The organism is Arenimonas sp., assembly GCF_041919775.1.
Classification (GTDB): Bacteria; Pseudomonadota; Gammaproteobacteria; order Xanthomonadales; family Xanthomonadaceae; genus Arenimonas.
In genome coordinates, this window is the sequence record NZ_JAYRTE010000020.1 from 1 (window position 1) to 42,282 (window position 42,282).

Annotated in this window: 41 protein-coding genes and 1 pseudogene; 26 read left to right on the top strand and 16 right to left on the bottom strand. The window is 71.1% G+C overall.

The genetic code is table 11. The features are described 5' to 3' along the window. Positions 1-116: 116 nt before the first annotated feature. The 3 genes from ACE3TE_RS10700 to ACE3TE_RS10710 all read right to left on the bottom strand — a co-directional run bounded on the left by ACE3TE_RS10700 (position 117) and on the right by ACE3TE_RS10710 (position 3,162). Positions 117-1,226 carry a diguanylate cyclase domain-containing protein gene (locus tag ACE3TE_RS10700; RefSeq protein ID WP_374604814.1) on the bottom strand — a complete coding sequence of 370 codons (1,110 nt, stop codon included), beginning with the start codon at positions 1,224-1,226 and terminating at the stop codon, positions 117-119. Between the two features lie 161 nt (positions 1,227-1,387). Beyond that, positions 1,388-2,074, bottom strand: coding sequence for an N-acetylmuramate alpha-1-phosphate uridylyltransferase MurU (murU, locus tag ACE3TE_RS10705; RefSeq protein WP_374604816.1), 687 nt, complete (start codon positions 2,072-2,074; stop codon positions 1,388-1,390). After that, positions 2,071-3,162, bottom strand: a complete 1,092-nt coding sequence (locus tag ACE3TE_RS10710; RefSeq protein ID WP_374604817.1) for an aminoglycoside phosphotransferase family protein — start codon at positions 3,160-3,162, stop codon at positions 2,071-2,073. Before ACE3TE_RS10710 ends, murU begins: the two co-directional genes overlap by 4 nt. A 160-nt stretch (positions 3,163-3,322) precedes the next feature. On the opposite strand from ACE3TE_RS10710, the gene ACE3TE_RS10715 reads away from it, so the two are divergent. Then, positions 3,323-3,811, top strand: a complete 489-nt coding sequence (locus ACE3TE_RS10715) for a transposase (RefSeq protein ID WP_374604818.1) — start codon at positions 3,323-3,325, stop codon at positions 3,809-3,811. Positions 3,812-3,891: 80 nt separating this feature from the next. On the opposite strand, the gene hda is transcribed toward ACE3TE_RS10715, so the two are convergent. Genes hda through ACE3TE_RS10735 form a run of 4 tightly spaced genes read right to left on the bottom strand, consistent with a single transcriptional unit; the run spans position 3,892 to position 7,596 of the window. Next, positions 3,892-4,599 carry a DnaA regulatory inactivator Hda gene (gene hda / locus ACE3TE_RS10720; RefSeq protein ID WP_374604820.1) on the bottom strand — a complete coding sequence of 236 codons (708 nt, stop codon included), beginning with the start codon at positions 4,597-4,599 and terminating at the stop codon, positions 3,892-3,894. Then, entirely contained in the window at positions 4,596-5,831 is a 1,236-nt protein-coding gene (locus ACE3TE_RS10725) for an AI-2E family transporter (protein WP_374604822.1), read from the bottom strand. The genes hda and ACE3TE_RS10725 overlap by 4 nt, the downstream gene beginning before the upstream one ends. Then, positions 5,828-6,388, bottom strand: coding sequence for a CDP-alcohol phosphatidyltransferase family protein (locus tag ACE3TE_RS10730; protein WP_374604824.1), 561 nt, complete (start codon positions 6,386-6,388; stop codon positions 5,828-5,830). Before ACE3TE_RS10730 ends, ACE3TE_RS10725 begins: the two co-directional genes overlap by 4 nt. Then, positions 6,385-7,596: a DUF2066 domain-containing protein gene (locus ACE3TE_RS10735; protein ID WP_374604826.1), complete on the bottom strand. Its 1,212-nt coding sequence runs from the start codon at positions 7,594-7,596 to the stop codon at positions 6,385-6,387. Before ACE3TE_RS10735 ends, ACE3TE_RS10730 begins: the two co-directional genes overlap by 4 nt. A gap of 182 nt (positions 7,597-7,778) precedes the next feature. Here ACE3TE_RS10735 and purM point away from each other — a divergent pair, with 182 nt between their 5' ends. The 5 genes from purM to ACE3TE_RS10760 all read left to right on the top strand — a co-directional run bounded on the left by purM (position 7,779) and on the right by ACE3TE_RS10760 (position 10,938). Next, positions 7,779-8,792, top strand: coding sequence for a phosphoribosylformylglycinamidine cyclo-ligase (gene purM / locus ACE3TE_RS10740; protein ID WP_374604879.1), 1,014 nt, complete (start codon positions 7,779-7,781; stop codon positions 8,790-8,792). A 106-nt stretch (positions 8,793-8,898) separates the two neighbouring features. After that, a complete protein-coding gene (purN, locus tag ACE3TE_RS10745) occupies positions 8,899-9,573 on the top strand; it encodes a phosphoribosylglycinamide formyltransferase (protein ID WP_374604828.1) in 675 nt (224 codons plus the stop codon). After that, complete coding sequence (locus tag ACE3TE_RS10750) at positions 9,566-10,282, top strand: DUF3108 domain-containing protein (protein WP_374604829.1); 717 nt, start codon at positions 9,566-9,568, stop codon at positions 10,280-10,282. Before purN ends, ACE3TE_RS10750 begins: the two co-directional genes overlap by 8 nt. A 61-nt stretch (positions 10,283-10,343) precedes the next feature. Next, entirely contained in the window at positions 10,344-10,625 is a 282-nt protein-coding gene (locus ACE3TE_RS10755) for a type II toxin-antitoxin system RelE/ParE family toxin (RefSeq protein ID WP_374604831.1), read from the top strand. Positions 10,626-10,635: 10 nt separating this feature from the next. Further along, a complete protein-coding gene (locus ACE3TE_RS10760; RefSeq protein WP_374604833.1) occupies positions 10,636-10,938 on the top strand; it encodes a HigA family addiction module antitoxin in 303 nt (100 codons plus the stop codon). A gap of 26 nt (positions 10,939-10,964) precedes the next feature. Here the strand turns inward: ACE3TE_RS10760 and murA are convergent, their stop codons facing one another. Together murA and ACE3TE_RS10770 are read right to left on the bottom strand one after the other, a co-directional pair. Beyond that, the gene (gene murA / locus ACE3TE_RS10765) at positions 10,965-12,224 is read right to left on the bottom strand and encodes a UDP-N-acetylglucosamine 1-carboxyvinyltransferase (RefSeq protein WP_374604834.1); all 1,260 of its coding nucleotides are present in this window, start codon (positions 12,222-12,224) and stop codon (positions 10,965-10,967) included. Between the two features lie 137 nt (positions 12,225-12,361). Further along, positions 12,362-12,601 (bottom strand): BolA family protein, encoded by a 240-nt coding sequence (locus ACE3TE_RS10770; RefSeq protein WP_374604836.1) that lies wholly within the window; start codon positions 12,599-12,601, stop codon positions 12,362-12,364. Between the two features lie 70 nt (positions 12,602-12,671). Here ACE3TE_RS10770 and ACE3TE_RS10775 point away from each other — a divergent pair, with 70 nt between their 5' ends. From ACE3TE_RS10775 to ACE3TE_RS10860, 18 genes and pseudogenes are all read left to right on the top strand, one after another. Next, positions 12,672-13,673, top strand: a complete 1,002-nt coding sequence (locus ACE3TE_RS10775) for a KpsF/GutQ family sugar-phosphate isomerase (protein WP_374604838.1) — start codon at positions 12,672-12,674, stop codon at positions 13,671-13,673. A gap of 7 nt (positions 13,674-13,680) precedes the next feature. Continuing rightward, positions 13,681-14,220: a KdsC family phosphatase gene (locus tag ACE3TE_RS10780; protein WP_374604840.1), complete on the top strand. Its 540-nt coding sequence runs from the start codon at positions 13,681-13,683 to the stop codon at positions 14,218-14,220. Positions 14,221-14,224: 4 nt separating this feature from the next. Next, complete coding sequence (gene lptC / locus ACE3TE_RS10785; RefSeq protein ID WP_374604842.1) at positions 14,225-14,791, top strand: LPS export ABC transporter periplasmic protein LptC; 567 nt, start codon at positions 14,225-14,227, stop codon at positions 14,789-14,791. Further along, complete coding sequence (gene lptA, locus ACE3TE_RS10790) at positions 14,767-15,264, top strand: lipopolysaccharide transport periplasmic protein LptA (protein WP_374604844.1); 498 nt, start codon at positions 14,767-14,769, stop codon at positions 15,262-15,264. Before lptC ends, lptA begins: the two co-directional genes overlap by 25 nt. Beyond that, positions 15,264-15,983 carry an LPS export ABC transporter ATP-binding protein gene (gene lptB / locus ACE3TE_RS10795; protein WP_374604845.1) on the top strand — a complete coding sequence of 240 codons (720 nt, stop codon included), beginning with the start codon at positions 15,264-15,266 and terminating at the stop codon, positions 15,981-15,983. The genes lptA and lptB overlap by 1 nt, the downstream gene beginning before the upstream one ends. 31 nt (positions 15,984-16,014) lie before the next feature. Next, positions 16,015-17,439 (top strand): RNA polymerase factor sigma-54, encoded by a 1,425-nt coding sequence (locus tag ACE3TE_RS10800; RefSeq protein ID WP_374604847.1) that lies wholly within the window; start codon positions 16,015-16,017, stop codon positions 17,437-17,439. 129 nt (positions 17,440-17,568) lie between these two features. Next, positions 17,569-17,895 carry a ribosome hibernation-promoting factor, HPF/YfiA family gene (gene hpf, locus ACE3TE_RS10805; protein WP_374604880.1) on the top strand — a complete coding sequence of 109 codons (327 nt, stop codon included), beginning with the start codon at positions 17,569-17,571 and terminating at the stop codon, positions 17,893-17,895. A 2-nt stretch (positions 17,896-17,897) separates the two neighbouring features. Continuing rightward, on the top strand, positions 17,898-18,368 hold the full coding sequence (locus tag ACE3TE_RS10810) for a PTS sugar transporter subunit IIA (protein ID WP_374604849.1): 471 nt from the start codon (positions 17,898-17,900) through the stop codon (positions 18,366-18,368). Positions 18,369-18,372: 4 nt separating this feature from the next. Beyond that, a complete protein-coding gene (gene hprK, locus ACE3TE_RS10815; RefSeq protein WP_374604851.1) occupies positions 18,373-19,323 on the top strand; it encodes an HPr(Ser) kinase/phosphatase in 951 nt (316 codons plus the stop codon). Further along, positions 19,320-20,195, top strand: coding sequence for an RNase adapter RapZ (gene rapZ, locus ACE3TE_RS10820; protein ID WP_374604853.1), 876 nt, complete (start codon positions 19,320-19,322; stop codon positions 20,193-20,195). Before hprK ends, rapZ begins: the two co-directional genes overlap by 4 nt. Then, positions 20,195-20,587, top strand: coding sequence for a PTS sugar transporter subunit IIA (locus ACE3TE_RS10825; protein WP_374604855.1), 393 nt, complete (start codon positions 20,195-20,197; stop codon positions 20,585-20,587). The genes rapZ and ACE3TE_RS10825 overlap by 1 nt, the downstream gene beginning before the upstream one ends. Next, positions 20,580-20,849 (top strand): HPr family phosphocarrier protein, encoded by a 270-nt coding sequence (locus ACE3TE_RS10830; protein ID WP_374604857.1) that lies wholly within the window; start codon positions 20,580-20,582, stop codon positions 20,847-20,849. Before ACE3TE_RS10825 ends, ACE3TE_RS10830 begins: the two co-directional genes overlap by 8 nt. Then, on the top strand, positions 20,849-22,564 hold the full coding sequence (ptsP, locus tag ACE3TE_RS10835; protein ID WP_374604858.1) for a phosphoenolpyruvate--protein phosphotransferase: 1,716 nt from the start codon (positions 20,849-20,851) through the stop codon (positions 22,562-22,564). The genes ACE3TE_RS10830 and ptsP overlap by 1 nt, the downstream gene beginning before the upstream one ends. A 149-nt stretch (positions 22,565-22,713) precedes the next feature. After that, positions 22,714-24,072, top strand: coding sequence for a magnesium transporter (mgtE, locus tag ACE3TE_RS10840; RefSeq protein ID WP_374604860.1), 1,359 nt, complete (start codon positions 22,714-22,716; stop codon positions 24,070-24,072). Positions 24,073-24,075: 3 nt separating this feature from the next. Beyond that, a pseudogene (locus ACE3TE_RS10845) lies at positions 24,076-24,459 on the top strand (NUDIX domain-containing protein); the annotation flags it as partial. After that, the gene (locus tag ACE3TE_RS10850; RefSeq protein ID WP_374604882.1) at positions 24,451-24,807 is read left to right on the top strand and encodes a cupin domain-containing protein; all 357 of its coding nucleotides are present in this window, start codon (positions 24,451-24,453) and stop codon (positions 24,805-24,807) included. The pseudogene ACE3TE_RS10845 and the gene ACE3TE_RS10850, both read left to right, overlap by 9 nt. Positions 24,808-24,932: 125 nt before the next feature. Beyond that, on the top strand, positions 24,933-25,181 hold the full coding sequence (locus ACE3TE_RS10855; protein ID WP_374604862.1) for a type II toxin-antitoxin system Phd/YefM family antitoxin: 249 nt from the start codon (positions 24,933-24,935) through the stop codon (positions 25,179-25,181). Continuing rightward, the gene (locus ACE3TE_RS10860; RefSeq protein WP_374604864.1) at positions 25,178-25,561 is read left to right on the top strand and encodes a type II toxin-antitoxin system VapC family toxin; all 384 of its coding nucleotides are present in this window, start codon (positions 25,178-25,180) and stop codon (positions 25,559-25,561) included. Before ACE3TE_RS10855 ends, ACE3TE_RS10860 begins: the two co-directional genes overlap by 4 nt. Positions 25,562-25,563: 2 nt before the next feature. Here ACE3TE_RS10860 and tsaB read toward each other — a convergent pair whose 3' ends face one another. Genes tsaB through mrcB form a run of 4 tightly spaced genes read right to left on the bottom strand, consistent with a single transcriptional unit; the run spans position 25,564 to position 31,170 of the window. Next, entirely contained in the window at positions 25,564-26,259 is a 696-nt protein-coding gene (tsaB, locus tag ACE3TE_RS10865; RefSeq protein ID WP_374604866.1) for a tRNA (adenosine(37)-N6)-threonylcarbamoyltransferase complex dimerization subunit type 1 TsaB, read from the bottom strand. Beyond that, on the bottom strand, positions 26,256-28,346 hold the full coding sequence (locus ACE3TE_RS10870) for an ATP-dependent DNA helicase (protein ID WP_374604867.1): 2,091 nt from the start codon (positions 28,344-28,346) through the stop codon (positions 26,256-26,258). Before ACE3TE_RS10870 ends, tsaB begins: the two co-directional genes overlap by 4 nt. Continuing rightward, positions 28,347-28,877, bottom strand: coding sequence for a tetratricopeptide repeat protein (locus tag ACE3TE_RS10875; RefSeq protein WP_374604869.1), 531 nt, complete (start codon positions 28,875-28,877; stop codon positions 28,347-28,349). 1 nt (position 28,878) lies between these two features. Further along, positions 28,879-31,170: a penicillin-binding protein 1B gene (mrcB, locus tag ACE3TE_RS10880; RefSeq protein WP_374604870.1), complete on the bottom strand. Its 2,292-nt coding sequence runs from the start codon at positions 31,168-31,170 to the stop codon at positions 28,879-28,881. 2,364 nt (positions 31,171-33,534) lie between these two features. Here mrcB and ACE3TE_RS10885 point away from each other — a divergent pair. Beyond that, complete coding sequence (locus tag ACE3TE_RS10885) at positions 33,535-35,655, top strand: glycosyltransferase (RefSeq protein ID WP_374604884.1); 2,121 nt, start codon at positions 33,535-33,537, stop codon at positions 35,653-35,655. Positions 35,656-35,658: 3 nt separating this feature from the next. On the opposite strand, the gene ACE3TE_RS10890 is transcribed toward ACE3TE_RS10885, so the two are convergent. After that, on the bottom strand, positions 35,659-37,353 hold the full coding sequence (locus tag ACE3TE_RS10890) for a hypothetical protein (RefSeq protein ID WP_374604872.1): 1,695 nt from the start codon (positions 37,351-37,353) through the stop codon (positions 35,659-35,661). A gap of 61 nt (positions 37,354-37,414) precedes the next feature. Further along, positions 37,415-39,517, bottom strand: a complete 2,103-nt coding sequence (locus ACE3TE_RS10895) for a bifunctional (p)ppGpp synthetase/guanosine-3',5'-bis(diphosphate) 3'-pyrophosphohydrolase (protein ID WP_374604874.1) — start codon at positions 39,515-39,517, stop codon at positions 37,415-37,417. A gap of 112 nt (positions 39,518-39,629) precedes the next feature. On the opposite strand from ACE3TE_RS10895, the gene ACE3TE_RS10900 reads away from it, so the two are divergent. Further along, positions 39,630-40,103, top strand: a complete 474-nt coding sequence (locus ACE3TE_RS10900) for a hypothetical protein (RefSeq protein ID WP_374604875.1) — start codon at positions 39,630-39,632, stop codon at positions 40,101-40,103. A 21-nt stretch (positions 40,104-40,124) separates the two neighbouring features. On the opposite strand, the gene ACE3TE_RS10905 is transcribed toward ACE3TE_RS10900, so the two are convergent. Beyond that, a partial coding sequence (locus ACE3TE_RS10905; RefSeq protein ID WP_374604877.1) for a DUF3418 domain-containing protein occupies positions 40,125-42,282 on the bottom strand: 2,158 nt, incomplete at its 5' end.

Here is a 42,282-nt window from a genome sequence, read left to right on the forward strand (position 1 = left end):
GCCATCCGGCCAAACCGCCCTGTAGGAGCGCCTTCAGGCGCGAATTGCTTCCTGGCCGAAGGCCAGGTCAAAAGATTCGCGCCTGAAGGCGCTCCTACATGCGAATTGGGGTGGGGCTATTTGCTGACGACGACCTGATCGCGGCCGCTGCGCTTGGCCTGGTACAGGGCGACGTCGGCGCGGGCGAGCAGATCGTTGAGCACGTCGCCGTCCTCGTAGGTGGCGATGCCGACGCTCAGGGTCGAGCCATAGTCGCGGGCGCGCTGGCGGTAGTCGCTGGCCAGGCGTTCGGCGAAGCGGCGGGCGCTGTCCACCGAGGAATCGGGCAGCAGGCAGGCGAACTCCTCGCCGCCGAGCCGGGCGCAGTATTCGCCGGGGCCGATGCGGGCGTCGATGACCTGGCCGAGCGCGCGCAGCAGGTCGTCGCCGGCGAGGTGGCCGTGTTCGTCGTTGGTGCGCTTGAAGTGGTCGACGTCGATGAACAGCACCGCCGGCTGGCGGCCTTCGCGCAGGGCTTCGGCCATCGCGGTGCCGGCCAGGTTCAGCCAGCCCTGGCGGTTGAGCAGGCCGGTCAGCGGGTCGCTGACGGCGCGCTGCCACAGGGTTTCGACCTGGCGGTCCATGCGCGTGGCCAGGTTGCTGCGGGCGCGGCGCAGCACCAGGCCGGCGCCGGTGCTGAGCAGGTAATAGAAGCCGAACAGCCGGATCTCGCCCCCCGGCGCGGTGGATTCGGCCAGCAGGGCCAGCACGACCGCGGTGCACAGGGCCAGCCCGCCGAAGGTGATGTGCGGCTTCACCAGCAGCGGCAGCCAGGTGACCGGCAACAGCAGGAACATCGCCAGCGGCAGCAGCGAGGGCCCGGTCCATTCCATCGCCGGCACGGCCAGGCAGGCCAGCAGCAGCGCCAGGAAGACCAGGCCCAGGGCGCGGCGGCGGCGGATCGACACCACGTTGCGATAACTCACCGCAATCCACACCAGCAGGGCGACGCCGCCCGCCTGCAGCACCAGCCGCGAGGGCAGCGCCGGCAGCACGAAGGCTTCATACGCCGAAATCAGCGCAGCCAATACGGCCATGGCCACCAGCAGCTTGCTCATCGCGCCGTGCAGCAGCTGGATCTGGCGACGGTACTGTTCGCGGCGCTCGTGCGCAGGCAGGCCCGCCAGGTCCCCTTCGAGGACGTGGCAGAGCATCAGCTGCGCGGAGCGGGCGGTGGATTTGAACATCCGGCCATTAGCGGCGATTTCGCGGGGGCGTTCAAGGAAGCAAGTCACAGGAAATGCGCGTGGCGTGATGCGGCGCTGAACGGAGCGGGGGTCGGATCGCGGTTTCGTGACGGGGCGCGCGGTTCGGCGAACCGGCGCGGTCGGCCAGGCGTCGCGCGGACCTAACCCAGGGCGGCCAGGCGCTCCGGCGTGCCGACGTCGGTCCAGGTGCCGCGGTGGTGTTCGCCACTGACCTGCCCGGCCCGCATCGCGGCGCGCAGCAAGGGTGCCAGCCGGAAGCGCGGGGGATCGAGTTCGGCGCCGGCGGCGGCGCCGATGACGTTGCGCCAGTTGGCGAACAGCGCCGGCCGGTAAATGCCGACGCCGGAAAACGTGAGCCGCTGCTCACCCGCGGGCATCACGCTGCCGTCGTCGAGCAGCGCGAAGTCGCCCTCGGGGTTGTGCGGCGGGTTGTCCACCAGCACCAGGTGCGCGAGGCCGGCGGGTTCGTGCGGCAGGCGGGCGAAATCGTAGTCGCACCAGATGTCGGCGTTCACCGCGATGAAGGGCTCGCTGCCCAGGCGCGGCAGCGCGTGCAGCATGCCGCCGCCGGTTTCCAGCGGCTCCGGGCCTTCGTGCGAATAGTGCAGGCGCAGGCCCCAGCGCTCGCCCTGCCCCAGCGCCGGCGCGAAGGCGTCGGCGAGCCAGGAGGTGTTGATGACCACCTCGTCCACGCCCAGCGCAGCCAGCTTTTCCAGGTGCCAGGCGATCAGCGGCTTGCCGCGCACCGGCAGCAGCGGCTTGGGCACGGTCTCGGTCAGCGGCCGCATGCGCTCGCCCTTGCCCGCCGCGAACACCAGCGCCTTCATGCCTCCCCCGCTCCCCCTGTAGGAGCGCCTTCAGGCGCGAACCTTTTAGCCTGGCCCTCGGCCAGGAGGGGCTTCGCGCCTGAAGGCGCTCCTACAGGGGTGGTGATGTCGCGGGCGGCGATGGCGGATTCAATCAGCGACACCAGCGGCGCGATCTCGGGATGCCGCAGGCCGACCTCGCGCACGTACTTCCACACCAGCGGCAGGTCCCGCAGGTAGCCGGCCTTTCCGTCGCGGTACCAGAGCCTGCAGAAAATGCCCAGCACCTTGATGTGCCGCTGCAGGCCCATCAGGTCGAAGGCACGCAGGAAGGCCTGCTCGTCGGGCACCGGGACGCCGGCGGCGGCGAGTTTGCCGCGGTACTGAAGCGCCCATTGCTCGACGCGCGCGCGCGGCCATTCGATGTAGCAATCGCGCAGCAGCGACACCAGGTCGTAGGTGACCGGGCCGCGCACGGCGTCCTGGAAATCGATTACGCCCGGCGAGTTTTCATCGGTGACCAGCAGGTTGCGCGAGTGGTAATCGCGGTGCACGAACACCTGCGGCTGCGCCTGTGCACTCGTCACCAGCGCACGGAAGGCGGACTCGATGACGTCCCACTGCTCGCACTCGGGCACGAAGCCCAGGTGCCGCTTGAGGAACCATTCCGGCATCAGCTCCATCTCGGCGACCAGGCGTTCTTCGTCGTACCCGGGCAGGCCGTCGGTATCGGCGTTTTGCTGCATCGCCAGCAGCGCGTCCATCGCTTCGCCGTAAAGCGTATCGACGCGGCTGTCGGTGAGTTCGGGCAACAGGATGCGGTCACCCAGGTCTTCCATCAGCACGAAGCCCAGCGCCGGGTCCGCGGCCCGGATGTGCGGCACGTGCAGGCCGGCGCGCGCCAGCCTTTCGGCGACGTCCAGCCAGGGCCGGATGTCCTCGCGGTCCGGCGGCGCATCCATCACGATCCACGCCTGCCCCGCCGACTGAGCCCGCCAATAGCTGCGGAAACTCGCATCGTTCGACGCCCGCACCACCGGCGCCCCGGCATCCCCCAGCGCCTGCCGGGTCCACTGCAGCCGCAGCTGCTCGCGATCAGGAAGATTCATGCCGCCGATTATGGCCGATTGCCCCTGTAGGAGCGCCTTCAGGCGCGAATCTTTTGGCTTTGCCTTTGGCAAAGGAGGGATTCGCGCCTGAAGGCGCTCCTACAGGGGGTGTGGGGGAATGATGATGGTGGGGTGGCGGGCGGATGGCCAGGCTGAGGGCATGCCGTATGTGTTGGATTCGCCGGGACAGAAATCGTTACGGGTTGGGCGTCGGTCCTTGCCCTGGCAGGGGTACTTCCTGACATTTACCACCCGCGGCCGGCAACGATCCTTCGCCGACTGGGTTCCGGCGAGCGCGATGTCCCGGCTGATTTCCAGACCGGAGAACTGGCCAGGTTCCCGACTCCTCGCCTGGGTGCTCATGCCCGATCACTGGCACGGATTGTTGGTGCTTGAGCAACAGGGCACGCTCGCAAACTCGGTGGGACATGCCAAGGGCGTGACATCTGCGAAATTCAACCGTGACACAGGCAGGTCGGGCGCACTTTGGGCGCGGGGCTTTCATGACCGGGCGGTGCGTAGTGAAGTAGGACTGAGAGAGGCAGCCCGCTACTTGGTGGCCAACCCGCTGCGCGCGGGATTGGTCGACCGGATAGGTGACTACCCCTTCTGGGACGCCGCCTGGCTAACCGACGACACGCCCTTGTAGGAGCGCCTTCAGGCGCGAATCCCTTCTTCGCCGAAGGCAAAGGAAAAACAAGATCAAAAGATTCGCGCCTGAAGGCGCTCCTACGAGGGGGTGTCGGGGCTTGTACCGAGGTGCTGGCGGAGGAAGGGGATGGTGATGCGGCGCTGGGCGGCGAGGCTGGCGCGGTCGAGTTGGTCGAGCAGGCGGGTGAGGCTGGCGAGGTCGCGGTCGACGCGGCGCAGCAGGTAGTCGAGCACGGCCTCGTCGAGTTCCAGGCCGCGGCGGGTGGCGCGCTGGCGCAGCAGCTCGCGGCGGCCGGCTTCGTCCAGCGGCTGCAGGTTCAGGCGGGCGCACTGGCCCAGCCGCGTTTGCAGGTCGCGCAGCTGCAGGCCGATGTCGGAAGGATTGCCGCGCGCGGCGTAGACCACCATGCCGGCGTCGTCGCGGGCGCGGTTGTGGAAGTGGAAAAGCGCTTCTTCGTCCCCGGCGTTACCGGCGATCGCCTCCAGCCCATCCAGGCACAGCAGGTCGGCGTTTTCCTGCTGGGCCAGGCCGGCGGCCAGGCGGCCCGCGTACGCAGTCATCGGCAGGTAGGCGGCGCGGCGGCCGGCCGCCACGGCTTCGGCGCAGGCGGCCAGCAGCAGGTGGCTCTTGCCGCTGCCGGGCGGGCCGGCCAGGTAAAGCCAGTCGCGGGACCCGCCGGTGGCGGCCGCCAGCATCGCCGCGCGCGCGGCCGGGTTGCCCAGATAGGCGTCGAGGCGCTGGTCCGGCGGCGCGCGCAGGCCCAGCGGCAACTGCGGGGTGGTCATGGTTCTCGCGGGGGAGTCTGGTCGCCAGCGCGAGGCCCTGTAGGAGCGCCTTCAGGCGCGATGTTTTTCGCATTGCCTTCGGCAATGGAGAGATTCGCGCCTGAAGGCGCTCCTACAGCTGAGGGGTCGGTGATGATCGAAGGGCCTTCATCGGCGCCGTAGAGCTGGCTGTGGGTGTAACGCTCGTGCAGGTAGCGGCCGACCACCACCGCCACCGCGGCGACCGGCAGCGCCAGCAGCACGCCGAGGAAGCCGAATAGCTGCCCGCCGGCCATGATCGCGAAGATCACCGCCACCGGGTGCAGGCCGATCTTGTCGCCCACCAGCCACGGCGTCAGCCAGAAGCTTTCCAGCAGCTGGCCCAGCCCGAACACGCCCAGCACCAGCGCCAAGTGCATCAGGTCGCCGTGCTGCACCAGGGTCGCGATCACCGCCGCGCCCAGGCCAACGATGGCGCCCAGATAGGGCACGAAACTGACCAGGCCGGCGACCAGGCCGATCAGGATGCCCAGGTCCACGCCGACGGCGGTCAGGCCGATCGCGTAGATGGTGCCCAGCGCGATCATCACGCTCAGCTGGCCGCGGATGAAGCCGCCCAGCACCTGGTCTGATTCCTTCGCCAGCCGGGTGACCGTCGGTTCGACCGGCCGCGGCAGCAGTTCCTGCACCCGGGCCAGCATCGCCGAGCCGTCGCGCATGAAATAGAAGGTCACCACCGGGATCAGTGCCAGGTTCACCAGCCAGCTGACCAGGGCCATGCCCGACTTCGACAGCTCGCCCATCACCGTGGCGGCGATGCCGCCGGCCTGCCGCCAGTGTTCCTTGAACAGTTCGATCAGCTGGCTCGGGTCGACGTACCCGGCCAGCTCCATGTTGAACCGGCCCTCGGCCCAGGGCACCGCGGTGCCGGTGAGCCACTGGCCAAAGCGCGGCAGCCAATCGATGAACTTCGACACCTGGCTTTCGATCAGTGGCACCAGCAGCAGCACCGCCAGCACCAGCACCAGGGTCATGAAGGTGAACACCAGCAGCACCGCGGCGGTGCGCGAGCGACCGGTGCGTTCGATCCGGCGCACCAGGGGCTCACCCAGCCAGGCCAGCAGCGCCGAGATGACGAAGGGGGTGAGGATCGGGCTGAGCAGCCAGACCAGCACGCCCAGCACCACGGCCAGGGCCAGCCACTGCCAGCGGCGGCGGTCGCTGAAGGGGTCGGGGGCGTGGGTGATGTTCATGCGGCGGGTTTTCCTCGGTGCTGCCAGGCTTTCACACCATAGCGGACAACATAGTCGACGCCGCTGACCAAGGTAAGGAAGGCCACGCCCAGGGTCACGTCCATCTGCCGGTTCAGCGGCACCGACCAGCCGGCGCGGTCGAACAGGCAGACCAGGACCAGGGCGATCTGCGCGACCGTGGTGAGTTTGCCGAGCCAGCTCGGTTCGCCGTCGTAGGGGCCGGCCAGCCGCCACCACACCGCCGCGCCGGCGACGATCACCAGGTCACGCGCCAGCACCAGGGCCACCAGCCAGGTCGGCAGCGCGCCCGCCAGCCACAGGCCGAGGAAGGCGCAGCCCAGCAGGGTCTTGTCGGCAACCGGGTCGAGCAGGCTGCCCAGGCGGCTTTGCCAGTGGAAGCGCTTGGCCAGCAGGCCGTCGACGGCGTCGCTGGCGCCGGCGACCACGGCCACGACCAGGGCTTCGCGGTAATAACCGGCCCAAAGCAGCCACAGCAGCACCGGCGCCATCGCCAGGCGCAGGCCGGTGATGGCGTTGGGCAGGTGGCGCAGGTTCACGGGCGCAGTCGGTAGCGGGCCGGGGACGGCTGTTCGGGCGGCACCATGCCCGGGGTGGCGACATAGGCCGGGCCTTCGGCCTCGAGCACGTCGCCGGCGGCCAGGAAGGCCTCGAAGGCCGGCACGCCGACCGCCAGGTCCAGGCGCAGGCGCAGGCTGTCGGGCGTGGCTTCTTCCACCGTCAGTTCGCGCACCACCGGCAAGGCCTGCAGGTAGCCCATGGCGCGGGTGTAGTCGTCGGCCAGGCGCAGGCCGGTGACCAGCATGTCGTGCACGGCCGGCTCGCCGACGTCGGCGCGGCGGGCGTCGCGGCGGGCGATGGCGTCGGCGGCACCGTCGGCGCCCGAAGCCAGGGCGCGCTGGGCGCTGGGGTCGGAGAAGGACCAGCGGGACAGTTCGGTGTCGCCGCGGGTCAGCACCCAGTCGGCGGTCCAGCCCTGGCCTTCGCGGAACAGGCGGCCCAGCAGCTGGGTCTGGTGGCCGTAGCGTTCGGTCAGGGCGGTCATCGGGCCGGGGTTGCGGGCCCAGATGGTGTCCACGGCGGCCTGTTCGACCGCGCTGCCGGTGGGCAGGCCGAAGCTGAGGCCACGCTGGGTGCCGCGGCTGGCCAGCGGCTTGACCACGTTGATCTGGCTGGCATTGACCAGGCGCGCGCCGCGGCCGTCGTCGATGGCCAGCCACAGGATCGGGCTGGGGCGGTTCGAGCCCCAGTAGGGCAGCCCGGCGCCGGCGATCAGCGCGTCCACCTTGTTCGGGTCGAACTGCACCTGCAGCGTGGTCTTGTAGATCGGCGCGCCGCCGATGGCGGTATTGCCCTGCTGGTCGGAGGCGGATTCGGAGGTGCGCTCGTCGGTGACGAAGCTGGCGGCCTTGGGCAGCGAGCGGCGCACGACCGGGTTGGCCGCGGCCTGCTCTTCGCCGGTCAGCTTCACCAGCACCTGGGCCAGGGCCCGGGCGGTGGCGGCGCGGCGTTCGCCGGCGGACTGGCCCAGCAGCTCGCTTTCTCCGGTGTAGAGGGCCATGTCGCGCGGGGCTTCGCCGGGGGCCTGGAGGTCGTCGGCGTCCTGGCCGGCAGCGGCACTCTGGCCGCCCGCGGCGGACTCTTCGGGCAGCGGCAGGTCGGGCGCCTGGGCGTGCGCGGTCGCAAACGGCGCGGCCACCAGGACCAGCAGGGCGGCGAACAAACGGGCGTTGTGGCGTGGGCGCATGGGCTCGGGGGCGTACAGGGCAGGCTGGAATGGTGCCGGATAGCCGCCGGCGCGTCCAACGCCCCAAAACCCGGGTCAGAGTCGAATTTAGAAAATTCGACTCTGACCCGGGTTTTTTTGGCGGGCTGGTAGAATGGCGGTCTTTCCAACGCGCCGGACCCGCCGTGACCACGCCCACTCCCCTGACCTACCGCGACGCGGGTGTTGATATCGACGCCGGCAACGAGCTCGTCGAGCGCATCAAGCCCCTGGTCAAGCGCACCTTCCGGCCGGAAGTGATGGGCGGCCTGGGCGGTTTCGGCGCGCTGTTCGACCTGGCCGGCAAGTACCGCGAGCCGGTGCTGGTCTCGGGCACCGACGGCGTCGGCACCAAGCTCAAGCTGGCCCAGCAGCTGGGCCGCCACGATTCCATCGGCATCGACCTGGTCGGCATGTGCGTGAACGACGTGCTGGTGCAGGGCGCCGAGCCGCTGTTTTTCCTCGACTATTTCGCCACCGGCAAGCTCGACGTCGAGACCACGGTCGCCGTGGTTTCCGGCATCGCCAAGGGCTGCGAACTCGCCGGCTGCGCGCTGATCGGCGGCGAAACCGCCGAGATGCCCGACATGTACGGCCCGGGCGAATACGACCTGGCCGGCTTCACCGTCGGCGCCGTGGAAAAATCGCTGCTGCTCGACGGCGCGAAGGTGCGCGAGGGCGACGTGCTGCTGGGCATCGCCTCGTCCGGCCCGCATTCGAACGGCTACTCGCTGATCCGCCGCATCTACGACCGCGCCGGCCGCCCGGCCGACCTGGACGTCGGCGGCGTGAAGCTGGTCGACGCGCTGATGGCGCCGACCACCCTGTACGTGAAGCCGGTGCTGGAACTTCTGGGGAAGCACGACCTGCACGCCATGGCCCACATCACCGGCGGCGGCCTCACCGAAAACATCATCCGCGTGATCCCCGACGGCCTGGGCCTGGACATCGAGGCCTCGGCGATCGAGCTGCCGCCGGTCTTCGACTGGCTGCAGCGCGAAGGCGCGGTGGCGCGCGAGGAAATGTGGCGCACCTTCAACTGCGGCGTCGGCTTCGTGCTGGTGCTGGCGCCGGGCGACGTCGCCGCGGTGTCGGCCGACCTGCAGCGCCTGGGCCTGGCGCACCGCGCGATCGGGCAGGTGGTGAAGGCCGGCGGCGAGCGCGTGCGCATCGGTTGAGGCATCGAATTTGTAGGAGCGCCTTCAGGCGCGAATCCCTTCTTTGCCGAAGGCAAAGTCAAAAGATTCGCGCCTGAAGGCGCTCCTACAGGGAGGTAGCGCTGGGATGGACTTCAGATTGGCGGTGCTGGCTTCGGGGCGAGGCAGCAACCTGCAGGCCTTGCTGGGCGCCATCGAAACAGGCCAGTTGCCGGCCCGCATCGTCGGCGTGTTTTCCGACAAACCCGCCTGCGGCGCCATCGCCATCGCCCGCGAACACGGTCTGCATACGGTTGCCCTGAAACCCCGCGACTACGCCGATCGCGCCGCCCACGATGAAGCGCTGTTCAGCGCCGTGGCCGATGTTCAGCCCGACCTCATCGTCTGTGCCGGTTACTTGCGCATCATCAGCGAAAAAACCGTGCGTCGATTCGAGGACCGAATGATCAACCTGCACCCTTCCCTGCTGCCCCGCCACCCGGGCCTGGACACCCACGCCCGCGTGCTGGCCGCCGGGGATACCGAACACGGCGCCAGCGTGCATGCCGTCATCCCCGCGCTGGACGCCGGCCCGGTGCTGGCGCAGGTGCGCCTGGACGTCGGCCGCGACGACACGCCCGACTCGCTGGCAGACCGCCTGTCGCCGCGCGAGCATGCGCTGCTCGTCGCCAGCACCGCGGCGATCGCCGGTGGCCGGGCGCGGCTGGCCGGTGGCCGCTGGGTATTCGACGGGCAATCGCTTGAACGCCCCCTGCAGCTTGATGCCGACAACCAGCTGCGGCCGGAGCCGGCGCATGCGTGATTTCCTGCGTGGACTGTTCGCGGCCGGCCTGCTGGCCCTGCCGCTGCTGGCCGGCGCCGCGTCGCCGCCGAAGCCCTTCAGCGCCGACTACGAAGTGCGGCGCAACGAGCAGCGACTGGGCACCGGCCAGGTCTCGCTGCAGCAGCTGGGCGACGGAGTCTATGAACTGGTGACCCGCAGCGAGGGCACCGAAGGCCTGGCCGCGCTGGCCGGCGTGCAGCGCGAGGAGCGCTCGCGGCTGCGCTGGAACGGCCAGTCGCTGGAGCTGGTGAGCTACCGCATGCAGCAAAAGGCCGGCTGGAAGAACCGCGAGCAGCAGCTCACGCTCGACCCCGCCAGCCGCCAGGTCAGCAGCCGCTGGAAGGATGAATCGGCGCGCTACGCGGCGCCGGCCGGGGTGCTGGACGCACATGGCGCGACGGCGGCGATCATGGTCGCGCTGGCGTCGGGTGAACGCGGCACGCTCTCGTTCCCGATCGCCGACCGCCGCGGCGTCGAAACCCAGACCTACCGCGTCGCCGCCCCGGTGCGCCTGCGCACCGCCATCGGCACCGAACGCGCGCTGCGCGTGGTGCGCGTGCGCAGCAACGGCAGCGGCCGGATCACCAAGCTCTGGTTTGCCCGCAACCGCGGCTGGCTGCCGCTGCGCATCAAGCAGTACGAAGCAGACGGCGAAACCCTGGACCTGCGCATCACCCGGGTGCACTGACCCTGGCACCAGCCGCGCAGGAGCTTGATCCATACCGCTTACCGGTATACAGTACGGCCCTATGGCCATCCAGTGCTTCGCCTGCAAGGACAGCCAGGCGCTCCATGCCCGCCAGCGCGTCAGGCGCTGGGGAGCGATTGAGTCCGTCGCCCGGCGGAAACTGGCCATGCTTGACGCCGCCGTGGTCCTCCGAGACCTGGCAACCCCGCCCGGGAACCATCTGGAGGCGCTAAGGGGCGACCGTGCCGGCCAGCACAGCATCCGCATAAACCAGCAGTACCGGATTTGTTTTGTCTGGACTGACGAGGGCCCGACGAACGTCGAGATTGTCGATTACCACTGAGGTGACAGCCATGACCAGGAAACTCCCCCCCGTCCACCCCGGCGAAATCCTTCGCGAGGAGTTCATGGTTCCCCTGGGGCTTTCCAGCAATGCAGTGGCCCGGGCGATTTGCGTCACGCCGAGCCGCGTCAACGACATCGTGCGCGAACGCCGGGGCATCACTGCCGACACCGCGCTGCGCCTGGCCCGCCTGTTTGATACTTCGCACCAGTTCTGGATGAACCTGCAGGCCAATTACGACCTGCAGTGTGCGCAGGACAATGCCGGCAAGGACATCGCCACGATCAAACCGCTGGCACGCGTCGCGGCCTGACCCCTGGAGTCGCAGGCCGGAAAGGCTCAGCTGGGCAGGCGGCGGATCCTGGCGCCGAGGGTGCCGAGTTTTTCTTCGATGTTCTCGTAGCCGCGGTCGATGTGGTAGATGCGGTCGACGACGGTTTCGCCCTTGGCGACCAGGCCCGCGAGCACCAGCGAGGCCGAGGCGCGCAGGTCGGTGGCCATCATCGGCGCGCCGGTCATCTGGGCGACGCCGCGGATGATGGCGGTGTTGCCCTCGATCCGGATGTCGGCGCCCAGGCGCTGCAGCTCGTTGAGGTGCATGAAGCGGTTTTCGAAGATCGTCTCGGTGATTACGCCCACGCCCTCGGCAATCGTGTTGAGCGCCGCGAACTGCGCCTGCATGTCGGTCGGGAACGCAGGGTACGGCGCCGTGGTCAGGTTGACCGCCCGGGGCCGCTTGCCGCGCATGTCCACGGTGATCGAATCCGCGGTCACGTCCAGGTGCGCGCCGGCTTCCTCCAGCTTCACCAGCACCGCGTCCATGGTGTCGGCGCGGGTGCGGCGGGCGGTGACGCGGCCGCCGGTCATCGCGCCGGCGACCAGGAAGGTGCCGGCCTCGATGCGGTCGGGCAGCACGTCGTAATGGATGCCGTTGAGCCGGTCCACGCCGTGCACGACGATCCGGTTGGTGCCGGCGCCCTCGATGTCCGCGCCCATGGCGATCAGGCAATTGGCCAGGTCGACCACCTCCGGCTCCATCGCGCAGTTCTCAAGCACCGTGGTGCCCTTGGCCAGGGCCGCGGCCATCAGCACGTTCTCGGTGCCGGTGACGGTGATCATGTCGAACACGTAGCGGCCGCCGCGCAGGCGCTCGGCGCGCGCCTTGATGAAGCCGGCCTCGACCGTCACCTCGGCGCCCAGCGCCTGCAGGCCGCGGATGTGCTGTTCGACCGGGCGCGAGCCGATGGCGCAGCCGCCGGGCAGCGACACCTCGGCGTGGCCGAAGCGCGCCAGCAGCGGCCCCAGCACCAGGATCGAGGCGCGCATGGTCTTCACCAGCTCGTAGGGCGCCACGGTGCTGGTGATGAAGCGCGGGTCGGCGGTGATCGTGAGCTTCTCGTCGACCATCAGCTGCACGCCCATCGCGCCCAGCAGTTCCATCGTGGTGGTGACGTCGTGCAGGTGCGGCACGTTGCCGATCGAGATCGGGCCGTCGGCCAGCAGGGTCGCGGCCAGGATCGGCAGCACGGCGTTCTTGGCGCCGGAGATCTGGACGTCGCCGTTCAGCTGTTCGCCGCCGGTGATGACAATTTTCGCCATGGTTGAATCGACCTGCGTTTTCTGTAGGAGCGCCTTCAGGCGCGAATGTTCTTTCGGGGGACCTGCGTCCCGGACATCCTGCCACGCCTGTGGGAAAAGCTTCGCGCCTGAAGGCGCTCCTACAGGAGGGCGGGGGACTACGGCGCTTTGGCCGCTTCTTCGGGCGTCAGCGTCCGCAGCGCCAGCGCGTGGATCTCGCCGCCCATCTTCTCGCCCAGCGTGGCATAAACCATGCGGTGGCGGGCCAGCGGCAGCTTGCCGGCGAAGGCCTCGCTGACCACGGTGGCCTCGAAATGCACGCCGTCGTCGCCGCGCACCTGGGCGCGGGCGCCGGGCAGCCCGGATTCGATGAGTTCCTGGATGATCTGGGGATTCATGGGCGAGCGGGGCGCGGCGGGCGCGCAGGCCTTACAATGCGGCCCCGCATCATACTCCCTGCGCCCGCCCATGAATGCCCCCCCAGCCGCCCTGGCCGTCACCGACGAGGCCCTGATCGCCAGCGGCCGCGCCGTCATCGACATCGAGGCCCAGGCCCTGGAAGCCGTGAACGGCCGCCTGGGCGCCGACTTCGCCGCCGCCTGCCGGCACATCCTGGCCTGCACCGGCCGGGTGGTCTGCACCGGCATGGGCAAGTCCGGCCACATCGCCACCAAGATCGCCGCCACCCTCGCCTCCACCGGCACCCCGGCCTTTTTCATGCACCCGGGCGAAGCCAGCCACGGCGACCTGGGCATGGTCACCGACGCCGACGTGGTGCTGGCGCTGTCGAACTCCGGCGAAAGCGACGAGATCCTGTCCATCGTTCCCTCGCTCAAGCGCCAGGGCAACGTGCTGATCACGATGACCGGCCGCCCGGGCTCCAGCCTGGCGCGCCTGGCCGAAGTGCACCTGGACGCCAGCGTCCCGGCCGAAGCCTGCCCGCTGGGCCTGGCGCCGACCTCGTCCACCACCGCGGCGCTGGCCCTGGGCGACGCGCTGGCGGTGGCACTGCTCGAGGCCCGCGGTTTCACCGCCGAGGACTTCGCCCGTTCGCACCCGGCCGGCGCGCTGGGCCGCCGCCTGCTGCTGCGCATCCGCGACATCATGCATGCCGGCGACGACGTGCCGCTGGTGCGCGTGGACGCCAGCGCCTCCGAGGCCCTGCTGGAAATGACCCGCAAGCGCCTGGGCATGACCGCCGTGGTCGACGCCGACGGCGTGCTGCAGGGCGTGTTCACCGACGGCGACCTGCGCCGCTGCCTGGACGACGAGGACACCGACCTCAAGGCCACCCCGGTCAGCCAGCTGATGGGCCGCTCGCCCAAGGCCATCGGCGCCGACGCGCTGGCGGTGGAGGCGGCGCACCTGATGGAAGAACACAAGATCAACGCCGTCGTCGTGCTCGACCCGCAGCGCCGCGTCATCGGCGCCCTGAACATTCATGACCTGTTGCGCGCACGCGTGGTGTGATCCGCCGATGACCCTTCCCGAACCCGAACTCCACGAACGCGCCGCGCGCATCCGCCTGGTGTGTTTCGACGTCGATGGCACGCTCACCGACGGCCGCCTGGTCTACGACGGCGAAGGCCGCGAAACCAAGGCCTTCCACGTGCTCGACGGCCTGGGCATGAAGCTGCTCGAGGACAACGGCGTCGCCGTCGCCCTGATCACCGCCCGGCGCAGCGCCGCAGTGCAGGCGCGCGCCCGCGACCTGGGCCTGCAGCACGTGCATACCGGCGTGAAGGACAAGGGCGCGGTGCTGCACCAGCTGTGCGAAAACCTTGGCGTGACGCCGCAGGAAACCGCGCACATGGGCGACGACCTGCCCGACCTGCCGGCCCTGGTCCAGGTCGGCCTGGCGGTGGCGCCGGCCAATGCCCACCCCTGGGTGGCGCAGCGCGTGCACTGGCAGACCCCGTCCCGCGGCGGCGAAGGCGCGGTGCGCGAACTGTGCGACCTGATCCTGGACGCCAAAGGACTGCGCGCGGCGATCCTGGAGCAGTTCGGCGCGGCATGAGCCCATGAGCCGGACCGCCCTGAACATGCTGCTGCTGGTGCTGGCCATCGGGCTTGGCAGCTACGCCGCCTGGCAATGGCGGCAGAACCGGCTGCCGGCATCCGAGCCGGTGCAGCGCTCGGACTACGTGCTGCGCGACTTCGAGCTGACCGCGCTCGACGACGCCGGCGCGGAGGCCTTCACCGTGGCATCGCCCTACCTCGAACGCGAGCCGGACGGCAAAAGCCTGGACATCCGGCTGCCCGTCTTCAGCTTCCCCGGCGAATCCGGCGCCTGGCAGGCGCGCTCGGACACCGCGCGGGTCAGCCCCAAGGCCGAGGAAGTGCAGCTGCGCGGCGGCGTCGACCTGGTCGGGCCACCCAGCGCCTCGGGCCTGCGCACGCGTTTCACCACCAGCACCCTGTCGGTCTTCCCGGGCGAGCAACGCGCCAGTACGGACGACCGGGTTAACATCGCCCAGGGCCAGTCCTACTTCGCCGGCACCGGCCTGCGGGTGGACATGGCGCTCAAACGTTTCCAGCTGCTCAACGACACCCAAGGGACCTTATGCGCCACGCCAGCAAGCTGCTGACCCTCGCCATCGCGCTGGTGGCCTCGCCGGTGCTGGCCAAGTCCGGCGACCGCAACCAGCCGATGGACATCAGCGCCGACCGCACCGACGCCATGCTCGGCGACGACAGCGTGTCCACGCTCGAAGGCAACGTGCGCATCCGCCAGGGCACGCTGGAAGTCGACGCCGCCCGCGCCGAAGTGCACCGCGCCGGCGGCGATCCCAACCGCATCGTGCTCACCGGCGAGCCGGCGCGCCTGCGCCAGGTGTCCGACACCGGCGAACCGATGGAAGCCACCGCCAGTCGCATCGTCTACATGCTGGCCGACGAGTCGATGATGCTCACCGGCAATGTCGTGATCACCCAGGTCCGCGGCACCCTGCGCGGCGAGACCATCAAGTACGACATCAATACCGGCCGCCTCAACGGCGGTAACGACGGTGCCCGCGTGAACATGCGCATCCTGCCCAAGTCCGCCGCGACCACCGACTGATGCTTACCGCAACCGGGCTGGCCAAGCGCTACCGCTCGCGCCAGGTGGTGCACGACTTCGCTATGGAAGTGCGCCCCGGCGAGGTCGTCGGGCTGCTGGGCCCCAACGGCGCCGGCAAGACCACCTGCTTCTACATGATCGTCGGCCTGGTCGGCCCCGACGCCGGGCGCATCACGCTCGACGACGCCGACATCACCGCCCTGCCGATGCACGAACGCGCCCGCCTGGGCCTGGGCTACCTGCCGCAGGAAGCCTCGGTGTTCCGCAAGCTCAGCGTCGCCGACAACATCCACGCGGTGCTGGAACTGCGCAAGGACCTCGACGCCGCCGGCCGCGCCAGCGAACTGGCGGCGCTGATGGAGGAGCTGCAGGTCGGCCACGTCGCCGAACAACTGGGCGCCAGCCTGTCGGGCGGCGAACGCCGCCGGGTCGAGATCGCCCGTGCGCTGGCCGCACGGCCGCGCTTCATGCTGCTCGACGAACCCTTCGCCGGTGTCGACCCGATTTCGGTCGGCGAGATCCAGAAGATCGTTCGCCACCTCAAGGCGCGCGGCATCGGCGTGCTTATCACCGACCACAACGTGCGTGAAACCTTGGGCATTTGCGACCACGCGTATATCCTCAATGCCGGCAGCGTGCTCGCCCGGGGAACCCCGGACGAGGTGCTGGCCAACCCCGACGTGCGTCGCGTCTACCTGGGCGATTCCTTCCGCCTGTAGGCGGGTCGCGCCGCTCCCCCCGCGGATCGCCATGAAGCCGAGCCTCCAGACCCGTTTAGGCCAGCAGCTGACCCTGACGCCCCAGCTGCGCCAGGCGATCCGGCTGCTGCAGCTGTCGGCGCTGGAGCTGGAAACCGAGCTCAACCAGGCCCTGGAATCGAACCCCCTGCTCGAGCGCGGCGACGAGGACCAGGGCGACGACCGCCCCGAAGGCGACAAACCCGACGACCCCGGCCCCGAAGACACCCCGGGCGACGCCCCAGAGCCGGAAGAATTCGAGCGCGCCGAACTCGAGGAGTGGTACGAGGCGCCCGCCGGCGACCGCCGCCACGACGATGGCGGCGAGCCCGACGAGCTCACCGCCGCCGCGCCCGTGGACCTTCACGCCCACCTGGTCTGGCAGCTGCAGCTGAGCCACCTGGGCCCGCGCGACCTGGCGATCGGCCACGCGGTGATTGAAGCCATCAATGACGACGGCTACCTGGAGGGCCCGCTGGAGGACATCCAGGCCGCCCTGCGCCCCGAGATCGAAGCCAGCGAAGCCGAGATCGAAACCGTGCTGCACATCGTCCAGCACTTCGACCCGGTCGGCGCCGGCGCCCGCTGCCTGTCCGAATGCCTGTGCGTGCAGCTGAGCCTGCTCAGCGAGGACACCCCCGGCCTGGCCCTGGCCGTGAAGCTGTGTCGCGGGCATCTCGACGCCCTGGCCCGCCTCGGCGCCGAGCGCCTGGCCGGCCAGCTTGGCGAAGCGCCCGACGCCATGACCACCGCCGTGGCCCTGCTGCGCTCGCTCGACCCCAAGCCCGGCGCCCAGGTCGGCGGCAGCGAACCCGAATACATCGCGCCCGACGCCATCGCCTACCGGCAGAACGGGGTCTGGAAGGTCCGCCTGGCCGCCGGCAGCCGGCCGCGTCTGGCGATCAACCGCCACTACGAAGGCCTGATCGGCAAGGCCAGCCGTGAAGACGACAGCTACCTGCGCGGCCAGCTGCAGGAGGCCCGCTGGCTGATCAAGAGCCTGGAAACCCGCGCCGACACCGTCGAACGCGTGGCCCGGGCGATCGTGCGCCAGCAGTCGGCCTTCCTCGACCACGGCAGCGAGGCCATGCGCCCGCTCACCCTGCGTGAAGTCGCCGAGGAGCTGGGCGTGCACGAATCCACCGTGTCCCGCGCCACCACCCGCAAGTACCTGCGCACGCCGCGCGGCACCTTCGAGTTCAAGCACTTCTTCAGCTCGGGCATCGCCACCGAACACGGCGGCTCGGCCTCGGCCACGGCCATCCAGGCGATGATCCGCAAGCTGATCGAGGCCGAAAGCCCGCGCACGCCGCTTTCGGACCAGAAACTGGCCGAAACCCTCAAGGCCGAGGGCATCCCCGTGGCCCGGCGAACCGTGGCAAAATACCGCGAAGCAATGAACATCCCCGCCTCCAACGAGCGGCAGCGGCTGGCCTGAGCCCACCCATGGCCCCCACCCGCCCCGGCGCAGGACATGCGCAGAACCCCCAGGACTTGACGTCGGTCACGCCCCGTTATCGCGGGGCGTGATTACCTGTAGCTGCACCCACCAAGGAGGATCGTGACCATGCGGATCGACATCAACGGGCACCAGATGGAAGTCACCCCGGCCCTTCGCGATTACGTCAACGACAAGTTCGCACGCGTCACCCGCCACTACGACCACCATGCCGAGGCCCGGGTCATCCTCTCGGTCGACAAGCTCGACCAGAAGGCCGAGGCCACCGTCGGCACCACCGGCAAGACCGTGCACGCCGACGCCGTGGCGCCGGACATGTACGCGGCCATCGACATGCTCGCCGACAAGCTCGACCGCCTGCTGATCAAGCAGAAGGAAAAGATGACCGACCACCATCGCGGCGAATCCGCCGCCCGCTCGGACAGCTTCGGCTAGCCGTGCACCTGCTCGACCTGCTCAGCCCGGGGCGCGTGCTCGCCCCGGGCCCGATTTCCGGCAAGAAGCGGCTGCTTGAGAAGGCCTCCGCCCTGCTCGCCGAGGGCAATGCCGAGGTCGAGCGCGCCGTTTTCGACAGCCTGGTCGGGCGCGAGCGCCTGGGCAGCACGGGCCTGGGCCACGGCGTTGCCATCCCGCACGGCCGCAGTCCGAAGGTCGGCACTGCGATCGGCTGCTTCCTGCGGCTCAGCGACCCGGTGGACTTCGGCTCGCCCGACGGCATGCCGGTCGACCTCGTGTTCGCCCTGGCCGTGCCCGAGCATTTTTCCTCGCAGCACCTGATGCTGCTTTCGCAGCTGGCCGAGATGTTCGGCGACGCCGGTTTCCGCGACCAGCTGCGTGCCGCCCGCGACGCGGCCACCCTGCACCGCCTGCTGGCCGACTGGCGGGCCAGCCACCCCGAGGCTGGCTGAGCCCATGACCGACCGCCTGCGCGCCCGCGAACTGTTCGACGAGCTGGGCGAGCGCCTCGAGCTGCGCTGGGTCGGCGGCCAGCGCGGCGGCGAACGCCTGATCGAACGCGGCGAACACCTCTCGCGCCGCCCCTCGCTCGCCGGCTACCTCAACGTCATCCACCCGAACAAGGTGCAGATCATCGGCTCGGCCGAGCTGGCCTGGCTCGACGGCCTGGACGCACGCACCCGCTGGGAAGTGCTGCTCAAGATCATGGAGTCGCGGCCGCTGGCGATGGTGATCACCCAGAACCAGTCCTGCCCGGCCGACCTGCGCGACGCCGCCGAAGAAAGCGACACGCCACTGTGGGTGTCGCCGCGGCGCGGCTATGAACTGCTGAACCTGCTGCAGTACCACCTGGCGCGCTCGCTGGCGCCGCGCATCACGCTGCACGGCGTGTTCATGGAAATCTATTCGATCGGCGTGCTGGTCACCGGTGATTCCGGCGCCGGCAAGAGCGAGCTGGCGCTGGAGCTCATCTCCCGCGGCCACCGCCTGGTCGCCGACGACGCGCCCGAGTTCACCCAGATCGCGCCCGACGTGCTCGACGGCACCTGCCCGGAACTCCTGCAGGACCTGCTGGAAGTGCGCGGCCTCGGCGTGCTCAACATCCGCGAGATGTTCGGCGACACCGCGGTGAAGCGGAACAAGTACCTGCGCCTGGTCGTGCACCTGGAACAGACGCCGCAGCAGAGCGACGAAGCCATGGCCCGTATCACCGGCGAGTCGCGCAGTCGCAAGGTGCTCGACCTCGACGTGCCGGTGGTCGAACTGCCCGTCGCGGCCGGCCGCAACCTCGCCGTGCTGACCGAAGCCGCCGTGCGCCTGCACCTGCTGCGCAGCAAGGGCATGGACCCGGCGGCCGCCTTCCTGGCGCGGCACAGCGCCTTCCTTCAGCAGGGCGACCCCGCATGAACACCGAATCCGCGAACCCGCTGCTCTACGTCATCACCGGCCTGTCCGGCTCGGGCAAGTCGGTGGCGCTCAAGACGCTGGAAGACCTCGACGTGCACTGCACCGACAACCTGCCGGTGGAACTGCTGCCGCAGTTCGTGCGCTCGGTGGCCGGCGGCGACGGCCGGGCGAAGCGGCTGGCGGTGGGCATCGACGTGCGCAATGCCTCCGACCTCTCGCGCATCCCGGAGTGGCTGTCGGCGCTGGGCGAGATGGGCATCGACCACCAGCTGGTGTTCTTCGAAACGCGCGACGACACCCTGCTCAAGCGCTACTCCGACACCCGTCGCAAGCATCCGCTGAGCCACGACGGCCTGGCCCTGGCCGACGCCATCGAGCTCGAGCGCGTGCGCCTGCGTCCGCTCAAGGCCATCGCCGACCTGGTGATGGACACCTCGGACATGAACGTGCACCAGATGCGCCGCGAGGTGATCACCGCGCTGGGCGCCGGCGCGCACCAGGACATGTCGCTGCTGTTCGAATCCTTCGCCTACAAGCGCGGCCTGCCGGCCGACGCCGATTTCGTCTTCGACGCCCGCGCCCTGCCCAACCCGCACTGGGACGCCCGCCTGCGCCCGCTGTCGGGCCGCGACGCCGCCGTGCGCGAATACCTGGACCAGGACCCGCAGGTGCAGGAGTTCGTAACCCAGGTCGAGGCCTTCCTGGAAACCTGGGTGCCACGCTTCGAAGCAGGCACCCGCAGCTACCTCACCATCGCCTTCGGCTGCACCGGTGGCCGCCACCGTTCCGTGTACCTGGCCGAACGCCTGGCCGCGCACTGCCGCGAACAAGGCCGCGACGGCGTGCTCACCTTCCACCGCGAGCTGGAGTGATGTCCGTCGGAATCCTCCTGCTGAGCCACCCCGGCATCGGTCCAGCCCTGGTCGCTACGGCACAGCGGGCGCTGGGCAGCCTGCCGCTGGCCACCGAAGCCTTCGAAGTGCCTTGGGACGCCGGTCCGGACGAGCTGCTGGCCGCCGCCAGCGCCGCGATGCGCAAGGTGGACGGCGGCGACGGCGTGCTGCTGCTCACCGACCTCTACGGCGCCAGCCCCGCACGGCTTGCGGAAAAGCTGGTACATCTGGGCACCCCGGCCCGCCGCGTCAGCGGCCTGTGCCTGCCGATGCTGCTGCGGGTGCAGAATTACCCGGAACAGGACCTGGAAGAACTCACGCGCACGGCCGCGGCCGGCGCCCGCAACGGAGTGGTGGTGGACGATGCTTGAGCGCGAACTGCAGGTGACCAACAAGCTCGGCCTGCACGCGCGGGCCGCGGCGAAACTGGTGCAGCTGCTGTCCGGCTACAAATGCCAGGCCACCCTGCTCGGCCGCGGCCGGGAAGTGAACGCCAAGTCGATCATGGGCGTGCTGCTGCTGGCCGCCGCGCCCGGCGCCACCCTGGTGATGCGGGTGGACGGCGAGGACGAAGCCGAGGCCCTGGCCGCCGCCGCCGCGCTGTTCGAGCGCGGTTTCGACGAGGAAGGCTGATGCGGCGCCAGCTGCGCGGCGTCACCGCCTCGCGTGGCCTGGCCCTGGGGCGCGCCCGCGTGCTGCATCCGCAGGCGCTGGTGGTCGAGGAAACCCGCGTCGCCGCCGACCAGGTCGAGGCCGAACTGGCCCGCCTGCATGCCGCCCTGGACGCCACCCGCGCCGAACTTCGCGCCCTGCGCGAACGCCTGCACGGCGCCCTCGCGCACGAAGTCGGCGAGTTCATCGACCTGCACGCGATGATCCTCGATGACCCCGAACTGCTGCAGGGCCTGGACGACCTGGTGCGCACGGGTCGCTACGGCGCCGACTATGCGCTCAAGCTGCAGCGCGACCGGCTGGCGTCCGTGTTCGAAGGCATGGACGACGATTATTTCCGCAGCCGGCTCGAAGACCTCGACCACGTGGTCGGGCGCATCCACGCCGCCCTGCACCGCCGCGGCGACGACGCCATCGAAGGGCTGGCCGGCGAGATCCTGGTCTGCGAAACCGTGGCGCCGGCCGAACTGGCGGCCTGGCAGGCCCGCGGCGTGGTGGCGGTGGCGACCACCACCGGCAGCCCGCTGTCGCACAGCGCCATCCTGGCCCGCAGCCTGCACCTGCCGCTGCTGGTGAACGTGGCCGACCTGCTGGCGCATGCCAACGACGGCGACGCGCTGATGCTCGACGCCAGCCACGGCGAGCTGGTGCTCGAGCCCGGCCCCGACGACCTGGCCCGCTACCACGAACGCCGCCACCAGATCGGCCGCGAGCGCGCGCAGCTGGCGCGGCTGCGCCGGCAGCCGACGCGCACCAGGGACGGCGTCGACATCCGGCTGTACGCCAACGCCGAGTCCCGCGAGGACGTGGCCGAGGCGCATGCGCTGGGCGCCGACGGCGTCGGCCTCTATCGAACGGAGTTCCTGTTCCTGCAGCGCAAGGAACTGCCGACCGAGGAAGAACAGTTCCTGGCCTACCGCGACCTGGTGCTGGGCATGGCCGGCCGGGTGGCGACCATCCGCACGCTGGACCTGGGCGCCGACAAGGCCGACCGCACCGGCCTGGCCCTGCGCAGCGAACCGAACCCGGCCCTGGGCCTGCGCGGCGTGCGGCTGTCGCTGGCGCACCCGGGGCTTTTCCTGACCCAGCTGCGGGCGATCCTGCGCGCCAGCGCCTACGGGCCGGTGCGCATCCTGGTGCCGATGGTCAGCGGGCGCGAGGAGATGCAGCAGGTCTGCGACCTGCTCGACCAGGCCCGCGCTTCGCTGCTCGAAGAAGGCCGGCAGGTCGGCCCGATCGCGGAGCTGGGCGCGATGATCGAAGTGCCGGCGGCGGCGCTGGGCCTGGGCGACATCGTCGACCTGGTCGACTTCGTGTCGGTCGGCACCAACGACCTGGTGCAGTACCTGCTGGCCACCGACCGCAACCATGAGTCGCTGGCCGAGCTGTATTCGCCGCGGCATCCGTCGGTGCTGCGGCTGCTGGCCGAGATCTTCGCCTTCGGCCGGCGCAACGGCATCCCGGTGGCGGTCTGCGGGGAGATGGCCGGCGAAGCCGCGAACGTGCCCCTGCTGCTGGCGCTGGGCCTGCGCGACTTCAGCCTGCATCCGTCGACGCTGCTGGAAGTCCGCAAGGCCGTGCGCGACGCCGACCACGCCAGCCTGCGCCGCCGCGCCACCACCCTGCTGCGCTGCCACGACCGCGCCGCCATCGACCGCTGGCTGCAGCGCTGCTGATCCCCTCCGCGCCGCCCCCTGTGTAGGAGCGCCTTCAGGCGCGAATCTTTTAGCTTTGCCTTTGGCAAAGACAGGGATTCGCGCCTGAAGGCGCTCCTACAAGCCGGCGGTTGCCGTCATAATGGCGGGGCCTGTTCCGGAGCCCGCCGATGGCCGACGCCGCGCACCACGACAAGACCGCCCGGCAGCTGAGGCTGCTGTCGGACGCGCTCGACTCGGGCCGCCTGGGCCCGGTGCGCCGGCTGGTGAACTCGCTGTCGCCGGCCGAGATCGGCAACCTGCTCGAGTCCCTGCCGCCGGCCAAGCGCAACATCGTCTGGGGCCTGGTCGATCCCGAGGACGACGGCGAAGTGCTGGTGCACGTCGGCGACGATGTGCGCGAAAGCCTGCTCGCCGAGATGGACACCGACGAAATCGTCGCGGCCGTCGAAGACCTGGACATCGACGACCTCGCCGAACTGGCCGAAGACCTGCCCGACACGGTCATCGAAGAAGTGCTCAAGTCGATGGACCGGGAGAACCGGGAGCGGCTCGAGCAGGTGCTGTCCTACGACGAGGACAGCGCCGGCCGCCTGATGAACCCGGACGTGATCACGGTGCGCACCGACGTCACCGTCGACGTCGTTCTGCGCTACCTGCGCCTGCGCGGCGAGATCCCCGAGCACACCGACCACCTGTTCGTCGTCAGCCGCCGGCACCAGTACCTGGGCCGCGTCTCGGTCGCGTCGCTGCTGACCCACGACGCCAGCACGCCGATCAACGAACTCTTCGACGACGAACAGCCGGCGATCCCGGTGGACACGCCGGCGCACGACGTCGCCAGCCAGTTCTCCGACCACGACTGGGTCTCGGCGCCGGTGGTGGACCACAACAACATCCTGCTCGGCCGCATCACCATCGACGACGTCGTCGACATCATCCGCGACCACGCCGCGCACCAGGCGCTCAGCGCCGCCGGCCTGGACGAGGACGAGGACATGTTCAGCCCGGTCGCGCGCGCGGCGCGGCGGCGGGCGCTGTGGCTGGGCATCAACCTGCTTACGGCGTTCCTGGCCTCGTGGGTGATCGGCCGCTTCGAAGGCACCATCGAACGCCTGGTCGCGCTGGCCGTGCTGATGCCGATCGTCGCGAGCATGGGCGGCGTCGCCGGCACGCAGACGCTGACGCTGATGGTGCGCGGCATGGCCCTGGGCCAGGTCGGCATGGGCAACGTCGGCGCGCTGCTCAACAAGGAAGTGATGGTCGGCCTGCTCAACGGCCTGGCCTGGGCGCTGGTGGTGGGCTGCGTGGCGGCGCTGTGGTTCGGCGACTGGCCGCTGGGCGGGGTGATCGCCGCGGCGATGGTGATCAACCTGGTCACCGCCGCGCTGGCCGGCGTCGGCGTGCCGCTGCTGCTGCGCCGGCTGCGCATCGACCCGGCGCTGGCCGGCGGCGTCGTGCTCACCACGGTCACCGACGTGATGGGCTTTTTCTCCTTCCTCGGCCTGGCGACGCTGGTCCTGCTGTAGCTCATGGCACTTATCCGCACCGTCGCGGCGGTGATCCGCGATGCCGAAGGCCGGGTGCTGCTCGTGCGCAAGCACGGCACCGACACCTTCATCCAGCCCGGCGGCAAGCGTGAACCGGGCGAAGACTCCCTTCACACCCTGGCGCGGGAACTGACCGAAGAGCTCGGCGTGCACCTGCGACCGGGCGCCGTGCGCCTGGGCGAATTCGAAGACGTGGCGGTGAACGAGCCGGACACGCGCGTGCAGGCGGAAGTTTTCCTGGCCAGCGTCGACGGCACGCCGTCGGCCGGCGCCGAGATCGCGGCGCTGGCCTGGGTGGATCCGGAGGCCCCGGACGGACACAAGATCGCGCCGCTGTCCCGCTGGCAGATCCTGCCGATGATCGCGGCGCTGTGGAAACCGGTGCAACGCGACGCTGGCCGGCACTACACCTGGGGCGGCGACAACGACGGCTGGCACCTGTTGCAGCGGCACGACCTGTCGGTGATTGCCGAACACGTTGCGCCCGGCGGCCGTGAACAGCGCCACCACCACGGGCACGCCCGGCAATTCTTCTACATCGTCTCTGGCCGTGCGGTGATCGAACTGGCGGGTCGCGAGGTGGCGTTGGCGGCAGGCCAGGGCCTCGAAATCCCGCCGGGGCTGCCGCACCGGTTCAGCAACCCCTTCGACGAGGCCGTGGACTTCCTGGTGGTGTCGCAGCCGAGCACGCGCGGGGACCGCACGGACGATTGAGGCTGGCCGGCCCGATCGACGGCCGCGGACTTCCCCGACGCTGAACAGGGCCGTCCACCGAATTGCTTCCGGCACTCCCGGGGGTAGACTAACTCCGGTTAGTCCACCTGTTCAGGGAGCCTGCCATGGCCGAGATCATCAACATCCACGCGGCCAAGACGAATTTTTCACAGCTGGTCGAGCGGGCTGCCCGGGGTGAATCGGTGACGATTGCCAGGGCGGGAAAGCCACTGGTGCGACTGGTACCTGTCGACGCCGCCGCGCAAACGCCACGGACGGGCTTCCTCAAGGGCCACGGAAAGGTGCCGTCCGCCGACACGTTCAACCGGATGGGCAGTGAAGAACTGGCTGCGTTGTTCGAAGGCGACTCGTGAAGCTCCTGCTCGATACCCATCTCCTGCTCTGGTCCGCCACCGGGCAGCTGCCGGCACGCGTCGCCAGGCTGCTGGCCGCGCCTGCGAACGTACTTCACTTCAGCGCGGCCAGCCTGTGGGAAGTGGCCATCAAGAACACATTGGGACGCGACGATTTCCAGTTCGACGTGCAACTGTTGCGTCGCGGCCTGCAGGACGCGGGCTATGCGGAAATCCCGATCACCGCCATGCATGCCGCCGCCGTCGCCGGGCTGCCGCTTCTGCACAGGGATCCTTTCGACCGGATGCTGCTCGCGCAGGCGGCGCATGAGGGACTGGAACTGGTTACGAACGACCGCGGACTGGAGCGTTACCAAGGCTACCCGGTGCGGCGGGTCTGAACTCAGCCGGCCCGCGGCGTGGGCTTGCCCTGCTCGGCCAGGGTCAGCGCGACCTTGTCGCGCAGGTAGGCGGGTTCGAGCAGGTCGGCGGCTATGGCTTCGCCGCGCTGCCAGGCGCGCACGGCGAGCAGTGCGAGGTCGCTGGCTTGCGGCAGGGCGCTGGCCTCGAAACCGGAGAGCCGATCGCCCAGGCGGGTGACCAGCGCGCCGGCGGCGGCGGCGAAGCCGGAGCCGACACCATGCACCGGTGCGTCGGGCAGCGGCGCCTCCGACGGCGCGCACAGGCTTTCCGGACCGGCGGCGCTGACCAGGCCATCGCCATCGCGTTTGAATTCGCCGACGTAGATTTCGCCCATGCGTGCGTCGATGGCGGCGAGGATGTTTTCGCCCTGCCCCTGCATCGCCAGCACCGCCAGCGTGGACACCGGCAGCACCGGCCGGTCGAGCGCCAGCGCCAGCCCCTGCACCAGTGCAATGGCCAGGCGCACGCCGGTGAAGGCACCGGGGCCGCGGCCGACGGCGATCGCGTCGAGCTGCGACTTCGCCACGCCGGCTTCGGCCAGCAGTTCCCCGGCCCAGGGCAGCACCAGCTGGGTGTGCCGGCGCGGCGCCAGTTCGTGGCGTGCGACCACGTTGCCGTCGATGTACACGGCGACGGAGCAGGCTTCGGTGCTGGTTTCGATGGCCAGGAGTTTCATGGCGGCGATTGTGCCGCAAGCGGGGGCGTGTCCGCGCCGTCTTGTGCGCCGTCGCCGTCGCCGTTGTCGACATCGGCGAAGAAACGCTGCACGTCTTCGATCTCGCGCGTGCGGGGGAATGGCGGCAGGCTGGCCAGGAAGCTGCGGCCGTAGGGTTTGCCGAGCAGGCGCGGGTCGCACAGCACCAGCACGCCGCGGTCGTGGTCGCTGCGGATCAGCCGGCCGACGCCCTGCTTGAGCGCGATCACCGCCTGCGGCAGCTGTTCGTCGCGGAAGGGATTGCCGCCGCGCCGGCGCACGGCCTCGAGCCGGGCTTCGAGCACCGGGTCGCCCGGCGAGGCGAAAGGCAGGCGGTCGATGACGACGACGCTGAGCGCTTCGCCGGCCACGTCCACGCCTTCCCAGAAACTGGCGGCGCCGAGCAGCACGCCGTTGCCCGAGGCGCGGAAACGTTCCAGCAGCACGCTGCGCGGCGCGGTGCCCTGCACGAACAGCGGCCAGGGCGCGTCGCGCAGCTGTTCGGCGGCCTCGCGCAGCGCGCGGTGCGAGGTGAACAGCAGGAAGGCGCGGCCCTTCGAGGCTTCCAGCACCGGCCAGGCGACGTCGAGCACGGCATCGACGTAATCGTGACTGTTGGGCTCGGGCATGCCGCGCGGCAGGTAACACAGGGCCTGGTTGGGCCAGTCGAAGGGGCTGGGCTGCAGCAGTTCACGCGGCGCGTCCAGGCCCAGGCGCCGGCCCAGGTGGGCGAAGTGGCCGTCCACCGCCATCGTCGCCGAAGTGAAGATCCACGCCGCCCGGCTCTTTTCGCGGTACTCGCGCAGCGGCCCCGACACGTCCAGCGGCGTGCGCTGCAGCGTGAATCCACGCTGCGTCAGCTCGTACCACTTCACCGAAAAACCGGGATCGGCAGCGGAGGGGTCAAGAACGGGGTCAGGTTCACTTTCGGGCGATGGCACGCCGGCATCCGGATCACCATCATCCGAAAGTGAACCTGACCCCGTTCTTGGCACCTGCCCGAGCCAGGCCGCGAGGCGCCGGCGCAGTTCAACGGCGCGGTCGCAGCAGGCGGCGAAGCCGGGGGCGGCGTCGGACAGCGGGCCGAGTACGCGCTGGAGTTCGGCCAGGGTGTGTTCCAGGTGCTGCAGCGCCGCCGGGGCGCCGGGCACGGCGAGCAGGCGCGCCTGTGGGCCGCGCTGGGGCAGTTTGTCGAGCGCCAGGCGCAGGTCGCGCATGGCCTGCTCGAGCGCACGCGCCGGACCCATGACGGTCGCCAGCGAGGCGGTGACGTTCTTGCACTCGGCGAGGCTGTCGCGGGCCAGGTCGAGCAGCTGCCGCGCCGAGATGCCTTCGCCGAAGAACTGCGCCGCCAGCTCCGGCAGCTGGTGCGCCTCGTCGAGCACGAAGGCCGAAGCGCCCGGCAGGATCTCGCCGAAGCCTTCCTGCTTGATCGCCAGGTCGGCCAGCAGCAGGTGGTGGTTGACGACCACCAGGTCGGCCGCCTGCGCCTGCTGGCGCGCCTTCGCGACGAAACATTCGTCCCAGAACGGGCACTCGCTGCCCAGGCAGTTGTCGGCGGTGGACGTCACCTGCGGCCACAGCGGTGAATCCTCGGGCAGGTCGGCGAGTTCGGCGAGGTCGCCGCGCATCGTGCGGCCGGCCCAGGCCACCACGCGCTGGAAGTGCGCGACCACTTCGCGCGACTGGAATTTTTCGCCCTTGGCCTGTTCGAGGCGATACAGGCAAAGGTAATTCGCGCGGCCTTTGAGCAAGGCCGTTTTCAGGCCCGCGCCCAAGGCCTGGCGCACGCGCGGCAGGTCGCGGTGGTAGAGCTGGTCCTGCAGCGCGCGCGTGCCGGTGGACAGGATCACGCGCTGGCCCGACAGCAGCGCCGGCACCAGGTAGGCGTAGGTCTTGCCGGTGCCGGTGCCGGCCTCGGCCACCAGCGTGGCGCGCTCGTCGATCGCGTCGGCGACCGACTGCGCCAGCTGGTTCTGCGCCGCGCGCGGTACGAAGCCTTCCAGCCCGGTCGCCAGCGGCCCGTCCGGCGCCAGCGCGGCGAGCGTGCGTTCGGCGAGGTCGCCCACTTACATGCGGACCGGCGGCGCCACCGTGCAGGACTCGCCCTGGCGGTGGGCCGTGGCGGCGGCCTCGTCCGCGCCGCGCATCGTGCGGGCGTGGCCGATGGTGGCCCAGTTGCGGCGGCACAGGCCGCCCAGCTTCGGGCCCACGGCAAAGGAACGGGCGGCCAGGGTTTCCGCCTGTTCCCAGGCGCGGCGCAGCAGGGCCAACTCGGCCTGCCACTGCAGCAGGTCCGGGTCGTCCGGGCTGATCGCCAGGGCCCGGTCCAGGGTTTCGAAGGCGGCCCTGGGCTTGCCCGCGGCTTCCTGTGCCTGCGCCTGCGCGCGCAGGTCCTCGACCTGGGGATCGCGCAGCGGCTGCACTTCGAGCTCGTGGCCCTGTTCGCCGGCCGCGCGCACTTGCGCCACCAGCCCGGCGGGCGACACCCTGGCGGCCTTGCCGGCCGCCGCCCCCGCGGACGAGGACGGGCCCGCGGGCGCCGAAGCGCAGGCGGCCAGGGTCAGGGCCAGGCCCAGAACGGCAACTCGTGCAAACACGTCAGTCGATCCTTCGGTCACGGGGGTAGCGGTCGTTGCGCTCATCGCGGCTGTCGCGCCGATCGTCGCCGCCGCCGCGGAACCAGTCCAGCCAGCGGTTGCGGCGGCAGCTTACGTGGTCGGGCGGCAGGTAGCCGGCGACGAAGGCGTAACGCCGCGCGCCTTCGCAATCCTGTTCGGTGGTGGCGAACACCTCGCGGTCCACCCAGCCCCACTCCAGGCCCTGCATGCCCACGTCCAGCGGCGCCGTCGGCAGGCCGGCGAACAGCGAGGACCAGACCCGCATCGCACCGGTGGATCCGTAAAGCCCGGTCGGCTCGTTGCGGTCGTTGCCGACCCAGACCACCGCCAGGTGACTACCCGTATACCCGGCGAACCAGCTGTCGCGGCTGTCGTTGCTGGTGCCGGTCTTGCCCGCCGCCTTGAGGTGGCCCAGGCCGTCACGCACCAGCTGGCTGGCGGTGCCGCGCGTCACCGTGTCCTGCAGCGCCAGCGTGACCAGGCGCGCGGCGATCGCATCGCCGTCCTGCGCCGGCGCCGCCTTGAAGTCGTATTCGCTCACCGCCTGGCCTTTGGCGTCGAGCACGCCGCGCACCGCGCGCAGGGGCTGGATTTCGCCACCCGATGCCAGGAACTGGTAGACCTGCGTCATCGAGAAGGGGCTGAGGTCGACCGAGCCCAGGATCAGCGAAGGATTCGGGTCGGCACGCAGGCCGGCCAGCACCTTCAGCAGCTCGGCCAGCCGCTCCGGGCCCACGTCCATGCCCACGCGCACCGTCGCCTGGTTGTACGAATGCACCAGCGCGTCGGCCAGGCTGACGCGGCCATGGCTGCGGCCGTCGGAGTTCTCGGGATTCCAGCGCTTGCCGTTGGGCAGCACCAGGTTCACCGGCGCATCGTCGACCGGCGTGCCCAGCGACCAGCGGTCCGGCTGCGCCAGCGCCAGCAGGTAGACCAGCGGCTTGAGCAGCGAACCCACCGGCCGCTGCGCTTCGAGCGCGCGGTTGAAACCGGGCTGGTCGGTGTCGCGGTTGCCGACCATCGCCAGCACTTCACCGGTCTGCGTATCGGTCAGCACCAGTCCCGCCTGCAGCGGCGGCCCGTCCTTGCGCTGCACCTTGTCGAGCGTGCCGGTGACGGCCTGTTCGGCGCGCAGCTGGGCCGAGGGCGACAGCGTGGTGATGACCACCAGGCCGGCGCCGCGCAGCGCATCGGCCGGGTAGTCGCGCGCCAGCTGGCGGCGCACCAGGTCCATGAAGGCCGGGTTGCGGTTCGAGGCCACGCCCGGGCGCGCGCTGACGCCCAGCGGCGAGGCGATCGCCTTCTCCGCCTCGGCGGCGCTGATCAGGCCGGTGTCGCGCCAGACCGCCAGCACCAGGTCGCGGCGCTTTTTCGCGGCCTCCGGCCGGCGCCGCGGGTCGTACACCGACGGCCCCTGGATCATGCCGACCAGCAGCGCCATGTCCTGGGTGCGCAGCGCCGACAGGTCGCGGCCGAACCAGAACTCGGCGCCGGCGGCGATGCCGTGGATCGCCTGGTTGCCGTGCTGGCCCAGGTAGACCTCGTTGAAATAGGCCTCGAGGATGCGCTGCTTGTCGTAGCGCGCCTCGATGATGATCGAGTAGCTGGCTTCCTTGATCTTGCGGGTCCAAGCCACTTCGCGGCTGAGGAACAGGTTGCGCACCAGCTGCTGGGTGAGCGTGCTGGCGCCCTGCTCGATCTCGCCTTCGCGGGTGTTCACCCAGGCCGCGCGCAGGATGCCCCAGGGGTCGATGCCGTGGTGGTGCTTGAAGTTGCGGTCCTCGACGGCCTGCAGGCCGGTGACCAGCAGCGAGGGCACGTCCTGCAGCTGCACGAGGCGGCGCTCTTCGGTGACGTCGCCGTAAAGCGTGGCGATGCGCGCCGGATCCAGGCGGGCATCATCGACGGGCTTGCCGGACCTGCGGTCGGTGACCACGCCCACGCGGCCACCTTCGACCACCACCGACAGCCGCCGCGCCGGCACCGGCCCGTCGAGATCGGTGAAGGCGCGCGTGGCGATGTCGAAGCGTTTGCCCTCGCGCGCCCAGGTGCCGGCCAGGTCGCCGCCGTCTTCGCGGTAGCCGGCCGCCGACAGTTCGGACAGCAGGGTGTCGGCGTCCATGCGCGCGCCCGGCGACAGCGCCAGCGGTCGGGCGTAGACGCGGGTCGGCACCTGCCAGACGAGTGCGTCGAATTCGGCGCGCACGCGCTTGTCGAGCACATAGAAAAGCGGCACGCCCACGCCCACGGCCAGGCCCAGCGCGAGCAGCAAGCCGCGGAAGAGCCAGGTACGCCAGCGGGGACGGACGGAGGGGGAGCCTGAGGATTTGGGGGAAGCGTTTCGGGGCACGGACATGGATAATCCCGGGGTGCGGCGAGTCTAGCAGGCCGCGATTGCCCCGATCCCACCCGAGACTGAACGCTTCGCATGGATGCCCTAACCCGACCGGTCACGTGCCGCTGGGCCGACTCGCCGGCGCAGGCGCTGGCGCGTGCCCGTGCCGCGCATCCCGGCCAGGACGTGCTGCTGCTGCGCGAGGGCGTGGTGCTGGAAGACTCCGCCTGGGAGCGCCTGCACGCCGCCTGGCGCGACGGTGACTGGGACGTGCTGTCGCCGCTCGACGGCCGCTGGCCGCTGGGCCCCGATGCCGACGCCGCTGCGTGGACCTTCGGCGAGCATGCGGCCTTCGAATGGAATGGCTGGTCGGCCGAGTGTTCGCTGTGGCGCGGTGGCGACGGCCCGGCGCCGGACAGCCCGGACGCGCCCGCGCCGGGTCGCCGGGCCTTGCTGCCCTGCGTGCAGGTGGGTGCGGCGCAGGCGGATGCCGGCGAAGCGCCCGTGGCCGTGCGCGCGCTCCAGGCCCGCGCCCGGGCCGGCGGCCGCCGGCTGAAACCGGGCCGGCCGGTGCTGCTGCACGTGCTGCATGGCTGGGGCGGCGGCGCCGAACGTTTCGTGCGCGACCTGATCGACGCCGACGCCTCGCGCGAGCATCTGGTGCTGCTGGCGCGCGGCGACGACGACCGCCCGCCCTTCGGTCGCCGCCTGTGCCTGCACGCCGACCTGGACGCCGCGCCGCTGCAGTGCTGGGAACTGGCGGCGCCGATCGGCGACTGCGCCGCGACCTCGGCCGAGGTCGCGGCGGTGCTCGCGGAACTGCGCACGCGCTGGGGCCTCGGCGCCGTGCTGGTGTCCTCGCTGGTGGGGCACTCGCTGGACGTGCTGCGCACCGGCCTGCCGACGGCGCTGTGCCTGCACGACTTCTTCCCGGCCTGGCCGCTGCTGCACGACGCCCGCGATCCCGCCACGGCACCCTTCGACCGTGACACGCTGGCTCGGGAACTGGCGCGCGCCGGCGACGGCTTCGTTTTCCCGCACCGGGACGCGGACCACTGGTGGGCGCTGCGCGAAGCCCTGGTCGCGGCAGTGGCCCGGCACGAAGTGCGCCTGGTCGCCCCGAGCGACTTTGCCCGTGACCGCGCGCAGGCGCTGGTGACGTCCTGGGCCACGCGTCCCTGCCAGGTGATCAACCACGGATTCGCGCCCTTCGCCGCAACGACGACGACGCCGGGCGAACCCCCGGCCACGCCGCGCGCCGATGCGCCGCTGCGCGTGCTGGTGCCCGGCCGCGTCCATGGCGCCAAGGGCAGCGAACTGCTCGACCCGCTGATCGACCGCCTGCCGCCCGGCGTCGAACTGGTGCTGCTGGGCACCGGCCCCTTCGGCGAACGCTACCGCGGCCGCAGCGGCGTGCACCTGAAGAAGGACTACCAGCGCGACGAACTGCCGCACTGGCGCGACTCCCTGGTGCCCGACCTGGCACTGCTGCCGTTCACCGTGCCGGAAACCTGGTCCTACACCCTGTCGGAAATGTGGGCGCTGGGCCTGCCGGTGCTTTGCGCCGACCTGGGCGCGCCGGCCGAACGCGTGCGCGCCACCGGCGCCGGCTGGCGCTTGCCGCCCGACGCGGACGCGTTCGCGCGGCAGCTGGCGACGCTGGCTGCCGACCGCGACGCGCTGCGGGCCGTGCGTGAACGGGTGCCCGCCGCGCAGCCGGACCTGGCGGGCATGGCCGCGGCCTGGCGCGACGCGCTTCCCACGCAGCCGCCGCGCCTGCAGCTGCCACCGGCCAGGCCGGAAGCCAGCACCCGCCTGCACCTGGCTGAAAACCTGGCCTGCGCCGGCGTGCGCGCGGACCGTCTCGCCGCCGACCTCGGCGCCGCGCGCGACGAACTCGACCGGCGCGCCGACTGGGCCTTCTCGCTGCAGGCCGAGGTCCGGAAGGGCCAGGCGCGACTGCTCGAGCAGGCCAATCAAAACCAGGCACTGCAGGCGCGACTGCAGGAGCATCACGAACGGGCAGAAGAGCAGAAGCACCTCGCGACCCAGGCCCGGGCCCGCGCCGAGACCCTGCAATCCGAACGGGACACCCTGCAGCAAAAGGTGGACGAACTGCAGGCGCATATCCTGCACCTGGACCAGCAGCTCGCCGACGCCCACGGTTATTACCAGCGCGACTGCACCGACCTGGCCCGCCAGCGCGACGTCGCCCTGGCCCAGCGCGACGAAGCCCAGCAGGCGCTCGGCCAGATCAATGCCAGCCTGGCGTGGCGGGTGCTGCGGCGGCCGCACCAGGCCCTGGGCGCGGTCCGCCGGAGCCTGCAGGGCCTGGCTTTCCGCCTGCGCCAGGCGCAGTCGCTGGCGGGCCGCGGGCTCAACAGCCTGCGCGTGCGCGGCTGGGCCGGCACGCTCGAGCGCTGGCGCCAGCGCCGCGCGCCGCCGCTGGAATCGGCCGGCCCCGTGTCCGCGCCGGCCGCTTCAAGCCAGGCGGCGGCGCTGCGCCTGCCGCGGCCGGATGCGCCGCGCGCCAGCGTCATCGTGCCGGTCTACAACCAGCTGTCGATGACCCTGGCCTGCCTGCGTGCGCTGGCCGACGCCGGCGACCGCAGCGCGTTCGAGGTGATCGTCGTCGACGATGGCTCCAGTGACGCAACGCCGCAGCTGCTGCCGACCGTGCCCGGCCTGGTCTTCCACCGCAACCGCGAAAACCTGGGCTTCATCGGCGCCTGCAATGCCGGCGCGGCGAAGGCACGCGGCGAGTTCCTGGTCTTCCTCAACAACGACACCACGGTGCAGCCGGGCTGGCTGGACGCGCTGCTGGCCACCTTCGAAAGCCATCCCGACACCGGCCTGGCCGGCAGCAAGCTGGTCTATCCCGACGGGCGGCTGCAGGAGGCCGGCGGCATCGTGTTCGCCGACGGCTCGGGCTGGAACTACGGGCGCTTCGAGGACCCGTCGCACCCGCGCTTCAATTTCGTGCGCGAGGTGGACTACTGCTCCGGCGCCGCGATCGCGATCCGGCGCGAGCTGTTCGACAGCCTGCAGGGCTTCGACCCGCTGTACGCGCCGGCCTATTACGAAGACACCGACCTGGCCATGCGCGTGCGCCAGCGCGGCCTGAAGGTGCGCTACCAGCCGGCCTCGGTGGTGGTGCACCACGAGGGCGCGACCTCGGGCACCGACACCTCCAGCGGCATCAAGGCCTACCAGGTCGCCAACCAGGCCAAGTTCCTCGAACGCTGGCGCGAGGTGCTGGCGCGCGAGCACAAACCCGCCTCGGCCGGCGCCGACGCCGCCAGCGAGCGCGGCCGCCGGCACCGCGTGCTGGTGCTCGACGCCTGCACGCCCACGCCCGACCGCGACTCCGGTTCGCTGCGCATGACCGCCCTGCTGCGCCTGCTGCGCGAGGAAGGCTGCTCGGTGGTGTTCTTCCCGGAAAACCGCGCCCACGACGGCGCCTACACCGAGGCGCTGCAGCAGCTGGGCGTCGAGGCCTGGTGGCACCCGTGGGTGGCCGACGTGCCGCGCTGGCTGGCCCGCCACGGCAAGGAGTTCGACCTGGTGATCGGCAGCCGCCACTACGTGCTGGGCCCCGCGCTGCCGCTGCTGCGTTCGCTGGCGCCGCGTGCGCGGGTGGTGTTCGACACGGTGGACCTGCACTTCCTGCGCGAACAGCGCGAAGCCGAACTGGCCGGCGACGCCGCCGGCCTGCGCACCGCCGCGCGCACCCGCAAGGCCGAACTGGCCCTGGTGGCGCAGGCCGACCTGACCTGGGTGGTGAGCGAAGCCGAACGCGTGCTGCTTTGCACCGAAGCGCCGGACGCCACCGTGGACGTGGTGTCGAACATCCACGACGTCGCCGGCGCCGGCCCCGGCTTCGCGGCCCGCGAAGGCCTGCTGTTCGTCGGCGGCTTCCGGCATCCACCGAACGTCGACGCCGCGCGCTGGCTGGCCGACGAGATCCTGCCGCGCATCCACGCCCGGCGGCCCGGCCTGCCGCTGCATCTGGTCGGTGGCGACGCTTCGCCCGCGGTGCAGGCGCTGGGCGAACGCGAAGGTATTCAGTTCCATGGTTACGTGCCGGACCTGGGACCGCTTTTGAACGGCGTGCGGGTGTCGGTGGCGCCGCTGCGCTACGGCGCCGGCGTCAAGGGCAAGGTCAACCAGGCGCTGGCGCACGGCCTGCCGGTGGTCGCCACGACCTGCGCGGTCGAAGGCATGCACCTGGCCGATGGCAGCGACGTGCTGGTGGCCGACGACGCCGACGCCTTCGCGCAGGCCGTGCTGCGGCTGCACGAAGACTCGGCGCTGTGGTCGCGGCTGTCCGAGGGCGGGCTGGAAAACACCCGCCGGCACTTTTCCCCGGACGTGGTGCGGGCGCCGCTGCGCCGCCTGCTCGACGGCCTGCCCGGCCGCTGAGGCTCAGCCGCCGGCGCGCCGCAGGCGTTCGGCGAAGGTCTGCAGGCGCGGGTTCGAAGGATCCACTTCGCGGGCCGCCGACAGGGCGCGACGCGCCAGCGCGAATTCCCCGGCGCCCAGGCGCTCTTCGCCGAAGGCCAGCCAGCGGTCGGCCAGGCGCCGGCGGTCGGCGGCCAGTTCGTCGCCGCCGCGGTCGCGCACGACCAGCGCGTCCAGGCAGGCCTGGGCCGCGCCCAGCCGGTTGCCAGCCAGTTCGTCCTCGAAGCAGGCCCGGGCCCGGCGGCTGTATTCGGCGAATCCGCGGCGCACGCCGCCGTCGTCGGGCGCCAGCGCCTGGGCGCGGCGCAGCAGGTCCCAGGCGCTGGCGCCGCGGCGGCCCCCGCGGGGGGGGGGGGCCCCCGGCGGGGGGGCGCGCCGCCCGGGGCCGCGGCGCCCCCCCCCCGGCGGGTCGACCAGGTCGCCGGCGCGCATCGCGGCCGCCGCTTCGTCGAGCAGGGCCGAGAGCTGGCCCGGGTCCGCCGGACGCGCCGGCACCTCGTCCCGGGCGGCGCGGGCCTGCCCGAGCCGGCGTTCGGCGGCGGCCACGGCCGGCGAGTCCGGCGCCCAGCCTCGCGCGCGCTCGATCGCGTCGGTGGCGGCCTCGAAATCGAAGTCGGCGGCATGGCGACCGGCGCGGGCGGCCAGCATCGCCGCGGCATCGTCCATGCCCTGCCGGGCTTCGACGTCGTCGGGCCGCTCCGCCAGCAGGGCCTGGAAGCCCCGCGCCGCCGCGTCCAGCCGCCCGGCCCGGAGTTCGGCCTGCGCGGCCTGCAGCGCGGCCTCGCGGGCCTGCTCACCGCGTGCCCGCACCTCGCCCAGCCGCGCCTGCACGGCGGGCAGGCCCAGGTGGCTCGGGTCGGCCTTCACCACGCGGTCGACGAGGGCGCCGGCGGTACGCAGGTCACCCTCGGCCAGCGCGCTTTCGGCCTGGCTCAGCAGGCCCGACAGCAGGCTGCGGCGCCCTTCGAGCGCGATCGCGTTGTCGGACTGCAGGCGCAGCACGTCTTCGTAGATTGCCAGGGCGCCGGTGCCCTGCTGTTCGATGCGGCCCTGGGCCTGGGCGTCGCGCGCAGCCTGCAGGCGCTGGGCGATGTCGGCCTCCGCGGATTCGCGGGTGGCCAGCTCGGCCTCTATGCCGGCCAGGTCGTCGGCCGGGGCGGCCATCGAGCGCGCCAGGCCGAGATGCCGGCGGGCATCGTCGAAGTCGCCCGCGGCCAGCGCCGCACGCGCGTGCACGAGGGCGGCTTCGCGCACCGCGACCAGGCCGCTGCGCGCCGCCGGATGGTCGGGGTCGCGGGCCAGCACGGCCTGGAAACGTTCGCGGGCACCCTGGCCGTCGGCACGGCTGAGCTCGCCGCGGGCGAGGGCCATCTGCGCGGCTTCGATTTCGCGGTTGAGCTCGGACGACGGAATCAGCGCCTGGCTGAGGGTGTCGCGCCAGGTCGAAAGCGCGAGGGCGCCGGCCACGACCAGCACCGCCAGCACCAGCAGCAGCCAGGGCCAGGGCGACCGTCGCGACCGCCCGGACGGGCGCTCCGGGCGCTCCGGAGGGCGCGGCGACGGCGGTCCGGCGCGCTCGCGGCCGTCCGTGCGGTCGAGGTCGAGCTGGTCCAGGGCGCCCAGCGAGGGCGTCGCCCCGGGGTCCTTGCGGTGGTTCATGCCTTGCCCTTGTCCATGCGCGGCAGGATAGCAGCGCAAGCTGAACGCTCCCCGGCAGGCATCAGCCCAGGCGATGCGCCTCGCGCACGCCGGGCACGGCGTTCAGTCGGCCGAGCAGGTCGCTGAGCTGGCCGAAGTCGGCGACGCGCACCGCCAGCCGCAGCTCGGCCAGGCCCTTGTCGTCGTCCACCCGCGACTGCAGGCCGAGGATGTTCACGCCCTGCTGGGCGATGGTGTTAGTGAGGTCCTTGAGCAGCCACTTGCGGTCGAAGGCATGCACCTGGATGTCGACGTCGTAGCTGCCGCGGCTGCCGCGGCCCCATTCGACCGGCAGCAGGCGCTCGGGATTGCGTTCCTCGAGCCGCTGCAGCGCCGGGCAGCCGGCGCGATGGATGCTGACGCCGCGGCCGCGGGTGAGGTAACCGACGATCGGATCGCCCGGCACCGGCTGGCAGCAGCGCGCGATCTGGCTGAGCAGGTTGCCGACGCCTTCGACCGTGAACGGCGCGCTCGGCGGCGGCGGCGCGCTGCGCCGGACCAGCGGCGCCGGTTCGGCGGGCTCCTTGTCGGCCTGGGCGTGGTCGTGCAGGCAGCGGGTGACCTGGCTGGGACCCAGGTCGCCGAGCGCCAGCGCCAGGTGCAGGTCTTCGAGGGTTTCCAGCCGGAACTTCGCCAGCACCGGCGCCAGGTCGGCCTGGGTCAGCGCCATGCGCCGCAGCTCTTTTTCCAGCAGCTCCTTGCCGGCCTGCAGGTTGCGGGCGCGGTCGATGCGGTGGAACCAGGCGCGGACCTTGTCGCGGGCGCGGCCGGTGGCGAGGAAGCCGTTGCTGGCCAGCAGCCAGTCGCGGCGCGGTTCGGCGGTCTTGCCGGTGAGGATCTCGACCTGGTCGCCGGTGGCCGGCTTGTGGTCGAGCGGCACGATGCGGCCGTTGACCTTGGCGCCGCGGCAGCGATGGCCGACTTCGGTGTGCACCGAATAGGCGAAATCGAGCACCGTCGCGCCGCGCGGCAGGTCGATGACTTCGCCGCGCGGGGTGATCGCGTACACCCGGTCTTCGACCAGTTCGGTTGAAAAACCCTGCACCAGGGTTTCGTCGCGGTCGTCGCGGGCCTCGAGCAGCTGGCGCATCCAGGCCACCTTGCGCTCGAAGCTGGCGTCGGCGCCGCCGCCTTCCTTGTAGCGCCAGTGCGCGGCGACGCCGAGCTCGGCGTGTTCGTGCATCTGGCGGGTGCGGACCTGCACTTCCAGCGTGCGTCCGCCCGGGCCGATCACCGCCGTGTGCAGCGAGCGGTAGTCGTTGCCCTTGGGATGGGCGATGTAGTCGTCGAACTCGGACGGGATCGACGGCCACAGCTGGTGCACCACGCCCAGCACCGCGTAGCAGCTGGGGATGTCGTCCACCAGCACGCGCACCGCGCGGATGTCGTAGAGCTCGCTGAAGGGCACGCCCTTGCGCTGCATCTTCCGGTGGATGCTGTAGATGTGTTTCGGCCGGCCGGCGACATCGGCATTGCGCACGCCGGCTTCGGCCAGCGCCGCGCGGATGCGGGCCATGGCCTCGTCGATGAAGCGTTCGCGGTCGCCGCGTTTTTCGTCGAGCAGGCGGGCGATGCGCTGGTAGGTGTCCGGCTGCAGCCAGCGGAAGGCGAGGTCCTCGAGCTCCCACTTGAGCTGCCAGATGCCCAGGCGGTTGGCCAGCGGCGCGTGGATGTCGCGGGTGAGTTCGGCCAGGGCGCGGCGTTCATCTTCGGGCAGCGCGGCGGCTTCGCGCAGGCGCACCAGCTGCACGGCCAGCAGCACCAGCACCGCGCGCAAATCGCGGACCAGGGCCAGCAGCAGGCGGCGCAGGCCCTCGGCGCTGCCCTGCCCGGGCCGGTGCTGGTGCAGGTCGTCGACCTGGCCGGCGGCGACCAGGCCGTCCAGCAGCAACTTCAGGCGCGGGGCCTGCTCCAGCGCCGCGGCGGGCAGGGCCGCGCGCAGGGCCGGCCACTGGTGCAGCACGGCGGCCGCCAGCACTTCCGGGTCGGCGCGCAGCGGCCGGAGGGTGTCGAACACCGCCAGGGCGCGGTCGTGGCCGGCGTCGGCCGGCAGGCCCGCCGATGCATCCACCAGGGCCGCCCACCACGCAGCGCCGGCCTCGACGCCGGCCAGGGCTTGCTGCAAGGAGACTCGCGGGGGGCTAACGGTGTTCAAGTGGCGCCTGCATTGGCCGGGGAGTTAGACTGCCCCGCGATTGCTGGCAGTTCAACCAGTACGGATTAAAACAATGCGCCGAATGCTCCTGATCTCCCTCGTCCTGTCCGCGTTCATCGGCGGCAGCGCCCTGGCCCAGTCCTTCTCCTCGCTCGAGGAGCGCATGACCGAGGCCGAGTTCAAGGCCGCTGGCCTCGACAAGCTGTCGCCGGAAGAACTGGCCCGGCTCAACGCCTTCATCGCCGAGGAGACGGGCAAGGTCGCCTCGACGCTGCCGGAAGCGACGCCGATGGCCGACAACCGCGGCTTCTACCAGTCGCAGGGTCCGCAGGGCGAGATCATCACCTCGATCAGCGGCGAGTTCCGCGGCTGGGACGGCATGGGCGACCGCTTCACGCTCGACAACGGCCAGGTCTGGGAAGTCACCGACTCCTCGACCCGCCTGAAGGTCAAGCTCACCAACCCGGAAGTGACCATCGAGCCGGGCGTGCTGGGCGCGTGGTACCTGAAGGTGCAGGGTTACAACACCCGCGCGCGCGTCAAGCGCATCAAGTAAGCCCGCGCGGCCTGCAGCCGCTCACAGGAGCGACTGCAGGCTGCGTGCGAGTTTTTTCGCCGACACCTGGCGACGCGTGCCCAGCTCCTGGGCGAACAGCGAAACCCGAAGCTCTTCCAGGTCCCAGCGCAGCGCCTGCCAGCCCGGCTGGCCGGCTACGCCGGTGGCGCGGGCGCGTTCGAGCGCGTCGGCGAAGGGCTTGAGCTCGAGCATGCGGGCCTGGTCGCGCACCGGGTCGCGCAGCGCGCGTTCGGCGCGCAGTGAAAGCGCCTTCAGGTAACGCGGGTAGTGCGACAGCGCGTCGGCCGGCGTGCCGCGCAGGAAACCCGGCGGCACCAGGCCGTCGAGCTGCGCCTTGAGGTCGTCGAGGTTGCCCTGGGCCCAGCCCAGCAGCGGGGATTCGAGCCGCGGCTTTATTTCGGCCACCAGGCCCAGGATCTGCTCGGCCAGCTGCAGGCGCGCCATCGCCTCCGGGAACAGGCGCTTGCCGGCTTCGTGCAGCTGCGCGTTGAAGGCCGCCGGGTCGCGCACCGCGCCCGGGTCGCCGTCGGTCACTGCCAGCAGCGCGGCGTCGGCGAGGTCGGCGCGCAGGTGTTCGTGCGCGGGGCCCTGACCCGGCGCCTGCTGGAAACCTTCGATGGTTGCGTACAGCAGCGCCAGCTTCGGGCTGACCGGCAGCTGCTTGCGGGCCTGGCGCAGCTTGTCGGCCAGGGCCAGGCGCAGCAGGCGGCGCACGCCGCCCGCGTGTTCGCGCGCGGCTTCGTCGCGGTCGGCGAAGACGCTCAGCGCGACCGTGCCGCCTTCGTCCACCAGCGCAGGATAGGCCGGCACGCCGGCGGCGCCGGGCACCTGCACCGGAATCGGCGCCTCCGGAAACCTGACCAACCCTTCCTGCGCCAGGTCCTCGCCGGCGCGTTCGGCGAAGGCCTGCTCGGCGCGGTCGCCGAAGCGCGACTTCAGCGCATCCAGGTCGCGCGACAGCGCCAGCAGGGTGCCGTCGCGTTCGGCCAGGCGCAGGTTCATGCGCAGGTGCGGGCCCAGCGCCGGTTCGTCGAAGTCCAGCGCCGTCACCGGTGCGCCGGTGGCCTTGCTCAGGAAACGCGCCAGGGTGCCGGCCAGGCTGTCGGCCTCGGGCCGGGGGAAGGCCTGCGCGAAGGCACGCGCGAAATCCGGCGCCGGCACGTAGTTGCGGCGAAGCCCCTTGGGCAGGCCGCGAATGAGCGCAGTGGCCTTTTCCTCCACCAGCCCCGGCACCAGCCAGCCCAGGCGCGTGGCGTCGAGCGCCATCAGCAGGTGCAGCGGCACGTCCAGGGTGACGCCGTCCTCGGCGTGGCCGGGCTCGAAGCGATAGTGCAGCGCCAGCCGGGTGTCGCCGATCGGAAAATATTTCGGAAAACGCTCCGCCTCGCTGCCCTCGCCCGGCAGCAGTTCGGCCAGCGGCCATTCCAGGACCCTCTTCTGCTCCGGCGCGAGCTTGCCGAACCAGGCGTCGAGGCCGGCGACGGAATTGAGATCGGGCGGCAGGCGGTCGAGGTACCAGCGCGCCTGCCAGTCCTCGTCGGCGACCAGGCCGGCGCGGCGCAGCTTGGCTTCTTCCTCGCGGGCCTTTTCCAGCGTGGCGAGGTTGCGCTTGAGGAAGGGCGCGCGGCAGTCCACCTCACCCGGCACCAGGCCCTGGCGCACGAACAGCTCGCGCGCCTCGGCCGGGTACAGGCCGCCGTAGTGCACGGGTTTCTTCGGCGCCAGCACCAGGCCGAACAGGCTGACCTGCTCGCTGCCCAGCACCCGGCCCTGGCTGCGCGACCAGTGCGGGTCGAAATGTTTGCGCGCCAGCAGGTGCGGCAGTTCGGCGATGACCCAGTCGGGTTCGATCTTCGCCGCCATCAGGCCCCAGACCTTCTGGGTGTCGAGCAGCGTCGCGACCAGCACCCACGCCGGCGGTGCTTTCGCCAGTGACGAACCGGGGAACAGCTGGAACTTGCGCTGGCGCGGCGCGTCGTAGAGGCCTTTTTCGGTGCGGTGGCCGACCTGCGTGGGCAGGCCGGCGATCAGGGCGCGGTGCAGCTGGCGGTAGAAGGGGTTGGGGTCAGGTGCACTTTTCCGCCGGCGTTGGCCGGCCGACTGGGGGTCAGGTGCACTTTTCCCCGCGCTGCCTCGCTCGCCCATTGGCTCAGGAGAA

Bases quoted from the DNA above. Each gene is read 5' to 3' on its own strand.
- purN (WP_374604828.1), top strand. From the start codon at position 8,899: ATGGACTTCAGATTGGCGGTGCTGGCTTCGGGGCGAGGCAGCAACCTG.
- ACE3TE_RS10830 (WP_374604857.1), top strand. From the start codon at position 20,580: ATGCTTGAGCGCGAACTGCAGGTGACCAACAAGCTCGGCCTGCACGCG.
- ACE3TE_RS10780 (WP_374604840.1), top strand. From the start codon at position 13,681: ATGACCCTTCCCGAACCCGAACTCCACGAACGCGCCGCGCGCATCCGC.
- ptsP (WP_374604858.1), top strand. From the start codon at position 20,849: ATGCGGCGCCAGCTGCGCGGCGTCACCGCCTCGCGTGGCCTGGCCCTG.
- ACE3TE_RS10755 (WP_374604831.1), top strand. From the start codon at position 10,344: ATGGCCATCCAGTGCTTCGCCTGCAAGGACAGCCAGGCGCTCCATGCC.
- ACE3TE_RS10725 (WP_374604822.1), bottom strand. From the start codon at position 5,831: ATGAACATCACCCACGCCCCCGACCCCTTCAGCGACCGCCGCCGCTGG.
- ACE3TE_RS10750 (WP_374604829.1), top strand. From the start codon at position 9,566: ATGCGTGATTTCCTGCGTGGACTGTTCGCGGCCGGCCTGCTGGCCCTG.
- ACE3TE_RS10800 (WP_374604847.1), top strand. From the start codon at position 16,015: ATGAAGCCGAGCCTCCAGACCCGTTTAGGCCAGCAGCTGACCCTGACG.
- ACE3TE_RS10855 (WP_374604862.1), top strand. From the start codon at position 24,933: ATGGCCGAGATCATCAACATCCACGCGGCCAAGACGAATTTTTCACAG.
- ACE3TE_RS10825 (WP_374604855.1), top strand. From the start codon at position 20,195: ATGTCCGTCGGAATCCTCCTGCTGAGCCACCCCGGCATCGGTCCAGCC.
- ACE3TE_RS10770 (WP_374604836.1), bottom strand. From the start codon at position 12,601: ATGAATCCCCAGATCATCCAGGAACTCATCGAATCCGGGCTGCCCGGC.
- ACE3TE_RS10900 (WP_374604875.1), top strand. From the start codon at position 39,630: ATGCTCCTGATCTCCCTCGTCCTGTCCGCGTTCATCGGCGGCAGCGCC.
- ACE3TE_RS10890 (WP_374604872.1), bottom strand. From the start codon at position 37,353: ATGAACCACCGCAAGGACCCCGGGGCGACGCCCTCGCTGGGCGCCCTG.
- lptA (WP_374604844.1), top strand. From the start codon at position 14,767: ATGCGCCACGCCAGCAAGCTGCTGACCCTCGCCATCGCGCTGGTGGCC.
- rapZ (WP_374604853.1), top strand. From the start codon at position 19,320: ATGAACACCGAATCCGCGAACCCGCTGCTCTACGTCATCACCGGCCTG.
- tsaB (WP_374604866.1), bottom strand. From the start codon at position 26,259: ATGAAACTCCTGGCCATCGAAACCAGCACCGAAGCCTGCTCCGTCGCC.
- hda (WP_374604820.1), bottom strand. From the start codon at position 4,599: ATGACCACCCCGCAGTTGCCGCTGGGCCTGCGCGCGCCGCCGGACCAG.
- mgtE (WP_374604860.1), top strand. From the start codon at position 22,714: ATGGCCGACGCCGCGCACCACGACAAGACCGCCCGGCAGCTGAGGCTG.
- ACE3TE_RS10775 (WP_374604838.1), top strand. From the start codon at position 12,672: ATGAATGCCCCCCCAGCCGCCCTGGCCGTCACCGACGAGGCCCTGATC.
- hprK (WP_374604851.1), top strand. From the start codon at position 18,373: ATGACCGACCGCCTGCGCGCCCGCGAACTGTTCGACGAGCTGGGCGAG.
- murA (WP_374604834.1), bottom strand. From the start codon at position 12,224: ATGGCGAAAATTGTCATCACCGGCGGCGAACAGCTGAACGGCGACGTC.
- ACE3TE_RS10715 (WP_374604818.1), top strand. From the start codon at position 3,323: ATGCCGTATGTGTTGGATTCGCCGGGACAGAAATCGTTACGGGTTGGG.
- ACE3TE_RS10760 (WP_374604833.1), top strand. From the start codon at position 10,636: ATGACCAGGAAACTCCCCCCCGTCCACCCCGGCGAAATCCTTCGCGAG.
- lptC (WP_374604842.1), top strand. From the start codon at position 14,225: ATGAGCCGGACCGCCCTGAACATGCTGCTGCTGGTGCTGGCCATCGGG.
- lptB (WP_374604845.1), top strand. From the start codon at position 15,264: ATGCTTACCGCAACCGGGCTGGCCAAGCGCTACCGCTCGCGCCAGGTG.
- ACE3TE_RS10710 (WP_374604817.1), bottom strand. From the start codon at position 3,162: ATGAATCTTCCTGATCGCGAGCAGCTGCGGCTGCAGTGGACCCGGCAG.
- ACE3TE_RS10735 (WP_374604826.1), bottom strand. From the start codon at position 7,596: ATGCGCCCACGCCACAACGCCCGTTTGTTCGCCGCCCTGCTGGTCCTG.
- hpf (WP_374604880.1), top strand. From the start codon at position 17,569: ATGCGGATCGACATCAACGGGCACCAGATGGAAGTCACCCCGGCCCTT.
- murU (WP_374604816.1), bottom strand. From the start codon at position 2,074: ATGAAGGCGCTGGTGTTCGCGGCGGGCAAGGGCGAGCGCATGCGGCCG.
- ACE3TE_RS10700 (WP_374604814.1), bottom strand. From the start codon at position 1,226: ATGTTCAAATCCACCGCCCGCTCCGCGCAGCTGATGCTCTGCCACGTC.
- ACE3TE_RS10850 (WP_374604882.1), top strand. From the start codon at position 24,451: ATGATCGCGGCGCTGTGGAAACCGGTGCAACGCGACGCTGGCCGGCAC.